Origin of the sequence: uncultured Gemella sp. (assembly GCF_963537375.1) — a bacterium.
Classification (GTDB): Bacteria; Bacillota; Bacilli; order Staphylococcales; family Gemellaceae; genus Gemella.
This window is the reverse complement of record NZ_CAUTDQ010000016.1, coordinates 1-42,704: the sequence shown is the minus strand read 5'-3', so window position 1 is coordinate 42,704 and position 42,704 is coordinate 1. Positions and strand designations below refer to the sequence as shown.

General features: G+C 31.3%; 38 protein-coding genes. 5 read left to right on the top strand and 33 right to left on the bottom strand.

Going from position 1 to position 42,704, the window contains the following annotated elements; all coding sequences use genetic code 11:
• The first annotated feature begins 30 nt into the window (after positions 1 to 30).
• The 3 genes from RYK99_RS04500 (at position 31) to budA (ending at position 3,207) form a co-directional block, all read left to right on the top strand.
• The gene (locus tag RYK99_RS04500; protein ID WP_314990520.1) at positions 31 to 564 is read left to right on the top strand and encodes a GNAT family protein; all 534 of its coding nucleotides are present in this window, start codon (positions 31 to 33) and stop codon (positions 562 to 564) included.
• Between the two features lie 188 nt (positions 565 to 752).
• A complete protein-coding gene (gene alsS, locus RYK99_RS04495; protein ID WP_314990517.1) occupies positions 753 to 2,429 on the top strand; it encodes an acetolactate synthase AlsS in 1,677 nt (558 codons plus the stop codon).
• Between the two features lie 82 nt (positions 2,430 to 2,511).
• Positions 2,512 to 3,207, top strand: a complete 696-nt coding sequence (budA, locus tag RYK99_RS04490) for an acetolactate decarboxylase (RefSeq protein WP_314990516.1) — start codon at positions 2,512 to 2,514, stop codon at positions 3,205 to 3,207.
• A 152-nt stretch (positions 3,208 to 3,359) separates the two neighbouring features.
• On the opposite strand, the gene lpdA is transcribed toward budA, so the two are convergent.
• From lpdA to RYK99_RS04375, 23 genes are all read right to left on the bottom strand, one after another.
• Complete coding sequence (gene lpdA / locus RYK99_RS04485) at positions 3,360 to 5,108, bottom strand: dihydrolipoyl dehydrogenase (RefSeq protein ID WP_314990515.1); 1,749 nt, start codon at positions 5,106 to 5,108, stop codon at positions 3,360 to 3,362.
• A 58-nt stretch (positions 5,109 to 5,166) separates the two neighbouring features.
• Entirely contained in the window at positions 5,167 to 6,555 is a 1,389-nt protein-coding gene (locus RYK99_RS04480; RefSeq protein ID WP_314990513.1) for a dihydrolipoamide acetyltransferase, read from the bottom strand.
• Between the two features lie 31 nt (positions 6,556 to 6,586).
• Positions 6,587 to 7,579, bottom strand: a complete 993-nt coding sequence (locus tag RYK99_RS04475) for an alpha-ketoacid dehydrogenase subunit beta (protein ID WP_314990511.1) — start codon at positions 7,577 to 7,579, stop codon at positions 6,587 to 6,589.
• 55 nt (positions 7,580 to 7,634) lie between these two features.
• Positions 7,635 to 8,615 carry a thiamine pyrophosphate-dependent dehydrogenase E1 component subunit alpha gene (locus tag RYK99_RS04470; RefSeq protein ID WP_314990509.1) on the bottom strand — a complete coding sequence of 327 codons (981 nt, stop codon included), beginning with the start codon at positions 8,613 to 8,615 and terminating at the stop codon, positions 7,635 to 7,637.
• A gap of 643 nt (positions 8,616 to 9,258) precedes the next feature.
• Positions 9,259 to 9,450: a hypothetical protein gene (locus tag RYK99_RS04465; protein WP_271964816.1), complete on the bottom strand. Its 192-nt coding sequence runs from the start codon at positions 9,448 to 9,450 to the stop codon at positions 9,259 to 9,261.
• A gap of 193 nt (positions 9,451 to 9,643) precedes the next feature.
• Positions 9,644 to 11,029 carry a hypothetical protein gene (locus tag RYK99_RS04460; RefSeq protein WP_314990505.1) on the bottom strand — a complete coding sequence of 462 codons (1,386 nt, stop codon included), beginning with the start codon at positions 11,027 to 11,029 and terminating at the stop codon, positions 9,644 to 9,646.
• Positions 11,030 to 11,431: 402 nt separating this feature from the next.
• The gene (locus RYK99_RS04455) at positions 11,432 to 11,992 is read right to left on the bottom strand and encodes an NlpC/P60 family protein (protein WP_314990503.1); all 561 of its coding nucleotides are present in this window, start codon (positions 11,990 to 11,992) and stop codon (positions 11,432 to 11,434) included.
• Between the two features lie 859 nt (positions 11,993 to 12,851).
• A complete protein-coding gene (locus RYK99_RS04450; protein WP_314990501.1) occupies positions 12,852 to 13,451 on the bottom strand; it encodes a glycerol-3-phosphate acyltransferase in 600 nt (199 codons plus the stop codon).
• Positions 13,448 to 14,413, bottom strand: a complete 966-nt coding sequence (locus RYK99_RS04445) for a lysylphosphatidylglycerol synthase domain-containing protein (RefSeq protein WP_003146779.1) — start codon at positions 14,411 to 14,413, stop codon at positions 13,448 to 13,450. The genes RYK99_RS04450 and RYK99_RS04445 overlap by 4 nt, the downstream gene beginning before the upstream one ends.
• A gap of 99 nt (positions 14,414 to 14,512) precedes the next feature.
• Positions 14,513 to 14,920: a hypothetical protein gene (locus tag RYK99_RS04440; RefSeq protein ID WP_314990498.1), complete on the bottom strand. Its 408-nt coding sequence runs from the start codon at positions 14,918 to 14,920 to the stop codon at positions 14,513 to 14,515.
• 75 nt (positions 14,921 to 14,995) lie between these two features.
• On the bottom strand, positions 14,996 to 15,679 hold the full coding sequence (gene mtnN / locus RYK99_RS04435; RefSeq protein WP_314990495.1) for a 5'-methylthioadenosine/S-adenosylhomocysteine nucleosidase: 684 nt from the start codon (positions 15,677 to 15,679) through the stop codon (positions 14,996 to 14,998).
• A 4-nt stretch (positions 15,680 to 15,683) separates the two neighbouring features.
• Positions 15,684 to 16,172 carry a transcription elongation factor GreA gene (gene greA / locus RYK99_RS04430; RefSeq protein ID WP_048802056.1) on the bottom strand — a complete coding sequence of 163 codons (489 nt, stop codon included), beginning with the start codon at positions 16,170 to 16,172 and terminating at the stop codon, positions 15,684 to 15,686.
• A 48-nt stretch (positions 16,173 to 16,220) separates the two neighbouring features.
• Positions 16,221 to 16,847, bottom strand: coding sequence for a uridine kinase (udk, locus tag RYK99_RS04425; RefSeq protein WP_003146783.1), 627 nt, complete (start codon positions 16,845 to 16,847; stop codon positions 16,221 to 16,223).
• Positions 16,847 to 18,118 (bottom strand): U32 family peptidase, encoded by a 1,272-nt coding sequence (locus RYK99_RS04420; RefSeq protein ID WP_003146785.1) that lies wholly within the window; start codon positions 18,116 to 18,118, stop codon positions 16,847 to 16,849. Before RYK99_RS04420 ends, udk begins: the two co-directional genes overlap by 1 nt.
• 97 nt (positions 18,119 to 18,215) lie before the next feature.
• A complete protein-coding gene (locus RYK99_RS04415) occupies positions 18,216 to 19,142 on the bottom strand; it encodes a peptidase U32 family protein (RefSeq protein ID WP_314990491.1) in 927 nt (308 codons plus the stop codon).
• 18 nt (positions 19,143 to 19,160) lie between these two features.
• A complete protein-coding gene (locus RYK99_RS04410) occupies positions 19,161 to 19,637 on the bottom strand; it encodes a hypothetical protein (protein ID WP_314990488.1) in 477 nt (158 codons plus the stop codon).
• Positions 19,638 to 19,651: 14 nt separating this feature from the next.
• On the bottom strand, positions 19,652 to 20,299 hold the full coding sequence (locus RYK99_RS04405) for an O-methyltransferase (protein ID WP_314990486.1): 648 nt from the start codon (positions 20,297 to 20,299) through the stop codon (positions 19,652 to 19,654).
• Positions 20,300 to 20,523: 224 nt separating this feature from the next.
• Positions 20,524 to 20,649: a hypothetical protein gene (locus RYK99_RS04400; RefSeq protein ID WP_314990484.1), complete on the bottom strand. Its 126-nt coding sequence runs from the start codon at positions 20,647 to 20,649 to the stop codon at positions 20,524 to 20,526.
• Between the two features lie 266 nt (positions 20,650 to 20,915).
• On the bottom strand, positions 20,916 to 21,896 hold the full coding sequence (pta, locus tag RYK99_RS04395) for a phosphate acetyltransferase (protein ID WP_314990482.1): 981 nt from the start codon (positions 21,894 to 21,896) through the stop codon (positions 20,916 to 20,918).
• Between the two features lie 12 nt (positions 21,897 to 21,908).
• Positions 21,909 to 22,028, bottom strand: coding sequence for a DNA-directed RNA polymerase subunit beta (locus RYK99_RS04390; RefSeq protein WP_224207478.1), 120 nt, complete (start codon positions 22,026 to 22,028; stop codon positions 21,909 to 21,911).
• Between the two features lie 57 nt (positions 22,029 to 22,085).
• Complete coding sequence (murA, locus tag RYK99_RS04385; protein WP_314990480.1) at positions 22,086 to 23,357, bottom strand: UDP-N-acetylglucosamine 1-carboxyvinyltransferase; 1,272 nt, start codon at positions 23,355 to 23,357, stop codon at positions 22,086 to 22,088.
• Between the two features lie 484 nt (positions 23,358 to 23,841).
• Positions 23,842 to 28,191, bottom strand: a complete 4,350-nt coding sequence (locus tag RYK99_RS04380; protein WP_314990478.1) for a PolC-type DNA polymerase III — start codon at positions 28,189 to 28,191, stop codon at positions 23,842 to 23,844.
• Between the two features lie 252 nt (positions 28,192 to 28,443).
• Complete coding sequence (locus RYK99_RS04375) at positions 28,444 to 30,144, bottom strand: proline--tRNA ligase (protein ID WP_314990476.1); 1,701 nt, start codon at positions 30,142 to 30,144, stop codon at positions 28,444 to 28,446.
• 404 nt (positions 30,145 to 30,548) lie between these two features.
• Here RYK99_RS04375 and recU point away from each other — a divergent pair, with 404 nt between their 5' ends.
• Together recU and RYK99_RS04365 are read left to right on the top strand one after the other, a co-directional pair.
• The gene (recU, locus tag RYK99_RS04370) at positions 30,549 to 31,124 is read left to right on the top strand and encodes a Holliday junction resolvase RecU (protein WP_314990474.1); all 576 of its coding nucleotides are present in this window, start codon (positions 30,549 to 30,551) and stop codon (positions 31,122 to 31,124) included.
• A gap of 6 nt (positions 31,125 to 31,130) precedes the next feature.
• Positions 31,131 to 33,326, top strand: coding sequence for a PBP1A family penicillin-binding protein (locus tag RYK99_RS04365; RefSeq protein ID WP_314990472.1), 2,196 nt, complete (start codon positions 31,131 to 31,133; stop codon positions 33,324 to 33,326).
• A gap of 45 nt (positions 33,327 to 33,371) precedes the next feature.
• Here RYK99_RS04365 and RYK99_RS04360 read toward each other — a convergent pair whose 3' ends face one another.
• The 10 genes from RYK99_RS04360 to RYK99_RS04315 all read right to left on the bottom strand — a co-directional run bounded on the left by RYK99_RS04360 (position 33,372) and on the right by RYK99_RS04315 (position 42,231).
• Complete coding sequence (locus RYK99_RS04360; RefSeq protein WP_314990470.1) at positions 33,372 to 34,052, bottom strand: acylneuraminate cytidylyltransferase family protein; 681 nt, start codon at positions 34,050 to 34,052, stop codon at positions 33,372 to 33,374.
• Positions 34,053 to 34,180: 128 nt separating this feature from the next.
• Positions 34,181 to 35,434 (bottom strand): iron reductase, encoded by a 1,254-nt coding sequence (locus RYK99_RS04355; protein ID WP_314990468.1) that lies wholly within the window; start codon positions 35,432 to 35,434, stop codon positions 34,181 to 34,183.
• Positions 35,435 to 35,447: 13 nt separating this feature from the next.
• The gene (locus tag RYK99_RS04350) at positions 35,448 to 36,236 is read right to left on the bottom strand and encodes an FAD:protein FMN transferase (RefSeq protein WP_314990466.1); all 789 of its coding nucleotides are present in this window, start codon (positions 36,234 to 36,236) and stop codon (positions 35,448 to 35,450) included.
• A gap of 1 nt (position 36,237) precedes the next feature.
• The gene (locus RYK99_RS04345; RefSeq protein ID WP_314990464.1) at positions 36,238 to 36,711 is read right to left on the bottom strand and encodes an FMN-binding protein; all 474 of its coding nucleotides are present in this window, start codon (positions 36,709 to 36,711) and stop codon (positions 36,238 to 36,240) included.
• A gap of 213 nt (positions 36,712 to 36,924) precedes the next feature.
• A complete protein-coding gene (locus tag RYK99_RS04340) occupies positions 36,925 to 38,208 on the bottom strand; it encodes an MFS transporter (protein ID WP_314990461.1) in 1,284 nt (427 codons plus the stop codon).
• Positions 38,209 to 38,386: 178 nt separating this feature from the next.
• A complete protein-coding gene (locus RYK99_RS04335; protein WP_204643768.1) occupies positions 38,387 to 38,755 on the bottom strand; it encodes a DUF956 family protein in 369 nt (122 codons plus the stop codon).
• Positions 38,756 to 38,834: 79 nt separating this feature from the next.
• Complete coding sequence (locus tag RYK99_RS04330; RefSeq protein ID WP_314990458.1) at positions 38,835 to 39,758, bottom strand: PTS system mannose/fructose/sorbose family transporter subunit IID; 924 nt, start codon at positions 39,756 to 39,758, stop codon at positions 38,835 to 38,837.
• A 17-nt stretch (positions 39,759 to 39,775) separates the two neighbouring features.
• Entirely contained in the window at positions 39,776 to 40,585 is an 810-nt protein-coding gene (locus RYK99_RS04325) for a PTS mannose/fructose/sorbose transporter subunit IIC (protein ID WP_314990456.1), read from the bottom strand.
• 24 nt (positions 40,586 to 40,609) lie between these two features.
• The gene (locus tag RYK99_RS04320) at positions 40,610 to 41,593 is read right to left on the bottom strand and encodes a mannose/fructose/sorbose PTS transporter subunit IIA (protein WP_314990454.1); all 984 of its coding nucleotides are present in this window, start codon (positions 41,591 to 41,593) and stop codon (positions 40,610 to 40,612) included.
• A 386-nt stretch (positions 41,594 to 41,979) separates the two neighbouring features.
• The gene (locus tag RYK99_RS04315; RefSeq protein ID WP_314990452.1) at positions 41,980 to 42,231 is read right to left on the bottom strand and encodes a hypothetical protein; all 252 of its coding nucleotides are present in this window, start codon (positions 42,229 to 42,231) and stop codon (positions 41,980 to 41,982) included.
• Positions 42,232 to 42,704 lie beyond the last annotated feature (473 nt).

The window sequence follows — 42,704 nt, the reverse complement described above, 5'->3', positions numbered from 1 at the left end:
TTATGTTATAATATTAAAAAGGAGATTTTTATGATTACACTAAAAAAGATAAAAGAAAAACATTTAAATGACTTATATAACGTCATTTACTCATCAGAAACTCCAGAATGGAGTAAATATAACGCCCCCTACTTTAATGATTTTAAGTTAATTGATTTAGATACCTTCCTACTTAAAAATCATCATGAATATTATTTAAGTGATCGTGTACTAGGAATATTCTTAAATGATAAACCTATTGGAATTGTTACTCACTATTGGGAATGCTTTGCAACTCGTTGGCTAGAGATTGGAATAGTAATATATGATCAGCATACATGGTCAAAAGGAATAGGCTATACAGCATTAAATGAATGGATTAAAATCTGTTTTAATAAATTCCCTGATATTCAACACATTGGACTTACTACATGGAGTGGTAATCTACGAATGATGAGATTATCTGAAAAACTCGGTCTTGTGTGTGAAGCTAGAATTAGAAAGGTTAGATATTATAATGGTGTTTATTATGATTCTGTAAAATATGGAATACTGCGAGAAGAATTCTTTAACAACAATATATAACTAACTCAAAATAAGTAATATACTACATTTTATAAAACCAATACTATTCTTTGCTATATTTACAAGAGGTTCTTATAAAATAAAATTTCAATAGCAAACATATTAGTATTCTATTCTTGAAAAAAATATAATATAGAGTTAGAATATTATTATATATTTTTTAATCTCAGGATTTAGGAGGAATAATAATGAGTGGACATTTAGAACAACAATCTCGTCGAGGTGCGGAATTAGTTGTAGATACTTTAATAAACGAAGGAGTTAAACACGTTTTTGCTATACCTGGTGCAAAGATAGATGCTGTATTCGACGCACTTATCGATCGTGGACCTGAACTTGTAGTCGTACGTCACGAACAAAATGCGGCATTTATGGCTCAAGCTGTTGGACGTCTGACGGGAAAACCTGGTGTCGCTTTAGTTACTTCAGGACCTGGTGTTAGTAACCTTGCTACTGGACTTATTACTGCAAACTCTGAAGGGGACCCTGTTGTCGCAATCGGAGGTCAAGTTAAGCGTTCTGATTTATTAAAACAAACGCACCAAAGTATGGATAATGTTAGCCTGCTTCGTCCAGTAACTAAATCAGCTGTTGAAGTTGGTCATCAAGATAGCATTTCTGAAGCCATTACTAATGCATTTAGAAAAGCTAAAGAGCCTAAAAAAGGAGCTACATTCGTATCACTACCTGCAGACGTTATAAATGAAAAAACTTCTGTGAAAGCTATCAAACGACTTAGAGAACCTATTTTAGGGATAGCAGATCCAAAACATGTTAGTGACTTAGTTGAAAAAATAGAAAATGCTGAACTTCCAGTTCTTTTACTAGGAATGAATGCATCAACTAAAGAAGCAACAGAAGCTATTCGTTTATTAGTCGCTAAAACAGGTATACCTGTTGTCGAAATGTTCCAAGCTGCTGGAGTAATTTCTCGTGGTTTAGTTCAACATTTCTATGGACGTGTTGGATTATTTAGAAATCAACCTGGAGATAGATTATTACATAAAGCAGATTTAATAATCTCAATCGGATATGATCCAATTGAATATGATCCGGTATATTGGAATACAAATAAAAATGCTACTCTAGTTCACATTGATGATACTATTGCTGTTATTGACCGCGATTATCAACCTGATATTGAACTTATCGGTGATATTTCAGAAACATTAAAATGTATTTACAATGGAAATCCTAAAGTAAGAATTTCTGAAGAAAACCTAGCTTACTTAAAAGAACTTCAAGAAGAAATAGTAAAACGTGACGAACCCCCTAAATCAAAAATCGAAGGACGTCTTCACCCATTAGAAATTATTCAACAAACTCAAAATGCAGTATCTGATGATACTATTGTAACTTGTGATATTGGATCCCATGGAATTTGGTTAGCTAGACACTTCCGCTCTTATGAACCTCGTCACCTACTATTCTCTAACGGTATGCAAACTTTAGGAGTAGCTCTTCCATGGGCGATTGCTTCTGGCTTACTTTATCCTAATAAGAAAACTTTATCAATTTCTGGTGATGGAGGCTTCTTATTCTCAGCAATGGAACTTGAAACTGCCGTTAGATTAAAATCACCAATCGTTCATGTAGTATGGAATGATTCGTCTTATAATATGGTTGCCTTCCAACAAGAAATGAAATACGGTCGTGATTCTGCGGTACATCTTGGTCAAGTAGATATTAAAAAACATGCTGAGTCTTATGGAGCTGTAGGAATGCGTGCAACTACAAAAGAAGAATTTGCAAAATGCTTAGAAGAAGCATTCAAAATTGAAGGCCCAGTTGTTATTGATGTTCCTGTTGACTATAGTGATAACATCAAACTTGGTGAAACTCTTCAAGATAGCTACTTAAACTAATTTTAAAGAGCTACTAGTTTCTATTAAACATGATTCAAGTTTCTCTTGTTTCTAAAATATAAGCCATAAAAGGAGATTTATTATGTTATATCAATATAGCACTATGGCTGCACTAATGGGTGGAGCATTTAGTGGAACTACAACTGTAGAAAAATTACTAGAACATGGTGATTTTGGTATTGGTACTTTTGAAGGTGTTGATGGAGAAATGATTATACTAAATGGAGAAGTTTATAAAACTGATAGTAATGGATTCTCTACTTTGCAACCTAAAGAAGCGACTTCACCTTTTTCAAACATTACTAAGTTTTCTACAAACTTTAAAAAAGTAACTACAACAAGTTTTGGAAATTTAAACAATGATATTAGTGAATATTTAAATCCAAATTATTTTTATGCAATTAAAATTACTGGTGTATTTGATAAAATTGATACTCGTTCACCTAAAAAACATGAAAAACCTTATCCTACTCTTCTAGAAATATTAGAAACACAAAGTATATTTAATTACGAAAATAGTAAAGGTACAATAGTTGGTTTCTTTTCTCCTGAATATACTCAAGGAGTCGGTGTAGGAGGATTCCATCTTCATTATATTAGTGATGATCGTACACAAGGTGGACATATATTTAACTTCGATATTAAAGATGCTACAATTGAAGTATCTAAACCATTAAATTTCACACTAGAATTGCCTCAAAGTGAAGAATATAAAGATGTAAATATTAATTTAAAAACATTACATAAAGAAGTTCATGAGGCTGAAAGTTCTCGCTAAAACTTATCCCCAAGCAATTTAATCTTGCTTTGGGGATTTTTGTTTTTTTTTAAAATTTATAGTAAGAACTGAAATTAATTATATAGTACAAATTTAATAAAGAAATCATAAAAAAGCAACTAGTAATCTAGTTGCTTTCTTCATTAATAAAATTATTTTGATTTTTTCTTAGGTGCATGGATACACATATCGATACAGTCAGCCATTGCTTCATATAAAGCTTCTGAGTATGTTGGGTGACCATGGATAATATCCATAACATCATCAATTGTCATTTCTGTTTGGATTAATGTTGAACCTTCATTGATAATTTCAGCTGCAACTGGTCCTACAATGTGGATACCTAAGATTTCTCTGTATTTAGTATCCATAATTACTTTAACGAATCCTTCTCCGTGGTTAGATGCTAATGAACGTCCGTTAGCTCCAAAGTTGAATCTACCAACTTTAACATCATATTTTTCACGAGCTTGGTCTTCAGTTAAACCAACCATTGCGATTTCAGGGTGAGTGTAGATTGCTGCTGGAGTAGCTTTAAGATCAACTTTTTTGTTGTGACCCATTGCATTTTCAGCTGCGATTTCTCCCATTTTGAATGCTGCGTGAGCTAACATTTTAACTCCGTTAATATCTCCAGGAGCGTAAATTCCTTTAATAGAAGTTTCCATGTATTCGTCAACTTTAACACGTCCACGTTCCATTTCGAATTTATCAGCTAATTCTCCAAGACATGTGTTATCTGGAATACGTCCGATAGATAGTAATACTTTATCAACTACGATATCTTCTTTTCCTTCAACTTTAACTACTACTTCGTGACCTTTGTCGACGATTTCTAATAATTTAGTTGATGTAAGAACTTCGATACCTTGTTTTCTGAATTGTTTTTCTAATGCTACAGATGCATCTTTATCCATGTTAGCAATTAGACGATCAGCCATCTCAACGATAGTTACTTTAGAACCGAATGTAGAGAATGCTTGTCCTAATTCAGAACCGATTACTCCTCCTCCGATTACTGCTAAACGAGATGGTACTTCAGTAATATCTAAGAACTCATCACTTGTAAGTACTTTATCGCTATCCATTCCTGGAATGTTAATTCTACTTACTTTAGAACCACCAGCTAAAATTACGTTATCAGCATCGATAGTTTCTTTTTCGTCAACAACGATTTTCTTATCAGCTGTTAGACTTCCTACACCGTTAAATACTTTAACACCGTAAGATTTAAGTAATCCAGCTACTCCACCAGATAGAGTTTTAGATACTTTGTTTTTAACTGCTACAGTTTGTTCCATATCAACTGTAAATGCATCATTTACAAGTTTGATACCACGATCTTTTGCAGAACGGATGTAGTTAATGATTTCAGCATTGTGTAAGAATGTTTTTGTTGGAATACATCCACGGTTTAGACATGTTCCACCAAGTTCACGGTTTTCTACTAATGCTACTTTTCCTCCTAATTGAGCTGCTTTAATAGCTGCTACATATCCAGCAGGACCACCACCGATAACTGCTACGTCATATTCTCCACGACGTTCACGTTTTGGTAATACTTCTTCTGCTTTAGTTTCAGGTACTTTAACATCAGCAGCTACTTCTTTAACAACTTCTTGAGCTGCTACAGTTGCTCCATCAGCTCCTGGTACTGCTTCACCAGGTTGTCCAATCCAAGCGATTGTTTGAACTACTGGTACAGTTGATCCAGCTGGGTGAAGAATTTTTAATAATGTTCCACTTGCTTCAGCTTCAACTTCCATATTAACTTTGTCAGTTACGATTTCAAGTAGGACTTCACCTTCTTTTACTTCGTCACCTTCTTGCTTAAACCATTGTACGATTTCGCCTTCTTCCATTTCACTTCCGGCTTTTGGCATAATAACTTCTACTGCCATGTTATAATCACTCCTTAATACACTTTTCTCTTATTTTCTTCTATATATTATATCATTATTAAATTAGTAATGATAGTGGATTTTCGATAGCTTCTTTCAGAGTCTTCATGAATTTAGCTCCTTCTAATCCGTCAACAACACGGTGGTCCGCTGTTAATGTTAATGTCATAATTGGTCTTACAGTAACTTCACCGTTTAATACTACAGGTTTTTGAACTGTAGCACTTACACCTAAAATAGCTGTATTTGGTTGGTTAATGATTGGCACGAAGCTTTTAACTCCATACATACCTAAGTTACTGATTGTAAATGTTGAGTCTGCCATTTCATCTGGTTTTAGTTTACCAGCAAGAGCTTTAGTTGTAATTTCTTTAGAAGCTACTACAAGCTCTTTAAGACTCATCTTATCTGCACCTTTAATTACTGGTACTACTAATCCGCTATCCATACCAACAGCGATTGATAAGTTTACATAGTGGTGTAAATACATTTCTTTTTCATCACTTGATAATGAAGCATTTACATATGGGTGTTTCATTAATGATTTAATTACCGCTAATGAAATAAAGTCTGTAACTGTTGCTTTTTTACCAGTTTCTTCGATGATTGCATCAACAACTTTTTTACGTAAAGCTAATAATTCAGTCATATCAACTTCAACATTAACTACAAATGTTGGGGCGCTGAAGTAAGATTCACTCATACGTTTAGAAATAACTTTACGCATTGGTGACATTGGTACAGTTTCAACGATTCCCCATTGATTTTCATTTGGTGCTTTAACAGATTTTTTACCTGGTTGAGCAATTTCTTCTTTTTTAGCTGGTTCTGCTTTAGGTGTACCATTAAGTACTGCAAGAACGTCAGCTTTCATGATTTTATCATTTGGTCCTGTTCCAGCGATACTTTCTGTATTGATTCCTTCAACTTGAGCAATACGTGCTGCAAGTGGAGAAATTTTAACTTTAGAGTTTAGTTTGTATTCTAAAACATCATCCTTGTGGATACGACCTTTTGCACCTGTACCTTTAACTTTAGATAAGTCAATTCTTTTTTCACGAGCATATGCTCTAGCTGCTGGTGTAGCACGAAGGCCTGAATAATCAATTACTTCTACTTCTTTAACTGGTGTATGATCAACTTTTTTCTCAACAACAGTTTCTGCTGGAGCTACTTCTCCTGTTGAAGTTGCCCCAGGAATTGCTTCACCTGGTTCACCAATCCATGCGATTGTTTGAACTACTGGTACAACATCTCCTGCTTGTGCTAATATTTTTAATAATGTTCCGCTGGCATCAGCTTCAACTTCCATATTTACTTTATCTGTTACGATTTCTAATAGGACTTCACCTGCTTCGACATGGTCACCTTCATTTTTGAACCATTGTACGATTTCGCCCTCTTCCATTTCACTACCGGCTTTTGGCATAATAACCTCTACTGCCATGTTTTATTCACATCCTTCGCTAACTAAATTTTTATTTTTTATTTACAGCTTTTTTAATTGTTTCTTTGATGTCTTCTACATCAGGCACAACTAATTTTTCTAAGTTTTTAGCTGATGGAATGTTAGTGTCAGCTCCTGCAACACGGTAAATTGGGCTGTCTAAGAAATCAAATGCATCACTTTCTGCGATACGAGCAACGATTTCTCCACCAAATCCACCAGTTTTGAATGAGTCGTGACAAACTACTAATTTTCCTGTTTTTTGTACAGATTTAATGATTAAGTCTGTATCTAATGGTACTAATGTAATTGGGTCAACTACTTCTACTGAAATTCCTTCTTCTTTAAGTTCTTCAGCAGCTTTTAAGCTACGTTCTAACATTCTTCCCCAAGATACTAATGTTACATCAGTTCCTTCTGCTTTGATGTCACCTTTTCCGATTACACCAACTTTACCTACTTCAACTTCACCTTTGCGTCCAAATAATGCTTTTGGCTCAATGTAGATAACTGGGTTGTTATCTCTGATTGCTGCTCTTAAAATTGAGTAAACATCACCTGGAGTTCCTGGTGCTACTACTTTAAGTCCAGGAATGTGACAGAACCATGCTTCTAGAGCTTTAGTGTGTTGAGCTGCAGCCCCTGTACCTGCACCAGATGCACAACGATAAGTAACTGGTACTTGTACTTCTCCACCTAACATATAACGCATTGGGGCTGCTTGGTTAACAATAGCATCCATACCAATTGTTACGAAGTCCATGAATGTTACGTCGATAATTGGACGCATACCTACTGAAGCAGCACCTGCAGCAGCACCACAAATAGCAGCTTCACTAATTGGTGTATCGATAACACGTTCAGAACCGAACTCTTCTAACATTCCTACTGTAGTACCGAAGTCACCCCCGAAGATACCAACATCTTCACCCATTAAAAATACATTTTCATCTTCACGCATTTCGTGAGTCATAGCTTCTTTTATGGCTTCACGAACTGTCATAATTTTTGTTTCTTTAGTCATAACTATTAATCTCCTATTATATAAAATATTATTTAAATTATTTTAACCTAAAATATTAGTCAGCGTAGTTATCTTGGAATGCAATTGAACCATCAGCAAATGGTGATTCTTTAGCAAATTCTACAGCATCATCGATAGTTGCTTTTGATCTATCTTCGATTTCTTTTAATTCTTCTTCTGTAGCAATTCCATTTTCTAATAAGTAGTTTTTATATTTTACGTTAGGATCTTTAAGTTTCCATTCTGCTACTTCTTCACGACTACGGTATTTACCAGCATCTGAAGCTGAGTGTCCAAACCATCTGTAAGATACTGCTTCTACTAAAACAGGACCTTTTCCACTTCTTGCATGTTCGATAGCTTCTTGCATTGCATCGTAAACAGCTAATACATCGTTACCGTCTTCAACGTGAATTCCTTTAATTCTGTATGAAGCAGCACGTTCAGTAATTTTTTCAACACGCATACATCTTTCTTGAGCCATTGAAATACCATATTTATTGTTAATTACGTAGAAAATAAGTGGTAAATCCCAGTTAGACGCCATGTTTAAACATTCATGGAAACTTCCTTCGTTAGTAGCTCCATCACCCATACAACAAATTACAACATTACCTGTTTTTTTCATTTTTTGAGCTAGAGCAGCACCAGTACTTAAACCATGTCCTCCACCAACGATACCGTTACATCCCATGTTTCCTTGTTCAAGGTCATAAACGTGCATACTTCCTCCACGTCCTTTACATTGACCAGTTTCTTTACCAAGGATTTCAGCCATCATACGGTCAATTTCAATACCTTTAGCAATTGTTTGCCCGTGACCACGGTGGTTAGAGTACATTAAGTCTTCTTTTCTTAATGGATAAATAGCTCCAACGTTAGCTGCTTCTTCTCCTACTGAATAGTGAGTCATACCGTGAACTAAACCACGAGAGTATAGTTTACTTAACTCCATATCAAAATCTCTAATAAGGTGCATTAGTTCATACATTTCTAAATGCTCTTGTTTAGTTAAATCTTTTGATGTTTTTACCATAATAACCTCCAAAGTTTGTATATATATTTATTAAATGTGTATAAATTATGTTTTAATCATATATTACTTTAATAATATACAACGTTTTCGAAAAAAAGTCAAATCAATGAGCTCAATAAAATAACAATATTTATCTCAGTAATATTTCTTTATTCTGTACTATTACAATCTATTTTATTTAGAAAACAGAATAAAACAGATTTCTTCCATTTGCATATACTATCATTTTTCTTATTCTACGCTTTATATAAACTCTCTCTAAATTTTTATAGATACAGAATTAAAATAAACTAATTAAAGATAATAGGAATAGTTTTTTTAAAAAATTATGTTGTTTATTAAGAAATAAATCAAGAATAACAAGTCTGATGTAAAGCGTTTTCTTTTAGATTTATATACTTTTTAACACTTGAAAATTGAAGTTAATTAATTATTCTTCAGCAATTATGTAAACTTTAAATTTTTATGAAGTAACCTATTAAATGTACTAATGTGTATTAATTATTAAGATTTTTTGATTGTGATTAAGCTACTCATCATATAAAATATCATTTATTATAATTATTCCCACTTCATAATAGTATATATTTATACCACCCTGAAAAAAAGAGAGATCTGACACTTTCTCAGATCTCATCTTTAACTATGCAGCGTGTTTATCACAGTGACAATCTCCAGTTTTGCAATTTCCACATTCACAATCTTCTTTTGCATTGTGGCATCCGCATGCACAACCTTCTTTACAGTCACAAGTTCCTTCAACACAATTCCCACATTTGCAGTCTTCTACTGCATCATGACAGTGACAGTGGTGTTCGCATTCACATTTAGTCATCTTTACCGCCTCCGTATTTTTATTCTATACCTAAATTTTATATTGTTTTATATAACAAGTCAATAGATTCTCGTCTTAAGTAACTATTACGATTTACAATCTTTTAAATCGTAATAAATGCGTTTTTTTACCATTAAAATAATAGGTAAAATAACACTATAATATGCTATCATACCTATTATTTAACTATATTTTACTCACTTACAACCGTTCCATCATCCAATGTAATTTTATAACCATTGAAATTTATTTTCCCTTTGTTATATAATTTTGTAATTCTCACATCTCCTGTTAAATTCCATACAGCGTCTTCTTCAACGGTAACTTCTGCATTATTTTCTACTGTTTTCCCTTTTTCAGCATTCTCTACTATATTAACAGTTCCAGTAAATACAGTTGATCCTGATAGCGTTAAGTTCAATTTAGATATACTATCTACTTCGATTTTTCCGTCTAATTTTTGGTCTATTGTTTTAAACGTTACATTACCTCCGTTAGAACCAGCAGTGCCCCAGCCATGAGAAGCATCATTTCCTAATACTGCCAACAATCTACTCTCTTGATCATTATTTTTTATATTAACATTTTCTAATGTTATTTCACTCGTTGTATTTGTTACATATATTAAATCACCACTATTATTAGTTAGTGTTCCTTCTTTCATATTAAACACCGATTTACCTACTTCAGCATCCCCCGACATAGATCGATATATCATCACATTATGTACATTCGTGTCTGAGCTACTACCTTTATCATCACTCATATTACCTTCCACATTCGTATTTTCTAGTGTAATAGAGTTTTGACCTTCAATTACTAATGCTTCCGAATTCTCTGCTTTAAGATTTGCATTTTTAACAGTTATGTCTGCAGTCGAATACACTGCTGGAGAATTATAACCTTTTGAAACATATTCCCCTCCATTAACATTTACTTTACCTCCACCTCTATCTGAACGTATAGCAGCTGATGAGTTTCCTTCAGTTTTTACACTTATATTATTAGCATTCATTACTGCTCCACCAGTAGTTTGAATCCCCCCTGAGTTATCATTAGTTGTATAAATTTCAGAGTCACTAATATTTACAGTTGTTCCTTCTCCATAACTGAATACCCCATTACCATTTTGTGCAGTTGTCTTAACCTTCGCATTTTTTATATTAACAGTCGCTTTATCTGTAGCCAATAATCCTACATTCATTCCATAAAAATCACCATCTTCTGTGTTTGATGTAGAACCACCTATCTTGTTAACTTCAATATTTTCTAGGTTTACTTTTGCACCTTTGACACGTAATGCATTCTCATCATTACCTGTTGATGTATAAGTTTCATTATTTTTGTTTTCATCCACATCCATTGTATTCGCTGAAGTTCCTTGATTAATTTTACCACTTCCTCCAAAATTTCCTGAACCAGGTTTTGCTGGTGGTTGCTGATTTTCTTTAAGTATCTGTGTTATTTTACTTCCTTGAGTATCATTAGCAAAGGTATCATTCGATGATAATGTACCAAAAGTCCCAGTTGTTAATAATGTTATTAATGCTGTCGATATAAGTAGTTTTTTATTCTTCATTTGCACTACCTCCACTTTAGTCTACTAATTCTAATCTTTTTTATTATCTACTTTTCAATATTTTCTTAAACTTTGGATGACTTATTATCACCCGTGCTATTTTTCTAACTTTCTTATCAGCTAGTAATTTTGCTATTTTCTTTATTGACATATAAATCATCTCCTACTTTTTATTTCAAATTATTTATTTGATAAATATATTATAAACGATTAACTTTAAAACCACTTAAATCAACTTTAAACTATAATTAAAACTCAAATTTAATTATAGTTAAGTTAATAAAAAAGTTCATGTAGGATTCAATATGTAAATTTTATTTCGATTTATACTTTTTAAGACTTAGAGTTGATACAGAAAAATACGCCTTGAATCACTTCAAGACGTATGACTAAATTAAATGATTAACTAACTCGTATATATACAGTCCCACTTCCTACATTAGCTGAATTTACTACTGTTTGGTTACCTAACCAACCTCCATGAACAGCTTTTCCATTACCAGCATAAACTGCAATATGTGCATATCCAGTACCACCATTAGCATAATATATTAGATCTCCTGGTTGTGCTTCAGAAGCTGATACAACCGTTCCTAAACTCATATAACCTACTGGCCAATCATGATAGCTAATTCCTACAGCTTTAAGTGCATTTGTGACAAGCATCGTACAATCTTGCGTTGTACCAACTTGACTTAATACCGCCTGATAAATTGCTGCTCTTTTACTAGAAGAAATTGCCTGACTATTTTTTACTTCCTGTGTATTCGTTTGAGTTACTGTATTAGCTGTTTCTCCTACCTTATTTGTTTGAATTATAGTAGTCTGTGTGTCTGTCGTTGAAACTTGATTAGTTGTTATATCATGAGCTGAAGCATTTTGTGATGGTATTACTGCTCCAACTGTTCCTGTCGTTAACATTGTTATTAAACTTACTCCAATAAGTAATTTTTTATTCTTCATTTAAATTACCTCCAAATTTATTTTATCTACTTGTTTATATATTTATAATTATCTATTTCCAAGTATTTTGGTTTTCTATAGCTTTAAAACGATATTAGTATCTAATTTTGAAGCTTTCATCAAATATCAATTTTATATTTGATAAATAATATTATATAGTTTAAAACTAAAACTCACTTAAATCAACTTTAAATTATAATTAAAACTCAAATTTAATTATAGTTAAGGTAACACTTAAGTTTCGCAATAAATTTTACGACATCGTATAGAAGGAATTTTTTCTTAGAATATAATTACATTATAATACTAGATATAATATTCTTTTTTTATTTCTATTATGCTATAATGAAATTGAAATAATAGTATTCTAGCATAAGCATCTGATTCATTTTATTAACATTAATCTTAATAAGTTGTTTCTTATTTCAAAGGAGGAAAAATATATGAAAAATAGAAAATATCTAATTGCTATCGTTATAAGCGTTATAATATTTATTATGCTGTCAATAACGTTTTTTGTTACGAAAAACAATATTTATTATTATTTAACTATACCTATACTTATATATGCTAGTTTTATGAGATATAATAGAGAAAAAGAAAAATTAGCAATAAAGACTACTAAGATTTTGTATCTTTTAAAGTATGAGATTATCGCATTCACCATAGCTTTTCTAGCGATGTATTTAAATACAATTTTTGCTAATACTAGGATATTTTCAACAGAATTATATCTTTATATCCCAACAATAACCTCTGTTACTTTTCTCCTAATCTATCTTATAATTCTATTCAAGCGCACTCTCTTAATTAAAAAAACACTAAGAAACGATAAGTAACATAAAAAGAAATCAGCTCGCTATCGAACTGATTTCTTAATTTTTCTTACACTAAAATATTTATCAAATGAATTTTCTATATCTTCAACCGCTACTACACCTAGCAACACAACAGTCAAAATAAATATTCCTAAAATTAGAAATGATGGATTTTCAACATAATTAATATACGTTACGAATGGAAGACTTGAATAAAATCCAATCGTTAAACTTTTTACGATAATTGCAATAACTAATGTACAAAGTATCATAATTAAGAATAAATTAATTGATAAAGCTGCTAGACAGCCAAAAAATGTAGCAACACCTTTCCCACCTTTAAACTTAAAGACAATAGGTTTTATATGCCCTAGCAATACTAAAACTATGCATATATATATTATTTTAGAATCAACAGCTAAAATCTTTAAAAGTATAACTACGAAAAATCCTTTGAAGAAATCTACAGCTAATACAAATAAAAACGATCTAGGACCTAAAATTCGTCCTGCATTTCTTGCACCAACATTACCTGATCCTTTATTAGTAAATTCTTCTTTATATATTTTTTCTAATAATTTTCCACCCATTATATTCCCAATAAGGTAGGCTAAAATCGCGTAAATTACTATTGAAATCATAACTTTTCTCCTCTCGTAAATTTATTTTTTATAATTCTTATTCCTTCACTTAAAAACATTAGACATCCTATAGAAAATGGAACAACATAATATGATAATCTGTATATTACAATAGTTGCTCCTATTATTTCTGGATTAATTCCTAAGTTTTTAAGACCAATTAAGACTAATGTATCAAAAGTACCTAATCCTCCAGGAATCATAGTTAATAAGCCCACTATTGAAGCTACTATTATAACTCCCATTATTTGCAATTCCTTATCAGCAACTAAATCACCTGTATAAAAATATAAAATCATTAGTATGATAAGAGCCGCAAAAACCCATTCTAAAAAAGAAATCACTGTTAATTTAACGCTAAGGTATCTATCCGTTCTAATTCTTGGTTTTCTTAAATTAAAGAATAGATACAAAGGTAAAAATAATGACATTAGAATTAAAGAATAATAAAAAATTTTATTATCAGCATATAACGCCTGACCTGGAAATACATTAAGAACCACAAAAATTGATAACAAACTAATACCTGAAAGCATAGAAATTAAAATCATTCCTATTGCAGTAACTAATGTTTTTCCGTTTTTTGTATAAGGTTTATACATATAATATCTAAGTCCAGCACCAATAAAGCCACCAAAACCTAGAACCATATTCAGTGTGTTAGTCATAAAGCTGATTTTAAAAATACGGAATGAAGACATATTTTTCGTTAAATTAATGGCTTTAAGGACAAAATAATCATAAAGACACAAAATACTTATACCGAATAAACCGAATAATAAAACTACTAAAAATTTCACCTCTCCTATAGTTAAGGTAAGATGATGTATTTTTTTAAAATCTAAACTAACTATCTCTTTTTTAAAATAGGAAAAAATTAAATAAAATATCAATAATCCTAAGCTTATCTGAACTAAATTCTTCAAATAATTAAAGGATCTTCTCTCTGTAATATTTTTCATTTTTCTTTTCCTTAAATAATATTTATCTACTCTATATTAACATTTTATAACTTTTTTTTCAATACAATTAATTACATAAATTTATGACTATAATATTTTTTAATCTACATATTCATACAACTTATCTTCATATTCATTATATAATTCTGGATAACCTTTTTTCACAGCTTTTAAAAATGTTTTTCGAATTTTATTGACTTTTTGTACATAAATCAAAATAAACATCAATGTAAATATTACAATATACAAAATTAACATCTCAATTAAAAACGCTCTATAGGCTCCTTGATAGAATCCAAGACATAATATGAGTGAAACAATAAAAAATACCATTACTACTGAAGCTTTAAAACCTTTTTTATATCTTGTATAATCATCTTTCACAATTTTACAGATTATATCTAGTTCTTCTTTTGTATAGCCACCACTTTTTATTGATTTCAAAGTATATCGCGGAAGTTTTTCAGATGTGAGTGCTAAAAATAATTTCGATAATATAGTTATCATACTTTCTCTCCTACTTCACATAAATATTACAGCAAAGAAAAGCTTTTGCTCTCCTTTGCTGATTTATAATTAATTTTAAAGTTTTTTAATTAGTTCTGTAGTTAATATAGATGAGTTTACTGCAGCTATTTGTAAGAATTCATCAAAAGTAACTCTTGTTCCTTCTTCTGCTTTATCACTTACACTACGGCAAACTATAAATTTTGTTCCAAATTGGTAACAAGTTTGAGCAATCGCTGCTGCTTCCATCTCAACTACTTGCATATTAGGAAAATTTTTCAATATTCCTTTTTTCAACTCTTTATTAGAAATAAAAGAATCGGATGTCCCCACTAACCCAAAGTGGATTTTATGATCTGGTAAGCTTATCTCTGAAGCTAATTTCTGTAATTCTTCATCACTCTTATATGCCGCTGGCATTTGTGGTACTTGACCAATTTCATAGCCAAATTCTGTTGCATCAACATCAAAATGTCTTACTTCTGTAGCAACAATCATATCACCAATTTCCATATCACCTTGCAGTGCACCACATGTACCTATATTAATCACATACTCTGGTTTATAGTGATCTAATAATAGAGTTGTAGCAATAGCAGCATTCACCTTTCCTGGTAAACTTAACATAAGAACAATATCTCGTCCTTCATATTTACCTTCATAAAATGTTACATGTGCTATTTTTTTCTCTTGTAAATTTTCTATTTTTTCTTTTATTATAGCCACTTCTTCTGGCATTGCACCGATTAATGCTATCATAATACTATTCTACCGCTAGAATTTTGATATCCATTGAATCTTCAGGTCCAGTTGGTAATGATACTTTCGCAACATCTCCTACTTCTTTTCCTAATAAAGCTTGTGCTACTGGAGATTCATTTGAAATTTTGTATTCAAATGGGTTAGCTTCCGCACTACCTACGATTTTATAAGTTTCAGTTAAACCATCAGGTAATTCTTGATAAGTTACTGTGTTACCAAGACGAATTGCACTTGATTTTTCATCTAATTCGATAATAACAGCATAACGAATCATTTGTTCCATTTCTAGAATTCTTTGTTCGATAAATCCTTGTTCATCTTTTGCTGCATCGTACTCAGAGTTCTCAGATAAGTCCCCGAAACTACGTGCAATTTTAATTTTTTCAATTACTTCTGGACGTTTTACTTTTTTATAATGTTCTAATTCTTCAACAAGTTTGTCATAACCTTCTTGGGTCATTTGATATTCTAATTTTTCTTCTAAAGCCATAGTGGTACTCCTTTTTTTAGTCTACTCTATATTATATCTTTTTTTTAATTATTTTGCTAGTAGCGATTTAATTTTTGTTATTAAAATGTCGATAGCTATATCGTTATATCCACCATCTGGAACAATAATATCTGCATATTGTTTAGTTGGTTTAATATATTTTTCATGCATCGGTCTTACAGACACTAAATATTGATTAATTACTGATTCTACAGTTCTTCCGCGTTCATTAATATCACGTAATAATCGTCTTAGAATACGAAGATCACTTGGCGTGTCAACGAAAATTTTAATATCCATTAACTCACGTAGTTTTTCTGAATATAGACCAAACATCCCTTCGATGATAATTACATCTTTAGGTTCTTGGTGTTTTTGTTCTTTACTACGAGTATGATTTACATAATCATAAACCGGAAGCTCGACAGCTTTTCCTTCGATTAATTCTAATAAATGATTATAAAGTAATTCATTGTCAAATGCACTCGGATGATCATAATTTGTTTTAACTCTTTCATCCATAGTCATATGACTTTGGTCTTTATAATAATAATCTTGCTCAATTAAAGCAACTTTATCTTGAGTAAGCTCGTCTATAATTCTTTTAGTAACGGTTGTTTTACCACTACCGCTTCCCCCAACAATACCGATAATTTTTGGTCGTTTTGTAGTCATTATCGTCCCATTTCCTTTCGCATCATATTGCTTTTAAATACTCTAGAGTCTAATTTTGTTCTAATAATTTGAAGTGGATGTCTTGCTGCATCTAACAATTCACCATCTTCATCATAAATTTCCCCGATAACTTGTCTAAAAGTATCAATCTCAGGTCCAAAGAACTCGACTTCTTGGCCTGTTTTAAAGAAGTTGCGTTGTTGAATTGTTGCGATTTGAGTTTCTTCATCATAGTGAAGAACTTGTCCAACGAAATCATAATTTGTTTTCTTACCACCCTCATTTCCAAACATTTGTTCAGAATACTTAGGTATTTCATAGAAGAATGACATCGCTGTATCACGGTTAGCACATTTATATAATTCTAATTTATATTCTGGCGTCATCTCAAAGTTATCTGGATCTGCACAATAATCGTCAATTAGTTTTCTATACACACTTGCAACTGTCGCAACATAGTGAATAGATTTCATTCGCCCTTCAACTTTTAATGAATCTATACCTAACTCAATAATTTCTGGTACTGCTTCAATTAAAGTTAAATCCTTAGGACTCATCGCATATGGATTTGCACCTTCATCGAATAACTTAGTATCTTCATCAGTTCCTTCTTCATAAAGGTCATAGTTCCAACGACATGATTGACAACAACCTCCACGGTTACTATCACGAGCTGTCATGTAGTTACTTAAAGTACAACGTCCTGAATATGCTATACACATTGCTCCGTGTACAAACATTTCAATCTCAACATCTGTTTTTTCACGAATTTCTTTTATTTCTTCATATCCTGTTTCACGTGCTAATACAACACGGTGTACTCCTTCACTTTCCCAATATCTAACTTCTTTATAGTTTGAGATAGATTGTTGTGTACTGATATGTACCTCTACTTTCGGAGCAACTGCTTTACATCTTTCGATGATATATGGATCTGCAACGATTATTCCTCTAACACCTGCATCTTGAAGTGCCATTAAAAATTCATCTAATCCTTCAAAATTTTCATCGTGTGCAATAATATTCGCTGTTACATAAATATCAGCTCCATATTTTGCAGCAAACTCACAACCTTCTTTTATTTCTTCAATCGTAAAGTTATCTGCGTTACTACGAAGTCCAAACTCTTGTCCACCTAAGAACACAGCGTCTGCTCCGTAGTGAATAGCTATTTTTAATTTTTCTAAGTTTCCTGCTGGAAGCAGTAGTTCTGGTTTTTTTGTTATTACTCTCTTGCCGTCTCTAATTTCTGAAATATTTGGTATTGCCATAAGTTTAGGTCACATTCAAGTATGACCCATCCTCCTTGTCTTTTTTATTAGGTTTTAGATAGGAAACCTTATCCCTTTTCAAAATCCAAAAATATAATTAGTACATAGTTTTCTTGTAGAAGAATCCTAAGTCAACTTCTCTATATTTCGGTTTAATTCTTTCTATGTCATTATAGAAATCTTGCTTTTCATCTTCATATGCTTCTTTATCTTCGTAATAAAGATCAATAGCATCACGATAAATCGTTACTACTTCTGTAATGTAGTCTTCATCTTTTAGAACACCCTCAATTTTGAATGCTGATACTCCTGCTTCAATTAGACGATCTAATTCTTCAATAGCACAAATATCGTTTGCACTCATAATATGTGTTCCGTTAGAATCCTCAAAAATTGGGTAACGTTCATTTCTATCTTGGCTATATAAGAATAATTTTTTCGAATTGCTATATTCCTCGATATATTTTTCTTTACCACTGTACATGAAGTAATTATCAACTAATTTTCTTACTGATTGGAACATACAAAGCATTCCTTGTACCTGAACTTCAATCTCATACTCACTTTTCCCAGTAATTTCAAGAATTTCATCGATTGTTAATTCTTTTGAAAGGCATGTTCTATACGCTCCACGTTTTCCCCAATAATTACACGAGAAAGAGTTTGTAGCCAATGTATGTGGATCCCATTGAAGTTTGAAATCTAAATTCTCTTCTCTTAAGATTGTAATTATTGTTGGTTCTCCATATATTAAGGCATCTACATTTAATGTTGATAGATAATGTAAATAATCAACTAAATCATCAATATGTTCATTGTGAAAAATTGCATTAACACTAACATATGCTTTTTTCCCTGCTTGGTGAATAATCTCGATAGCTTTCTTTAATTCTTCTCTTTTAAATTCACCAGCAAGACGTAATCCATATTTTTCTTCACCAATAACGAAACTATCAGCTCCTACATTTATCAGTTCATAAATATGATCAATACTTTTCGGTGTTACTACTAACTCTACAGTCATTTTAAATCCTCTCGTTAATTAAATTTTATGAGAATAACTCTCTTTTTTCTTCATTAAAAATAAATTATGTCTTTCATGATAATAATTTATTGTTGCTGCAAAAGCGCCTCTTTCTATTACTATATACTCAGTCTTATTTAACTTATTAGGTGAAGCATATGCTAGCAAGTTTAAATCCTCATATTTTTTAGATGAAGCATAACCTCCGAAAAATAAAACAAATACAAAAATCCAAAGAGTAGCAAATAAACCTATACCTATAATAATAAATTTACCAAATAATGAAGCTAAAGAATTACTACCAAAAGTGTTCATTCTCCTAATGAGCATTTCCCAGCCTTTTATAATAATTAATAATACGGCTATATAGTCTAAGTATGGATAATATACAATTATTAAAGCATAATCCGTACTAGCTTCTAATATAGCATTTATAATAAATAATAAAAATAAGAAGATAAAGTATCCAATTATAAAAATATTAAATTTTTTCATTAACATATACTCCTTTATTTTCTAGTTGTTATTGCTATTCCATCTCCAAATGGTAAAATTACACTCTCATAGTTTTCATGTTTTAGTAACCATTCGTTGTAATTATTAATTTTTCTAGAAAGTTGTTTTAAGTCTCTACTATGTTTAATAATACTTGGATCTGCAACCATTCCCTTGAATAGCACATTATCCGTAATAACTACAACATCTTCAGCAAAATATGGTTCATATAATTCAAAAAACTTTCTACTTTGACTCTTAGCACCGTCGATGAACACTACATCATAAGGTGCATTTGCTACAACTTCATTTTGAAGTTCTAATGCATCAGCATGAAGTAATGTTATTTTATCTGTAAGATTTCGTTTTTCAATATTGTTTTTTGCTTCGTTATACATCTTATCATCTCGCTCAATAGTAGTAACATTACAGCCTATTCTCTCAGCTAATTTAATTGACGTATAACCAATTGCAGTTCCTATTTCCAATAAATTCTTAGCTTTCTTAACTTTCAGCATTTGAATTAAAAATCTTATCCCGATTTTATCAATTATTGGAACTCTATTTTCTTCAGCAAATTTTTCTAATTCTAAGTAAAATCCATCAAAGTCTTCTAACAAATCTATAACATATAAGTCATCTTTTGATTCTATCGCAACCATGTTTACCTCCATATTTATACATCATTATATAATACCATATAAGTTGGTATAAATGCAATTATAAAGACTAAAAAAGGAAGTAACCCTATATTTTATGATTCTATAAAAATCACTAATACAAAGTTACTCCCACATAGCTTAAAATGAACTAAATCCATCTAAATATAGAAAAGTCTATCTCTTATCAAATTTACTATTTTTAACATCTACTAAAATCTTTTGTTCTATTTTTTCAATCCTTTTCGTATGAAATCTATAGCAACATAGACCATGTATAAAAATACAACAAAACCGATAACATCCGCAACTGGACTAGTAATTGCCTTATAAAAATAATCTAAATCATTCATAATTCACATCTCCTTTTTTACTACTTTATCATAATACTATTCCTTACAATATTCTAAAATAAATTATTATCAGTGTCTCTCCTTTTAAATTTTAATAACCTATTTTCCCTTAATTTCCCCTTTTTTATTTGTAGATACGAACAGTATTCATCGCAATAAAGTCAACATATATTCTTTACTTAATTATATATAATTAAACAAACGATGTCAAAAAAATTCCGTAAAGAAAAAGAGGTTAACCTACGTCAACCTCTTAATTAAAAATCTTATTTTTCAATTGCTTGAACTGCAGTGATTAAAGCAAGTTTTAATACGTCGATTGAAGAACATCCACGAGATAAATCGTTAACTGGAGCGTTTAATCCTTGTAAGATTGGGCCTACAGCTTCAAATCCACCTAGACGTTCAGCAATTTTGTATCCAATGTTTCCTGCTTCTAAGCTTGGGAATACAAATACGTTAGCATCCCCTTGAATTTCTGAGTTTGGAGCTTTTAATTTAGCTACTGGTGGTACGTATGCAGCATCGAATTGCATTTCTCCACCAACTGGTAATGTTGGAGCTTTCTCTCTAACTAATTTTGTAGCTTCAGCAACTTTTAGAGTTTCTTCTGTTTTAGCTGATCCGTAAGTTGAGAAACTTAGCATAGCTACTTTTGGATTGATGTTGAATGCTTTAGCAGTTTTAGCACTTTCTACCGCGATTTCAGCTAAACCTTGAGCATCAATTGTTGGGTTAATTGCACAGTCAGCGAAGATAAATCTTGAAGCGTTACGTGACATAATGAACGCACCACTTGTACGACTTACTCCTGGTTTTGTTTTAATAATTTGTAAAGCTGGACGTACAGTATCACCTGTAGAGTGAATTGCACCAGATACTAACCCTTCTACTTCTCCCATATATACTAACATTGTACCGAAGTAGTTAACATCTTGTAATAATACACGAGCTTTTTCTTCTGTTACTTTTCCAGCACGACGCTCTACAAATTTCGCTACCATTTCATCATATTTTTCATAGTTTTCGTGGTCTACGAATTCAATCCCTGAAACGTTTAAGAATAATGGTTGAGCAAGTTCTTCTACTTTTTCTCTTTTTCCAACTAATACTGGTTGAACATAACTAGTAGCACTTAGTTTTACAGCTGCTTCTAATACACGCTCATCGTATGCTTCTGGAAATACAATACGTACTTTTTTCCCTTCTAATTTTTGTTGAAGTTCTACAAATAAATCATTTGCCATCTTCATTTCCTCCTAATTGTATATAATATCTTTAATATGTCTTATCGGCTTTAAGCTTAAAGCGTCAAATAAACTTCCCTTACCTAAAATTGTGTAGCCTAGCAATAATCCAATATAAAATATAATTATCATTAAGGCTATATTACGCAAGTATCTTGTTAACTTATCATTTAGTTTCATAATGAAATCCTACTCGTCTATTCTTTGAATATCTGCACCTAATTTTCTCATTTTTTCTTCGATGTCAACATATCCTCTATCAATATGATAAATATCAATAACTTTAGTAGTTCCCGTTGCCATTAATCCCGCAATAACTAATGCCGCTCCAGAACGTAAGTCTGTTGCTCTTACAGTAGTTCCTTCTAAATGAGGTAATCCTTCAATTAGTGAACTCCTACCTTCGATTCTAATTTTAGCATTCATTCTGCGTAGTTCTTCTACATGCATGAATCTATTTTCAAAAACTGTTTCTGTAATTGTGCTTGTACCATTAGCTAAAAGTGTTAACACACACATAATAGATTGCATATCAGTTAAGAAACCTGGGTGTGGTAGAGTTTTAACATCTACAGGTTTTAAACTATCCAACTTATTACTTACACGCATAGAGTTTTCATCTACTACTTCAATGTTAACTCCCATTTCACGCATTTTACTCACTAAAGCGACATTGTCTTTGTATGGAGCTCCTTTAACAAGAACATCTCCTTTAGTTGCTGCAGCTGCAATCATATATGTTGCCGCTTCTACACGGTCAGGCATTACTGAATATTCAGCACCTACTAGTTTTTCAACACCTTCTACAACTAAAACAGAAGTTCCTTTTCCTTCAATCTTAGCACCCATTTTAATTAAGAAATTAATCATATCTTCAATTTCAGGTTCTTGTGCTGCATTTACGATTGTAGTTTTACCTTTTGCTAAACAACTAGCCATAATTACATTTTGAGTTCCTCCTACACTTGGGAAATCAAAAAAGATAGTTGTTCCTTCTAATTCTTTTTCTGCTCGAGCTTCTACAAATCCTGCATCTTGAATAATTGTTGCACCAAGTGCTTCAAATCCTTTTAAGTGTTGATCAATCGGTCTACTCCCAATTGAACATCCTCCTGGCATTGCTACTTTAGCGCTTCCTTCACGTGCTAGCATTGGACCTAAAACTAGAAATGATGCACGCATCTTACTAACAAATTCAAAAGAAGCCTCTGTTAATAATGGATTTCTCGCATCCATTTCCAATGTATTTTCATCAGGTCTATAATCTATTTTCACTCCTAGACTTTCAAATAATAATCCTATCGTTTTAATATCTGATAACTTTGGAACATTATAAAATTTACTTGTACCCTCTGTTGCTAATAATCCAGCTGCTAATATTGGTAAAGCTGCATTTTTTGCACCAGAAACTTGTACTTCTCCTATTAAAGGTGTTCCACCTTTAACAACTATTTTTTCCAAGTTGTTTCCTCCATCTCTATATTTACATTTTATATCACATATAATACTACCACAAATTAAAAAATAAATAAAGTTTGAATAATTATTTTAATATTCAATTTATAAAAAAAGTATGGAAGTGACTCAAAAATCGTGATTTCAGAGAAATCGATTTTGTCGAATCACCCCAGCAAAGTTTATTAGATATCTAAAAAGCTTTCATAAAGCGAATTTAGATATCAATAAACCACTGCGTCTATAAGTTTTCATATACACTTTGTTAAAATTTAGGACTTATGGGTCAATCCCTAATTCTATTTACATAATTTGGAAAATATTGAATTAACTGTTTTTTATTCATATTTATCTTTTTCGACTATACATTAAAATGTTATCCTACAAAGTAAAATAATTATATCCATATAAAATCTTAATTATTTTATCATTTTGTAGAATAACACTTCTTTATTTACTTTACTACATTTCTGATGAATTAAACTATCAATTATAATTCATCAAAGAAAGATAATTGAGCTTTTTCAGGTAACCCTTTTAATGTCCCCATCTCTCTTAAATACTCTACTACTGTAGATGAAACACTTCCTCGTTTTGAAAAATCTTCAATTGAAAGAAAGGCTTTCTCTTCTCTCGCTTGAACTATTTTATTCGCTACGTTATCTCCAAGACCAGGAACTATTGAAAATGGTGGGATCAGAGTATTTCCTTCAATGATATAGTCATGGCTTGCTGATTTTTCTAAATCAACTTTTGAGAATGTAAATCCTCTCTCCATCATCTCATTTGCAATTTCATAACTTACTAGAGCATCTTTATCTTTATTCGATAATTCATTCTTATCTGTAGTTTTTATTTCTTTAATTTTTGCTTTTAGTGTTTCTGCTCCCTTAACAACCGTTATAATATCAAAATCACTCGCTCTAACTGAGTAATATGCACAATAATAAGTAAGTGGTTGATGAACTTTAAACCATGCAATTCTTAGGGCCATTAATACGTATGCACAGGCGTGGGCTTTAGGGAACATATATTTGATTTTTTTACATGAATCAATATACCACTCTGGTACATTATTGTCTATCATCGCTTTTTCAAAATCTTCAGTAAGACCTTTACCTTTCCTAACACTTTCCATTATTTTGAAAGATAAACCTTCTTCTAGTCCTGCATGAATTAAATATACCATGATATCATCACGACATCCTATTACATCTTTAAGTTCACATGTACCATTTTTAATTAATTCTTGTGCATTACCTAACCAAACATCTGTACCATGAGATAATCCAGATATCTGAACTAACTCCGAATATGTAGTCGGCTTCGTATCATCTAACATTTGAATAACAAAGTTTGTTCCAAATTCGGGTATTCCAAAAGTTCCACTCGCTGAATCCACTTGATCTCTAGTTACACCAAGTGCCTCAACTGTTGAAAAAATTCCCATTACTTTCGGATCAGATACATCTATTGTTTTAGGATCTATTCCTGATAAATCTTGAAGTTTTCTTATCATAGTTGGATCATCGTGCCCAAGTATATCGAATTTTAAGATATTATCGTGAATAGAGTGGAAATCGAAGTGAGTAGTTCGCCATGGACTCGTTTCATCATCCGCTGGGAATTGATATGGGGTGAAATCAAAAATATCCATATCATTAGGGACCACTAGTATACCTCCTGGGTGTTGACCAGTAGTTCTCTTTGAGCCTTCACATCCTGCTGCTATTCTCTCTATATCAATACTTCTTTTTTCTACTTCATTTTTCTCGTAATAATCTCGAGTAAATGAATAAGCAGTCTTTTCGGCAACTGTCGAAATCGTTCCCGCACGATATACATAATCTTCTCCGAAAATTTCTTTCGTAAAATTATGTGCAGTAGCTTGATATTCTCCAGAGAAGTTTAAATCTATATCGGGTACTTTATCCCCATTAAATCCTAGGAAAGTCTCAAACGGAATATCCTGACCGTCTTTAATCATCTTCACATCACAATGAGGGCAATTTTTATTCGGAAGGTCGAATCCTGAAGCATATTCTGCATTTAGGAAAAATTCACTATGTTTACACTTCGGACATACGTAATGCGGAGCTAGTGGATTAACCTCTGTAATCTCCATCATCGTAGCTACTAATGATGAACCAACAGATCCCCTTGATCCTACAAGATATCCATCATCAAGTGATTTCTTAACTAGCTTATGTGAAATTAAATATACCACACTGAATCCATTACCGATGATAGATGCAAGTTCTTTTTCTAATCTTTTCTCTACTATTTCTGGTAACTGTTCCCCATATATTTTATGAGCCATATCATAACTTAGATTACGAACTTCATCTGCTGCTCCTTCAATATTTGGTGTATACAGCTTATCTTTTAACGGAACTACTAATTCAATCATATCGTTAATTTTATGAGTATTTTCTATAACTATTTCTTCTCTTAATTGTTCATCAAGATAAGAGAATTCTTTTAACATCTCATCTGTCGTTAGAAATGTTGCCATAGGTTTTAAGTCACGTGCTCCAGGATTACTTTTCACCGTTAGTCTTAATATTTGGCGATAAACATGTTGATATTCATCCAAATAATAACAGTCCCCTGTTGCTACAACTATTTTTTCTTTTTTCTCAGCTAACTGAATTAATTTCTTCAGAATTTCTTCTAACTCAGCATTATCTGATATTCTTTCATTTCTTATGAAATTAGCATAATGGTGTTTAGGTTGAATTTCTATATAATCATAAAAATCAATTATATTTTCCACCTTAGCTTCTTTTGAGTTTAATAATTCTTCAAATACTTCATTATCACCATTACCACTACCGATTAATAAGTCTTCACGATATTGTTCTAATAAACTACGTGGAATTGTAGGCTTAGCTGAATTTAAATATTTAGTACAACTATAAGACACTAATCTAAATAAATCTTTCAATCCTTTTGCATTTTTAACTAAAATCGAACATGGAAAAGTTCTAGAGCGTTTATGTGCAAGTTCTAAATCAATCTTTTCATCAATTTCATTATGATATTCAATGCCAAGTTCATACAATTGATCCAACATTTTCACAAAAATCTCTGCAGTAGCTTTAGTATCATAAATCGCTCTGTGGTGTTGTACTAAACGCACTTTATATAGTTTAGCTAAATTACTAAGACCATGCCTTTTGGCCTCTTTATTTTCAGCACGAGAGACAAATAACGTATCTATACTAGCATTATTTTTATTCTCTAATCCTAGTCGCTCAAAACATGTATCTAAGAACCCAAGGTCAAATTTAGCGTTGTGCGCTACTAATATATCATCTTTGTCTAACCAATTATAAAAGTTAGTCATAACTTCTTTTTCAAGTGGAGCATCTTTAACATCATCATTAGTAATACTCGTTATTCTTGTAATTAGTTCTGAAATAGATCTTTGAGGATTAATGTAACTTTCAAAGCTATCTATTTCAGCTCCATTTTTTACCTTAACAGCAGCAATCTCGATTAGTCTATCACGCTCGGCAGAAAGACCTGTAGTCTCTACGTCAAACACAACATAAGTTGCATCTTTTAATTTAAGATTCTTTGGGTTAGTTGTAGCAGTAATACTATCATCCATAATAAAGGCATTAAGACCATAAATAGGTTTAATATCTTTTCCTTTTGAACTTAGACAAATTTCTGGATATGCTTGAACTCCATAAGTATCAGTGAAAGCAATAGCTTCGTGTCCCCAATCCATAGCCCTAGCTATATATTCTTTCGCAGAAGAAATACCTTCTAGCTGACTCATTTTTGTATGAGTATTTAACTCTATTCTCTTTTTACCACTATAATTATCTTTTTTTTCATCTTTGTGAGCAACTTCAATGGACTTCGGTTCTATAATTGTATCCCTTAAATATGGATCATTACTAACACTTCCATGAATCTTAAGCCATTGCCCTTTTTTTATTCCTTTTACTAAATCAATAAGTTCATTTCTTCTTTTATTTTGAAACTTAGAATTTGGATTATTACCAAATAATCTTAATATTATAGAATCACTATAGTCAGTAAGTTTTAAGCGGTACTGACTTGAACCATTTCTATGAACAATTTCTTCAGTTCCAAAAACTTGAGCCATTATTGTTACATCACCAGCATAACCAATAACATCCTTAATCTCCACAATATCTTCATCTCGGATTTCTTGACCATAACGAGTTCCCCCACCTCCACCGAAGGCAGCAAATTTTTTCTCAGGTTCTTTTGGTTTTCTCTCCGCATTTTTCTTATCAATTTCTTCTAGTTTTACGATTTCCTGGGAAATTTTCTCTTCCTGACTTTCTAACACCGCTTCTACATCAGTTTTAGAAAAATTAGGAATAATATCTTTAATTGAAATACCAATGTTAGAATAACTACTTATTATCTGTTGTTTTCTCTCATTAATAAAATTATTCCAAATAGATGGAGCCATTATCTTCATAGTTAAAACATTGTTGTTTACATCTATTTCACTAAATAAAATACTCTCTAATAGAACTTGAGATATTTCTGAAAAATTCTCTAGTATTATATATTTCCAAAATTCTTTTATTTGCTCATCAGTTGCAATATTACTTGTTTTTAATCGATAATTAACTATGTAATCACCCATAAAACTTTCTCGTAATTTTTGTATAAGTAATGTTAATTCATCTACTAATGGCAAAGTTTCACCACTGAAATTAAATGTCCATGTCTTATTTTTATTATCTTTTTCTATATTATCTAAAGAAAAATTAATAAGTTTTGAGCCGGCTAATCTTTCTTCTAATTCTAATGTTTTAACCAATAAAGAAAAATGTTTATTACTCATGCTTCCTCCTATAATTTTACTAAATCGACAAGTTTTTATAATAATTATCGACTAAACGAAAAAAATCCATTCATTTTATTACTAATTTAACAAAATGAACTAACTTTCCAATAATACATTATTATAAATTATCAACACAATATAATTTTACACTTATTTAAATTATACTAAAAATACCAACTAAAAACAAATGGTTATTTTCTATTAACTATTTATTTTTAATTGGTATTTATTATTTTAACTTTTTCTTAATTATTTGTAGAATGCTTCTACTTTAGCTAATACATCAGCAACTTCTGTATCAACTTTTTCTAAAGTTTTTCTTTCTTTAACTTCTACGATTCCTTCACCAGCTTTTTTACCTACAACTACTTGTAATGGAATACCGATTAAGTCCGCATCGTTAAATTTAACTCCAGCACGCTCTGCTCTGTCATCATAAAGTACTTCATACCCAGCAGCCGTTAATTGAGCGTATAATTCCTCACTAAGTTTTACTTGTTCTTCTTTCTTAACATCTACACACACTAAGTGAACTTGATATGGAGCTACTTCTTTAGGCCAGATAATTCCTTTATCATCACTATGTTGTTCAATGATTGCTGAAATAACACGTGTTACCCCAATTCCATAACATCCCATATAGAAGTGATTTGCACGACCATTAGCATCTAAGTAAGTAATATCCATAGATTCTGAATATCCTTTTCCAAGTTCAAATACTTGTCCTACCTCGATACCTTTAGCGAATTTAACTGGTCCTGATAAATCTTCAGCTAAATCTCCTTCTTCAATCATACGAAGATCGTAGTGAGCATCTACTTCATAATCTCCTGGATTTACGTTAATATAGTGGAATCCTTTTTTGTTAGCTCCGCAGCTGTGGTTGTACATATATTTAATAGCATTATCACCGATTACTTTGCAGTTTTTAATGCCAAATGGTCCCATGTAACCTACTACTCCACCCATAACTTCTTCAATTTCTTGCTCAGTTGCCATTTCTACTTCAGAAGTTCCTGTAGCTTTCATGAATTTTATATCATTAAGTTGATCGTTACCACGCATAAGAACTAAATAGAATTCTCCATCGGCTTTTAAAGCTAATGCTTTCATAGCACGGTTTACATCAACACCACAGTATGCAGCGATATCATCAATAGTTTGTTGATTTGGAGTTTCTAATAAACTACGCTCTTTTTTCTCAAAATCAGTAGGCATAGTATAGTTTTGTTCAACTACTGCTGCAGTTTCAATATTTGCTGCGTAATCACTCTCTTCAGTATATGCAATAGTATCTTCCCCAACTTCTGCTAAAGCTTGGAACTCATGAGTATAACTTCCTCCAATATTTCCAGAGTCGGCTTTTACCGCACGATATTTAAGTTCAAATCTATCAAAAATATTACTATATGCTTGATAATAATCTTTATAAGTTTCTCTTAAAGATTCTGGAGTATCATGGAAAGAATAACCATCTTTCATGATGAACTCTTTACAACGTAATAAACCTAAACGTGGACGAATTTCATCACGGAATTTAGTTTGAATTTGATATAAGTTTACTGGAAGTTGTTTATATGAAGTTACCATATTACTAACTGTTTGACATATAATTTCTTCAGCCGTTGGACTTAATGCATACCCAGCATTTTTTCTATCTGTAACACGAATTAACTCGTCTCCCATTTTGTTCCAACGACCAGATTTTTTCCAATATTCATCTGATTGTAAAATTGGCATTAGTAATTCTACAGCACCAATTTTTTCATGTTCTTCTCTTATAACTTTTTCAATTTTTTGAATTACTCTAGTAGCTAAGGGAAGATGAGTGTAAACTCCTGCAGATACCTGCTTCACCATCCCCGCTTTAATAAGCAACTTATGACTTGTTGCTTCTGCAGAGGATGGCACTTCTCTAGTTGTTGGAATAAATGTTCTTGATTGTCTCATAACAATACCACCTCTCATTTTTAAAATTACTTATATTATACCACAAATCTTATACTTTTTTTCAAAAATATTCACTTTTTTATAAAGTTATTACTATATTACTCAATCATTATCTATTGTTATTAATTTTCAAACAATGACATTCTATCCCTGAACATTATTAATTCAGCTATACTATGTAAACTATTATTTTACATCAACTTTTAAATTTAATACTGTTATATATCTTTTTCTAGTACTAATAGTGCTTTTAATTATTACTAATTTATCAACACTTCTTATCTTTACCTTATGTTATTTATTTTTCAAGTTTTTTCAAAAATATCATATTTTTAGTTGTTAGTAATTTAATTTTTTCCGATAATATAGTATAATTAATAAGATAATTATTTATGGAGGGATATATGTTTAATTATCCTAATAAAAAAGGTAATTTTATTCAAAAAACTAAATATTCTAATCGAGGTATGGAACTTGAAGAAGATATAAATTTTGCGAATAAATATTATTTAAATAATGACATAGCCGTAATTCATAAAAAGCCAATTCCTATTCAAATTGTTGAAGTTAATTATCCCAGTAGATCTAGCGCTATGATTACCAAAGCATTCTATAAAACACCTTCTACTACGGATTATAACGGGCTTTGGAATGGAAAATATATCGATTTCGAGGCAAAAGAAACTAATTCAGCCACCTCGTTTTCTCTAAACAATATCCATGATCATCAAATCGAACATATGCAAAAAATTTTTAATCACGGTGGAATAACTTTTATTATAGTTCGTTTTAAAAAAATAGACAGAACTTTTATTTTACCTTTTAAAAATTTTATATTCTTTCATGATCGAGCTAAAAACGGAGGAAGAAAATCAATAAAACTTAATGAATTTGAAGAATCGGCATTTGAATTATCATTCAACTATAAAATAAGATTAGATTATTTAAATACTATAAAAAATAATGAAAGTGAGTTTTAATAACAGATGAAAACTTTGTTTAAATATATAAGTTCAATCTTTTTTTCTATCTGCTTAGTATTATTCTTTGTTGTTATGATACTATTTGCACGTGAATTAAGAGATGTTCCTGATATTACTCAGGCTAACTTACAAGATCCTTTATCATCGGAAATTTATGATAAAAATCTTAATTTAATCGCTACTGTTGGAGCTGAAAAAAGAGAATACGTATCATTAGAAGATATTCCCAAGAATATAACTGATGCGGTCCTTTCAACAGAGGATACAAGATTCTATTCTCACCTTGGTATCGATCCTATTCGTCTTATCAAAGCAGTTCTTGTTAACATACGTTCTAATTCTGCTCAACAGGGTGCAAGTACTATAACTCAACAAGTAGTAAAAAATTCATTACTTACATCAGATAAGTCATTACAGCGTAAAATTCAAGAGGCATACTTATCTCTAAAGTTAGAAAATAAATATTCTAAAAAAGATATATTAGAAATGTATATGAACAAAATATACTATTCTGATGGTCAATACGGAGTAAAAACAGCTGCTAAATATTTCTATAATAAGGAATTAGATCAGTTAACTTTACCTCAAGTTGCTCTTTTAACAGGGATGCCTCAACAACCAATCTTATATAATCCTTATGATTATCCTGAGCAAGCTAAAGAACGACGTGATACTGTATTATATGCACTTTTAAGTAATGGAAAAATTTCAGAAGATGAATACAATAATGCAGTCAATACTCCAATTACTGAAGGTGTTGTAAGCAAAACAAAAGAAGAAAGAGCTAACCAACACACTTATAATCCTAAATTTGCTGCTTACATAGATCAAATTATAAAAGAATTAAAAGAAAATAAAAACTTTGAAAATGTCAAAGATCCACTATCTATGGGATTAAAAGTTTATACTAACTTAAACCCTGAATTACAAATGTATGTTCAAGATATGTTAGATAATCAATCTTACCCAATGATACCACATGCTTCTCAAGCAGCTATATCTGTTCTTGATACTAAGACTGGACTTGTTGAAGCTATTGGTGGAGGAAAAAATTATAAAGCCGGTGGTTATAACTTCGCAGTAGACGCACGTGTACAACCTGGTTCATCAATTAAACCTCTAATCGACTATGCTCCTGGTATAGAATATTATGGTTGGGATCCACAGACAACATTCTCTGATTCACCTTACCAAATTCCAGGAACTAATTTTTATATTCAAAACTGGGATAGAATTTATCATGGAACAGTACCTATGACTCGTGCAGTAGCTTGGTCTTACAATATTCCAGCAGTACGCGCTTTTGAATCTGTAGGACATGAAAGAGTTAAGTTCTTTGCTGAAAAACTAGGTATTCCTGTAACTAAAGATGAACCTACAACAGCAATCGGTGGTAATGTTGATGGAGTTTCCACTTTACAAATGGCTGGAGCCTTTGCTTCATTTGGTAATAAAGGTTACTACAACAAACCATCAACTATTGTTAAGGTATTCAACGCTAATGGTAAAGAATTAGTAAACATTAAATCTGAACCTGTAAAAGCAATGTCAGAAGAAACAGCTTATCTTATGACAAATGTCTTAAAAGGTGTTTTAACTGATAATGGTACTTCTCCTGACGGAAAAATCCCTAACTTTGATATGGCTGGTAAATCTGGATCAAGTACCTTTGATGATTCTGCTTATTATAACTACGGTATTGATGTTGCAAATTCAACTAAAGATAGTTGGATGATAGGTTATACAACAGACTATACTGTTGCAGTTTGGCAAGGTGCTGATGTAGTAGACTCTGCTGCCAAAGCATTATCTTATAATCAGGCAAAAACAACCCAAGTTATAATGGCGAATGTTCTAAAAAAAGCTTCAGATAACAAGGTTCCCGCTGCATTTGAAAAACCTGCTGGAATAGAGACTAAAAACGGAGTTGAATACGCTAAAGAAAGAAATAAAGAAACTGATTACATGTATGCTGGTAGTGATCGTGATGCAGTTTATCAAGCTGCACTTGCTCAAAAACAACGTGAAAATCGCTCAGCATTAACTCAAGTTTTCAATTCATTAACTAATTCAACTAATACTCGTGCAACTGGTCAAAATTCAGCTAATACTACTAATGGAGCACAAACAAACTCAAGAGCAACGGCTAATAATACTAATCGATCGGCAAGAGCCAATCAGAATGCTCGTAGACAATAATATATAAAAAGAATCGTAGAAATATAAATTTTCTACGATTCTTTTTTACTTATTCATCACTTTCTTATATATACTTTCACATATGAAAAAATCTAATTCATCATCTATATCGTAACTATAGACTTTTTCCATCTTAAATACCTTTGTTTGCTTTGTATAGAATGTCCTATCCCTCAAATAACTTTCTTTTGTTGACATCCATATTGAACCGTTTGGATAAATATTGACTGGTTTATCTTGCCTTCTATAGTCGCCACCATGCCTCGATGGAATTAGATATCCATCATTTTCATCCATAAATAAACTTTTATTCAATCTATAATTACTAAATGAAACTAAATGATCACAATCTACAAATGAATCAAATGCATTTATTATATGTTCTGTTTTCCTTATTGGTGAAGTTACTTGTAAATTCATAAATATGAAATTTTCTTGTATATTCTTAAATAGATAATTTAGTGTATCGAATGTGGTTGAAGAATCTAATGAAACATTTTTATCACGAATTTTATAAATACATTTCCCACCATATTCTTCTCTACAAATATCTAAATATTCTCCTGAATCAGAAGATATCCATACTTCATCAAATTTTTCACTTCCTAATGCCATATCTATCGTGTAAAAACATAATGGTTTACCACAAAACAACTTTATATTTTTATCGATTAATCCCCTCGAGCTTTTTCTTATTAATATTATTGCAATTTTTTTCAAGTTCATCCTGCTTTCCTATGATGTTATATCATTAATTATTATAACACCATAATTAATTTTAGACTATACGATTATATAACAAATAAAAAGATTATACGGCTAACTATAGCCATATAACCTTTTTAATCTATATGTTAGAAATTAAATCCTTCATAGAATATTCTATTTTTTCCTATCCCTTTTTCTTTTAATAGTTTTTCATATGAAATATTCATTACCATTGGGCCTGCAATAATATAATTATAGTCATCTCCAATTGGTAAATAATCACTTAATTGTTCAGAATTAAACCTCCCATTTTGACAATGTGATTTAAAATTACTTCTTTCATTCCACAATTCAAATTTTTCTTGATATAATAATTTCTTATCTTTTTTTACAGTATATAAAAATGTAATGTCTTTATTATCAAATTTATCTGCTAAACCTAATAAAGGAACGACACCAATTCCTCCTCCAATAAGAACAAACTTTTCATTCTTACCAGATTTTTCTATCATTGAACTTAAGACTCCATATCCTCTTGTTAAATTAACTTTTTCTCCTACTTCTAAATTAGATAGATTTTTAGTAAAATCTCCTACTCCTTCTATCAACATTTGAACGTACCCATCACGTTCTGGAATATTTAAAATAGAAAATGGATGAGGTTCTTTCATTCCTCTTATATTAGGAAAAGATATAAATGCAAAATCTCCCGCTTCTATTTTTCTTAAAACAGCTTTACTAGTCGATATAGTTAATTCCGTTATATTTCCATCTACTTTTCTGACATTTTTTAAAATACCAACTTGAACATTCAAGTATTTATTATATGCATAGTGTCCGTACGCTACAAATGCTATTACAGTATATAAAATTACTAAAACTATAAATGGAACTATACTTCTAATATATGGTATCAAGACAATATGTAAGAAAGCTAGTAATGCAGCTACTAAATTAAGTCTATGTATCCACATAGATAATTCATGTTTAAAAATTTTTTCTAATATTTTCTTTATTTTCATCAAAATGCTAATCCTTGAAGTTAACCAACCTGCCATGAAAACAAGAGAATAGACAATTACCGCCATAAATATATACATTGACCATTGACCTGTGAACTCTATGAGCCCTGATGACTTTAGTAACTGATCATGTAAGTACATAAAAATTACAGCAAAGATTGCAGTTACTCCATGAATTATATACATATCAGGTAAACCTATTATTCTATCTAACCATTTAGGTTGAGTTGACAGGAATATTGCCGAAAGCATCCATGAATATGCAAATACTCCTAAATTAATCGCTAATACTCTGCTTCCATACACTTCAGGTAAACCATTTCCTACTGTTATTATCAATGGTAATGGTATCGTTAATAATACTATTAACCAAATCATATTAAATATGAATTTATGTTCTCTCAACATCTATTATTTTTCCTTCCTCAAAAACTCTTTTAATTCCTTCTTTTGTTAATAAAATTCCAGATAACTTATTTTTTTCTACAATTTCACGCCAAGTATTTTCATCAGCAGCAACACCTATTGTTGCCAATACATCGACATCTGATAGATATGTTCCAACTACTGTAACTTGAACATGTTTAATCTCATTATCACTTTTAATATGTTGACCTTTTTTACTAATTCCCGAGGTTGCAACCGCCCCGTTCTTTATATTATATTTAGCTATTATTTTTCCTCTGTCCTCAGGATTTTCTATTCCTATCTGCCAAGAAAAATCACTATCAGAACTAGTACCTACTTGCATATCCCCAGCTCCATTAATTGCACCAGCTTCTATAATATTATTATCAATTAGTGGCTTTATATATTTTGTAAAAGTATTTTCTATAGCCCAACCTTTAACAAATCCTGTCGGATTATATTTTCCTTCAAAAAACGGATCGAATAAACCATTAGTATCTCTTTTTGCTAAAATTGAACGACTATAAACTTCTTGATATTCAAAATCAAAAAAATTTTCTTGTAAAACTTCACCTATATCTGTATGTTTACTAACTAGACTATTAGGAAGAAACGGTGAAAATTTTTCTTCTACATTTTTCAAACATTTATCAATCTCATCAATAATTTGATCCAACGCTACAACTAAAGTTTCATCAAATTTATTATTTACTAAAGAAATAGTAAAAGGCATATTCATTCTTTTCAAAACATAAGTTTTATACTTAATCATCTTATTTTGCCTTATTTAACGCATCTTGTAGCGAACCTTTGAACCCTTCAAAAGTTTCGGAAGCACCAGATACCAATGGAATATCACTACTCTGTGCTTCTATCGTTTCTTCAACATACTTAGGTAAAGCTGTTTTGTTAATACTTTGTGAAAACTCTTCGTCAGGTTGAAGTAGTACATTTACATTAGAAATCTTTCCACCTTGAACAACAACACTAACTTGGAAATCTCCTTTATTTGTTTTTGTTACTGCACCAGTGTAGGTACCATCTTTGTACGATACCCCCTCTTTTTTTGAAGAAGTTGTATTATTGGTTGTATTTTTTGATTCTTTATTTTCCACTTGATTAGTCTTCTGTGTTTTTTGATTTGAAGTAGTAGTTTGTATACTCGGTTTTACAAAAGTATAATAACCTGCTGTCAGTGCAGATGCTCCTACTACTCCTATTAATGCTGTTTTCTTTATTTTACTCATGTTTCTCTCCTTTAATTTATACTTTTAAAGATAATATACCATATTTTATATATATACCCTATTAATTTGCATTAAGAAATATTATATTATTTCTAACTAAATTATAGCTAATGTGAAAATTACAGAAGCATATCAAAATTATTTCATTTTAGTTAACATAATTTTAAAATAAAAAATCTTTAGAGATATTTTTTACCTCTAAAGATTTCTTTATTATTTCTTCGGTCTTGTTTCTGGGAAAGTAAAAACAAAAATAATATAGATTACACTTCCTAATAAATAGAACATAATTGATGTAGAGTATCCCATATGATTTAGTACTAAACTCCATGTAAAGTTAAATAATGTATAAATTGCATATCCAAATGCCCAGAAAATTCCAAACATTATAGTTAACCTTTGTGAATTCATATTTGGCAACTCATAAGGTAAGTTTAGATATACAGGATACTGTGAGTACATGAAAAATCCAGACAAACTGAACATTGTATATGCTAAAACGACATTGGTTGATACTAAAAATAGCCCTAACCCCATAAATCCAATCATTAATACACCATGAGCAATTAAAAATGGTTTTCTTCTGAAATTTAATTTTCTAGTAACCAATAAACTAAAAATAGTTCCAATAATTCCACCTACTGTTACAGTTAGGATCATAAACTCTGGTTTAAATTGAGCATTTTTTGCATGTTCAGCTACTACCCTAGGTAATGATACTAATGGCATTACGTATAAGAATAAAAATCCACCAAATCCAAGTGAAAACACATAAATGAACTTATCTTTAAACCCATCAGCATAAGTATATTTTTTCACTTCTTCTTCATGCACAACTTCTTTTGATTCAATTAATAGTTTATATACAAAATAGTTTGGGTGTTTCCATGTAATTGTTGGTTCAAAATCACGAGAGAATATTAACCAACATACAAATAAGATTATACTAAAAATACTAAATCCTATCATTGTATAACGCCAATCGTCTACAAAATGTTCCTTGAAAAGCAGGAATAATATAGCAACCAAAGCAGCTCCCACATTGTATGCTGCGGTAATAATTGCACTTGTCATTATTTTCTTATCATTTGGTATAAATTTCGCCACAAATGAATTTATGAAAACTATAATCATTGAGCCACCGAATGCCATTATCATTCTAGATGCAGTATATAACCAATAATTATGAGTAAATATAGCAAAAAATGAAAAACATAGACAAAATAATGCTAACATTGCAGCTTTTCTTGGATGTAATCTAATCAAAATAAATGCTGCTAATAAATTAGCTATAATTCTAGCGATCGTAATTGTATAGTTGACAACCTCAGATATTATAGGTGATACTTTCTCACCATTAAAATAATGATCAGTAATCTGCTTCGATAAGTTTGATCCTGCTACCCAGTTTGTAGCAAATACTACATACGCAGTTATTAGCAGTGCAAACATAATTATCCCTTGCCTTCGAGTAGGCGAATTTGATGATAGTTCCATTAATATACCTCTTTCTTTTTCTTCTAAAATTAGTACACCTACACGGTGTTATAATACTGTTTTTTCGAATACTATATTAGTTTAATATAAACATTCAGAAAATGCAAGAAAAATATACTATTTGCATTACGTTTTCATGAAAATATTTTTAAAATTAAAAAAGACTAATATCAATGTATTAATCTTTTTTTCTAAATAATTTTTTTAATGATAATACCGGTTTATTCCTTACTATCTTGTCATTACCAATAAATTCTCTCATTTCTTTTAAACATTTTCCAGAATTTTTGACTATAAAATTGAAACTTCCAGCTCTTTTTGTATCGATAAAAAATCCTCTGATATATTTATCTCTAAAAAACATCTGTGCTCGTACTTTTTCAATCTCAGTCCAAGGTATTTGAATATAATCTTCTGGATTTCTATGATTATAAAACTCAAAGGCTTTATCTCCTACCATAACATCTCCATGCTTGTTCCCAATTGATCCAGTAAGACAATTAGCTTTCGTTGTATAAACTACTTTAGTATTCATAGATACTACCATAACTAACACCTCCACTCTATTTTCTTTACTAATTTTAAAAAGGAAGTTGAGACATCCTGCCTCAACCTCCTATGCTTTATTACATTACACCTGCTACGTGAGCAATTACACCTAAAGCGAATAATCCAAAGATTATTACTACTGGGCTTACTTTACGTTTTAATAACCACATACATACGAATGTTAATAATAACGCTGCAAATCCAGGAATAAGTTGATTTAAGTTATCTTGTAATGTTGTAACTTTTTCTGGTGTTAATGAGAACTTACCACTTGTTGCTTTTGTAACAATATCTTGTAATACTTCACCAGTAATGTGTGTTCCTTTTTCTGGGAAATGAATAAATGCTTTTTCATCTAATTGTACTTTAGAAACTACTAATGGGAAACTGATGTTAGTCCAACGTTGAACTAAGATACCCATTACGAACATACCAAGGATTGAAGCTCCTTTTGTAATAGTTTGTAAAATACCACCTGAAAGGTCACTTGTAATTTCAGAACCTTTTTTATATCCGAATTCTTGTGTATACCATAAGAATCCAATACGGATTAAGTTCCATGCGATAAAGAAGAATAATGGTGCAATAATTGAACCACCAGTTGCTAATGAAGCTGCGATAGCTCCAAGGATAGGACGAATTGTAAACCAGAATACTGGATCCCCAATACCTGCTAATGGTCCCATCATACCAACTTTAACCCCTTGGATTGCCGCATCATCGATATCAGCTCCATTTGCTTTATCTTCTTCTAAAGCAAGTGTAACCCCTAAAATTGGTGCTGCAATATATGGGTGAGTGTTAAAGAACTCTAAGTGACGTTTTAATGCTTGTGTAGCATCTTCTTTATTTGGATATAGTTTTTTTAGTGCCGGGATTAATGCGAATGCCCAACCACCATTTTGCATACGTTCATAGTTCCATGAACCTTGAAGGAACTGAGAACGTAACATTACGCTACGACGATCTTTTTTACTTAATGTAATTTTTTTCTCTGACATTTTGTAGTTCCTCCTTATTAATAATCATTTAAGATATCGCCTAGTGGATCTCCAGATGAAGTACTTCCACTTCCGCCTCCACCTTTGTTTTTAGAAAGGTTTAGGTAGATAATTGCTAAACATAATCCGATGATACCAGTTGCGATAAGTGTTAATTGGCTAATTGGTGCTAATGCGAATCCTAAGAAGAAGAATGGCCATACTTCTTTAGTTGCCATTAGGTTAATAACCATCGCAAAACCAACTGCAACTACCATTCCTCCACCGATTGCCATACCTTCAGTGAACCATTTTGGTAAAGCTTCAAGAGCTTTTTGAACTACTGATGATGGAATAAACATTAATAACCCTGCTGGAATAGCAACACGTAATCCTTGAGCTGCAAGAGCTACGTAGTGCCAAAATTCAACTCCACGGAAGTTACCGTGTTCTGCCGCACGGTCAGCTTGGTGAACGATAACTACTGATAATGTACGAACAACCATTGTAAGTACAAGTCCTACTGTAGCTAACGTAACAGCCGTTGCGATAGCGATAATACGTCCTTCAGCTGAAAAGTCACCAGCTTTAATGAAAATAATAGCAGATGCTACTGATGCTAAAGCTGCATCGGGAGCAACCGCAGCCCCAATATTAGCCCATCCAAGTGCTAATAATTGAAGAGCTCCACCTAAAATAATACCTTCTGATAAATGTCCTGTTGCTAAACCGATTAAAGAACAAGCAATAATTGGTTGATGGAATTGGAATTGGTCTAAGATACTTTCCATACCAGCTAATAACGCAACAACAAGGACTAATATAACTGCTAGAATACTAAATTCCATAGTGTCCTCCTAATTACTATTAAATTATAATTTTAAACCTTCGCTAGATTTAGCTTCAATAAGTTTGAATAAATCTGACGGTGAATCGTTAGATACTTTACGTACATCAAATTTAACACCTAAATCACGAAGTTTTTTGTATACTTCTACATCCTCTTGATCTAATGATAATACGTTGTTAATTTGAACTTTACCAACAGAGTGAGCCATAGAACCAATGTTTAATTCCGGAATTTCTACTCCTTTTTCGATTACTGCCAGTGCATCTTGTGGTGTTTCAAATAATAATAATGCTTTTGTATCACCAAATCTTGGATCATTATAAACTTGAACAAGTTTATCTAATGGAATTACGTGTGCGCGTACTCCTGGAGGAGCTGCTTGCTCAATAAGTTTTTTACGTAATTCATCTTTTGATACTGAATCTGAAACTACAATAATTCTGTTTGGATGAGTTGCTTTTGTCCAGTTAGTTGCAACTTGTCCATGTAGTAGACGAGTATCGATACGGGCTAATACAAAATCGATTTTCCCATTTCCTAATACTGTACCTTCAGGAATTTCTCCTTGAGGTGCTGCTGTTGTACTTTCAGCTACAGCTGCTTTAGGTTGTAGTTCTTCAGGACGAACTTTAACTCCATCAATAGCTGTTGGTGTGATTGCTTTTGCAATCTCGTGAGCTGTTGTCATAGTGAATCTACTAGCATATGCTTCGATAAGCATTGGTAAGTTTAATCCTGCTACGATTGCTCTTTTCTCTGGTGCTTCTTCAAATAACTTGTTAGCTTGGTTAAATGGACTTCCACCCCAAAGATCGACAAGGAAAAGAATTTCTTCAGAATCTACTTTAGTAATAGCTTCTTGAAGTTTTCTTTGCAAGTCTTCAGGTCCTTCACTTGGCATAAATACAACTGATTCTACTTTTTCTTGTTCACCAAAAATCATAGAACCTGATTGTTTAATTCCAGCAGCGAATTCACCGTGACTCGCGATGATAATTCCTACCATCTTAGTACCTCCTTTTATATAATACTTATTTTATTATGACGTGTATACCTTTGCATACAAATAGATTATATCATTTATTAATTTTTTTGTAAATGTTTTAGTTTCTTACTTTACAAACACTGAAATCGATTTCTATTTTATAAGATAAGATATAAAACATATTTTTTTTTATTATTTAATTATAAAAAGTATTAATATAGCTTTCGTAAGTTAAATTAAGTCATATTTTAGTCACTCTATATGTAAATTTTTATTTAAAAAATAATGATATGAAAATATTATTTTCAACCTTTCATAATATTCTTTCTATTTTTATATAATATAAAAATAAGATAGTACTTATTTATACTATCTTATTCATTAACTATTCATCAATTATACTTGTATTATTTAATATTTCTTTCCGGGAATAACATTTTCAGTACTTTTAATGACAATCTTCTTGACTTACCTGAATGTGGATAAATATGCATCATCATCATAGGATTAAAATTAGCCTCAATAACACCATAATTTTCTCCATTTATTTCTTCTGTTATATCTGGAATAATCAAGTCAACTCCACATACTTTAGCCATCATAGCATCAGTAATTTCTACAGCTAATTTTTTATAACTTTCATGAACAGAATCAGTCATATCTACAGAATCTCCACCTGTGCTTATATTAGAGTTCTCTCTAAGATATGCGATCTTATTCTCTGGTAATATAGAATCAAAATTTAATCCTTGTTCGGCTAATTGTAATTTTTCAATTTCTCCTAATTCAATTTTTTTTAGTGGAGTTTTTTTCGCATCTCCTCTTAAAGGATTAAAATTTTTTATCTCAACTAATTCTCTGATTGTATGTTTTCCATCACCAACTACATTGGCAGGAACTCTTAATAATACAGCTTCTGTTTTTCCTTCAATTACGAAAAATCTATACTCTGTTCCTTCTATAAATTCTTCAATTAATATATCTTTATCTTCTTTTAATGCAAATTCAACAGCTTTTGAATAGTTTTCTAACGAATTTGTTCCATTTTTAAATATCGTTATACCTAAGCCAAAATTAGTGCTTTTTGGCGCAGAGAAGTTTTTGAAACTAGTGTGCGAGAGAACTATTTAGT

Bases quoted from the DNA above. Each gene is read 5' to 3' on its own strand.
- RYK99_RS04500 (WP_314990520.1), top strand. From the start codon at position 31: ATGATTACACTAAAAAAGATAAAAGAAAAACATTTAAATGACTTATAT.
- alsS (WP_314990517.1), top strand. From the start codon at position 753: ATGAGTGGACATTTAGAACAACAATCTCGTCGAGGTGCGGAATTAGTT.
- budA (WP_314990516.1), top strand. From the start codon at position 2,512: ATGTTATATCAATATAGCACTATGGCTGCACTAATGGGTGGAGCATTT.
- lpdA (WP_314990515.1), bottom strand. From the start codon at position 5,108: ATGGCAGTAGAAGTTATTATGCCAAAAGCCGGAAGTGAAATGGAAGAA.
- RYK99_RS04480 (WP_314990513.1), bottom strand. From the start codon at position 6,555: ATGGCAGTAGAGGTTATTATGCCAAAAGCCGGTAGTGAAATGGAAGAG.
- RYK99_RS04475 (WP_314990511.1), bottom strand. From the start codon at position 7,579: ATGACTAAAGAAACAAAAATTATGACAGTTCGTGAAGCCATAAAAGAA.
- RYK99_RS04470 (WP_314990509.1), bottom strand. From the start codon at position 8,615: ATGGTAAAAACATCAAAAGATTTAACTAAACAAGAGCATTTAGAAATG.
- RYK99_RS04465 (WP_271964816.1), bottom strand. From the start codon at position 9,450: ATGACTAAATGTGAATGCGAACACCACTGTCACTGTCATGATGCAGTA.
- RYK99_RS04460 (WP_314990505.1), bottom strand. From the start codon at position 11,029: ATGAAGAATAAAAAACTACTTATATCGACAGCATTAATAACATTATTA.
- RYK99_RS04455 (WP_314990503.1), bottom strand. From the start codon at position 11,992: ATGAAGAATAAAAAATTACTTATTGGAGTAAGTTTAATAACAATGTTA.
- RYK99_RS04450 (WP_314990501.1), bottom strand. From the start codon at position 13,451: ATGATTTCAATAGTAATTTACGCGATTTTAGCCTACCTTATTGGGAAT.
- RYK99_RS04445 (WP_003146779.1), bottom strand. From the start codon at position 14,413: ATGAAAAATATTACAGAGAGAAGATCCTTTAATTATTTGAAGAATTTA.
- RYK99_RS04440 (WP_314990498.1), bottom strand. From the start codon at position 14,920: ATGATAACTATATTATCGAAATTATTTTTAGCACTCACATCTGAAAAA.
- mtnN (WP_314990495.1), bottom strand. From the start codon at position 15,679: ATGATAGCATTAATCGGTGCAATGCCAGAAGAAGTGGCTATAATAAAA.
- greA (WP_048802056.1), bottom strand. From the start codon at position 16,172: ATGGCTTTAGAAGAAAAATTAGAATATCAAATGACCCAAGAAGGTTAT.
- udk (WP_003146783.1), bottom strand. From the start codon at position 16,847: ATGACTACAAAACGACCAAAAATTATCGGTATTGTTGGGGGAAGCGGT.
- RYK99_RS04420 (WP_003146785.1), bottom strand. From the start codon at position 18,118: ATGGCAATACCAAATATTTCAGAAATTAGAGACGGCAAGAGAGTAATA.
- RYK99_RS04415 (WP_314990491.1), bottom strand. From the start codon at position 19,142: ATGACTGTAGAGTTAGTAGTAACACCGAAAAGTATTGATCATATTTAT.
- RYK99_RS04410 (WP_314990488.1), bottom strand. From the start codon at position 19,637: ATGAAAAAATTTAATATTTTTATAATTGGATACTTTATCTTCTTATTT.
- RYK99_RS04405 (WP_314990486.1), bottom strand. From the start codon at position 20,299: ATGGTTGCGATAGAATCAAAAGATGACTTATATGTTATAGATTTGTTA.
- RYK99_RS04400 (WP_314990484.1), bottom strand. From the start codon at position 20,649: ATGAATGATTTAGATTATTTTTATAAGGCAATTACTAGTCCAGTTGCG.
- pta (WP_314990482.1), bottom strand. From the start codon at position 21,896: ATGGCAAATGATTTATTTGTAGAACTTCAACAAAAATTAGAAGGGAAA.
- RYK99_RS04390 (WP_224207478.1), bottom strand. From the start codon at position 22,028: ATGATAATTATATTTTATATTGGATTATTGCTAGGCTACACAATTTTA.
- RYK99_RS04380 (WP_314990478.1), bottom strand. From the start codon at position 28,191: ATGAGTAATAAACATTTTTCTTTATTGGTTAAAACATTAGAATTAGAA.
- RYK99_RS04375 (WP_314990476.1), bottom strand. From the start codon at position 30,144: ATGAGACAATCAAGAACATTTATTCCAACAACTAGAGAAGTGCCATCC.
- recU (WP_314990474.1), top strand. From the start codon at position 30,549: ATGTTTAATTATCCTAATAAAAAAGGTAATTTTATTCAAAAAACTAAA.
- RYK99_RS04365 (WP_314990472.1), top strand. From the start codon at position 31,131: ATGAAAACTTTGTTTAAATATATAAGTTCAATCTTTTTTTCTATCTGC.
- RYK99_RS04360 (WP_314990470.1), bottom strand. From the start codon at position 34,052: ATGAACTTGAAAAAAATTGCAATAATATTAATAAGAAAAAGCTCGAGG.
- RYK99_RS04355 (WP_314990468.1), bottom strand. From the start codon at position 35,434: ATGATTTGGTTAATAGTATTATTAACGATACCATTACCATTGATAATA.
- RYK99_RS04350 (WP_314990466.1), bottom strand. From the start codon at position 36,236: ATGATTAAGTATAAAACTTATGTTTTGAAAAGAATGAATATGCCTTTT.
- RYK99_RS04345 (WP_314990464.1), bottom strand. From the start codon at position 36,711: ATGAGTAAAATAAAGAAAACAGCATTAATAGGAGTAGTAGGAGCATCT.
- RYK99_RS04340 (WP_314990461.1), bottom strand. From the start codon at position 38,208: ATGGAACTATCATCAAATTCGCCTACTCGAAGGCAAGGGATAATTATG.
- RYK99_RS04335 (WP_204643768.1), bottom strand. From the start codon at position 38,755: ATGGTAGTATCTATGAATACTAAAGTAGTTTATACAACGAAAGCTAAT.
- RYK99_RS04330 (WP_314990458.1), bottom strand. From the start codon at position 39,758: ATGTCAGAGAAAAAAATTACATTAAGTAAAAAAGATCGTCGTAGCGTA.
- RYK99_RS04325 (WP_314990456.1), bottom strand. From the start codon at position 40,585: ATGGAATTTAGTATTCTAGCAGTTATATTAGTCCTTGTTGTTGCGTTA.
- RYK99_RS04320 (WP_314990454.1), bottom strand. From the start codon at position 41,593: ATGGTAGGAATTATCATCGCGAGTCACGGTGAATTCGCTGCTGGAATT.
- RYK99_RS04315 (WP_314990452.1), bottom strand. From the start codon at position 42,231: ATGACTGATTCTGTTCATGAAAGTTATAAAAAATTAGCTGTAGAAATT.